The organism is Tardiphaga sp. 215_C5_N2_1 (genome assembly GCF_052076055.1).
Classification (GTDB): Bacteria; Pseudomonadota; Alphaproteobacteria; order Rhizobiales; family Xanthobacteraceae; genus Tardiphaga; species Tardiphaga robiniae.
The window spans coordinates 3,635,574-3,692,011 of the sequence record NZ_CP197240.1 but is presented as its reverse complement, the minus strand read 5'-3'; the positions used below and the strand labels follow the sequence as shown (position 1 = coordinate 3,692,011).

The 56,438-nt window shown below is 62.4% G+C and carries 56 protein-coding genes (2 of these 56 cut by a window edge); 35 read left to right on the top strand and 21 right to left on the bottom strand.

All coding sequences use genetic code 11. From position 1 onward, the window contains the following. The 3 genes from AB7828_RS17575 to AB7828_RS17565 all read left to right on the top strand — a co-directional run. Positions 1-14 carry the end of a ribbon-helix-helix domain-containing protein gene (locus AB7828_RS17575; RefSeq protein ID WP_089265762.1) on the top strand. The gene continues 223 nt to the left of window position 1, outside the view, so the window shows 14 of its 237 coding nt (coding positions 224-237); its start codon lies off the left edge, out of view; its stop codon occupies positions 12-14. A 94-nt stretch (positions 15-108) separates the two neighbouring features. Further along, entirely contained in the window at positions 109-1,365 is a 1,257-nt protein-coding gene (locus AB7828_RS17570; protein ID WP_441230749.1) for an aminopeptidase, read from the top strand. Positions 1,366-1,413: 48 nt separating this feature from the next. Continuing rightward, positions 1,414-2,376, top strand: a complete 963-nt coding sequence (locus AB7828_RS17565; RefSeq protein WP_441230748.1) for a GlxA family transcriptional regulator — start codon at positions 1,414-1,416, stop codon at positions 2,374-2,376. Positions 2,377-2,379: 3 nt separating this feature from the next. Here the strand turns inward: AB7828_RS17565 and AB7828_RS17560 are convergent, their stop codons facing one another. Then, positions 2,380-3,036, bottom strand: coding sequence for a helix-turn-helix domain-containing protein (locus AB7828_RS17560; protein ID WP_441232261.1), 657 nt, complete (start codon positions 3,034-3,036; stop codon positions 2,380-2,382). Positions 3,037-3,176: 140 nt separating this feature from the next. Between AB7828_RS17560 and AB7828_RS17555 the strand changes: the two genes are divergently transcribed. The 5 genes from AB7828_RS17555 to AB7828_RS17535 all read left to right on the top strand — a co-directional run bounded on the left by AB7828_RS17555 (position 3,177) and on the right by AB7828_RS17535 (position 8,674). Further along, on the top strand, positions 3,177-4,070 hold the full coding sequence (locus tag AB7828_RS17555) for a class II glutamine amidotransferase (RefSeq protein ID WP_441230747.1): 894 nt from the start codon (positions 3,177-3,179) through the stop codon (positions 4,068-4,070). Then, a complete protein-coding gene (locus tag AB7828_RS17550; protein ID WP_441230746.1) occupies positions 4,070-4,756 on the top strand; it encodes a protein glxC in 687 nt (228 codons plus the stop codon). The genes AB7828_RS17555 and AB7828_RS17550 overlap by 1 nt, the downstream gene beginning before the upstream one ends. Then, a complete protein-coding gene (locus AB7828_RS17545; RefSeq protein ID WP_089265768.1) occupies positions 4,756-6,087 on the top strand; it encodes an FMN-binding glutamate synthase family protein in 1,332 nt (443 codons plus the stop codon). Before AB7828_RS17550 ends, AB7828_RS17545 begins: the two co-directional genes overlap by 1 nt. A gap of 39 nt (positions 6,088-6,126) precedes the next feature. Further along, positions 6,127-7,431, top strand: a complete 1,305-nt coding sequence (gene glnT, locus AB7828_RS17540) for a type III glutamate--ammonia ligase (RefSeq protein WP_441230745.1) — start codon at positions 6,127-6,129, stop codon at positions 7,429-7,431. Positions 7,432-7,522: 91 nt separating this feature from the next. Then, positions 7,523-8,674: a DUF3095 domain-containing protein gene (locus tag AB7828_RS17535; protein WP_441230744.1), complete on the top strand. Its 1,152-nt coding sequence runs from the start codon at positions 7,523-7,525 to the stop codon at positions 8,672-8,674. A 15-nt stretch (positions 8,675-8,689) separates the two neighbouring features. On the opposite strand, the gene AB7828_RS17530 is transcribed toward AB7828_RS17535, so the two are convergent. Both AB7828_RS17530 and AB7828_RS17525 read right to left on the bottom strand, forming a co-directional pair. Continuing rightward, a complete protein-coding gene (locus AB7828_RS17530; RefSeq protein ID WP_309942903.1) occupies positions 8,690-9,133 on the bottom strand; it encodes a DUF2147 domain-containing protein in 444 nt (147 codons plus the stop codon). 144 nt (positions 9,134-9,277) lie between these two features. Next, on the bottom strand, positions 9,278-9,802 hold the full coding sequence (locus AB7828_RS17525) for a GNAT family N-acetyltransferase (RefSeq protein ID WP_441230743.1): 525 nt from the start codon (positions 9,800-9,802) through the stop codon (positions 9,278-9,280). 116 nt (positions 9,803-9,918) lie between these two features. On the opposite strand from AB7828_RS17525, the gene AB7828_RS17520 reads away from it, so the two are divergent. From AB7828_RS17520 to AB7828_RS17470, 11 genes are all read left to right on the top strand, one after another. Beyond that, positions 9,919-11,160 carry an MFS transporter gene (locus tag AB7828_RS17520; RefSeq protein ID WP_441230742.1) on the top strand — a complete coding sequence of 414 codons (1,242 nt, stop codon included), beginning with the start codon at positions 9,919-9,921 and terminating at the stop codon, positions 11,158-11,160. Positions 11,161-11,282: 122 nt separating this feature from the next. After that, positions 11,283-11,882, top strand: coding sequence for a superoxide dismutase (locus tag AB7828_RS17515; RefSeq protein ID WP_093757222.1), 600 nt, complete (start codon positions 11,283-11,285; stop codon positions 11,880-11,882). A gap of 170 nt (positions 11,883-12,052) precedes the next feature. Beyond that, a complete protein-coding gene (gene crcB, locus AB7828_RS17510) occupies positions 12,053-12,427 on the top strand; it encodes a fluoride efflux transporter CrcB (RefSeq protein ID WP_231079114.1) in 375 nt (124 codons plus the stop codon). Between the two features lie 38 nt (positions 12,428-12,465). Continuing rightward, positions 12,466-12,693 carry a hypothetical protein gene (locus AB7828_RS17505; RefSeq protein ID WP_441230741.1) on the top strand — a complete coding sequence of 76 codons (228 nt, stop codon included), beginning with the start codon at positions 12,466-12,468 and terminating at the stop codon, positions 12,691-12,693. After that, on the top strand, positions 12,690-13,448 hold the full coding sequence (locus tag AB7828_RS17500) for a metal ABC transporter ATP-binding protein (RefSeq protein WP_441230740.1): 759 nt from the start codon (positions 12,690-12,692) through the stop codon (positions 13,446-13,448). Before AB7828_RS17505 ends, AB7828_RS17500 begins: the two co-directional genes overlap by 4 nt. Positions 13,449-13,453: 5 nt before the next feature. Further along, complete coding sequence (locus tag AB7828_RS17495) at positions 13,454-14,323, top strand: metal ABC transporter permease (RefSeq protein ID WP_441230739.1); 870 nt, start codon at positions 13,454-13,456, stop codon at positions 14,321-14,323. 47 nt (positions 14,324-14,370) lie between these two features. After that, positions 14,371-15,216 (top strand): metal ABC transporter substrate-binding protein, encoded by an 846-nt coding sequence (locus AB7828_RS17490; protein WP_441232260.1) that lies wholly within the window; start codon positions 14,371-14,373, stop codon positions 15,214-15,216. 51 nt (positions 15,217-15,267) lie between these two features. Beyond that, entirely contained in the window at positions 15,268-16,311 is a 1,044-nt protein-coding gene (locus AB7828_RS17485; RefSeq protein ID WP_115032941.1) for a CobW family GTP-binding protein, read from the top strand. Further along, a complete protein-coding gene (locus AB7828_RS17480; protein ID WP_420878672.1) occupies positions 16,311-17,333 on the top strand; it encodes a WD40 repeat domain-containing protein in 1,023 nt (340 codons plus the stop codon). The genes AB7828_RS17485 and AB7828_RS17480 overlap by 1 nt, the downstream gene beginning before the upstream one ends. Positions 17,334-17,429: 96 nt before the next feature. After that, on the top strand, positions 17,430-18,146 hold the full coding sequence (locus AB7828_RS17475; RefSeq protein WP_089265780.1) for an MgtC/SapB family protein: 717 nt from the start codon (positions 17,430-17,432) through the stop codon (positions 18,144-18,146). A 106-nt stretch (positions 18,147-18,252) separates the two neighbouring features. Beyond that, entirely contained in the window at positions 18,253-18,591 is a 339-nt protein-coding gene (locus AB7828_RS17470; protein ID WP_439074596.1) for a hypothetical protein, read from the top strand. A gap of 23 nt (positions 18,592-18,614) precedes the next feature. Here AB7828_RS17470 and AB7828_RS17465 read toward each other — a convergent pair whose 3' ends face one another. After that, entirely contained in the window at positions 18,615-19,100 is a 486-nt protein-coding gene (locus AB7828_RS17465; RefSeq protein WP_441232259.1) for a MaoC family dehydratase, read from the bottom strand. Positions 19,101-19,316: 216 nt separating this feature from the next. Here AB7828_RS17465 and AB7828_RS17460 point away from each other — a divergent pair, with 216 nt between their 5' ends. Beyond that, entirely contained in the window at positions 19,317-20,057 is a 741-nt protein-coding gene (locus tag AB7828_RS17460; RefSeq protein WP_441230738.1) for an acetoacetate decarboxylase, read from the top strand. A gap of 215 nt (positions 20,058-20,272) precedes the next feature. Here AB7828_RS17460 and AB7828_RS17455 read toward each other — a convergent pair whose 3' ends face one another. The 6 genes from AB7828_RS17455 to AB7828_RS17430 all read right to left on the bottom strand — a co-directional run bounded on the left by AB7828_RS17455 (position 20,273) and on the right by AB7828_RS17430 (position 25,977). Continuing rightward, entirely contained in the window at positions 20,273-21,718 is a 1,446-nt protein-coding gene (locus tag AB7828_RS17455) for a homospermidine synthase (protein ID WP_441230737.1), read from the bottom strand. A gap of 128 nt (positions 21,719-21,846) precedes the next feature. Next, positions 21,847-22,251 carry a nucleoside diphosphate kinase regulator gene (rnk, locus tag AB7828_RS17450; protein ID WP_441230736.1) on the bottom strand — a complete coding sequence of 135 codons (405 nt, stop codon included), beginning with the start codon at positions 22,249-22,251 and terminating at the stop codon, positions 21,847-21,849. Positions 22,252-22,522: 271 nt separating this feature from the next. Continuing rightward, complete coding sequence (locus AB7828_RS17445) at positions 22,523-22,909, bottom strand: RidA family protein (RefSeq protein WP_089265784.1); 387 nt, start codon at positions 22,907-22,909, stop codon at positions 22,523-22,525. A 54-nt stretch (positions 22,910-22,963) separates the two neighbouring features. Beyond that, positions 22,964-23,560 (bottom strand): GNAT family N-acetyltransferase, encoded by a 597-nt coding sequence (locus tag AB7828_RS17440; protein ID WP_439065086.1) that lies wholly within the window; start codon positions 23,558-23,560, stop codon positions 22,964-22,966. Between the two features lie 148 nt (positions 23,561-23,708). Further along, positions 23,709-24,851 carry a type III PLP-dependent enzyme gene (locus tag AB7828_RS17435; RefSeq protein WP_068728986.1) on the bottom strand — a complete coding sequence of 381 codons (1,143 nt, stop codon included), beginning with the start codon at positions 24,849-24,851 and terminating at the stop codon, positions 23,709-23,711. A gap of 874 nt (positions 24,852-25,725) precedes the next feature. Continuing rightward, a complete protein-coding gene (locus AB7828_RS17430; protein ID WP_068728984.1) occupies positions 25,726-25,977 on the bottom strand; it encodes a hypothetical protein in 252 nt (83 codons plus the stop codon). A 131-nt stretch (positions 25,978-26,108) separates the two neighbouring features. Here AB7828_RS17430 and AB7828_RS17425 point away from each other — a divergent pair, with 131 nt between their 5' ends. The 6 genes from AB7828_RS17425 to AB7828_RS17400 all read left to right on the top strand — a co-directional run bounded on the left by AB7828_RS17425 (position 26,109) and on the right by AB7828_RS17400 (position 32,933). Next, positions 26,109-28,199 (top strand): M3 family metallopeptidase, encoded by a 2,091-nt coding sequence (locus AB7828_RS17425; RefSeq protein ID WP_441230735.1) that lies wholly within the window; start codon positions 26,109-26,111, stop codon positions 28,197-28,199. A 142-nt stretch (positions 28,200-28,341) separates the two neighbouring features. Further along, positions 28,342-28,989: a DUF1007 family protein gene (locus tag AB7828_RS17420; RefSeq protein WP_441230734.1), complete on the top strand. Its 648-nt coding sequence runs from the start codon at positions 28,342-28,344 to the stop codon at positions 28,987-28,989. Next, positions 28,989-30,146, top strand: coding sequence for a nickel/cobalt transporter (locus AB7828_RS17415; RefSeq protein ID WP_441232258.1), 1,158 nt, complete (start codon positions 28,989-28,991; stop codon positions 30,144-30,146). The genes AB7828_RS17420 and AB7828_RS17415 overlap by 1 nt, the downstream gene beginning before the upstream one ends. 71 nt (positions 30,147-30,217) lie before the next feature. Beyond that, complete coding sequence (gene hemH / locus AB7828_RS17410; protein WP_439065084.1) at positions 30,218-31,255, top strand: ferrochelatase; 1,038 nt, start codon at positions 30,218-30,220, stop codon at positions 31,253-31,255. Positions 31,256-31,489: 234 nt separating this feature from the next. Then, entirely contained in the window at positions 31,490-32,479 is a 990-nt protein-coding gene (locus tag AB7828_RS17405; RefSeq protein WP_089265787.1) for an SPFH domain-containing protein, read from the top strand. A gap of 10 nt (positions 32,480-32,489) precedes the next feature. Continuing rightward, on the top strand, positions 32,490-32,933 hold the full coding sequence (locus AB7828_RS17400; protein WP_441230733.1) for an NfeD family protein: 444 nt from the start codon (positions 32,490-32,492) through the stop codon (positions 32,931-32,933). Here the strand turns inward: AB7828_RS17400 and AB7828_RS17395 are convergent, their stop codons facing one another. Further along, positions 32,934-33,275 (bottom strand): winged helix-turn-helix transcriptional regulator, encoded by a 342-nt coding sequence (locus tag AB7828_RS17395; protein WP_115032956.1) that lies wholly within the window; start codon positions 33,273-33,275, stop codon positions 32,934-32,936. A gap of 86 nt (positions 33,276-33,361) precedes the next feature. Between AB7828_RS17395 and AB7828_RS17390 the strand changes: the two genes are divergently transcribed. Then, positions 33,362-33,910: a carboxymuconolactone decarboxylase family protein gene (locus AB7828_RS17390; RefSeq protein WP_441230732.1), complete on the top strand. Its 549-nt coding sequence runs from the start codon at positions 33,362-33,364 to the stop codon at positions 33,908-33,910. 6 nt (positions 33,911-33,916) lie between these two features. On the opposite strand, the gene AB7828_RS17385 is transcribed toward AB7828_RS17390, so the two are convergent. Beyond that, positions 33,917-34,894 (bottom strand): KpsF/GutQ family sugar-phosphate isomerase, encoded by a 978-nt coding sequence (locus AB7828_RS17385; RefSeq protein ID WP_410001886.1) that lies wholly within the window; start codon positions 34,892-34,894, stop codon positions 33,917-33,919. A gap of 264 nt (positions 34,895-35,158) precedes the next feature. Between AB7828_RS17385 and AB7828_RS17380 the strand changes: the two genes are divergently transcribed. Then, entirely contained in the window at positions 35,159-36,841 is a 1,683-nt protein-coding gene (locus tag AB7828_RS17380; RefSeq protein WP_441232257.1) for an outer membrane beta-barrel protein, read from the top strand. A 34-nt stretch (positions 36,842-36,875) separates the two neighbouring features. On the opposite strand, the gene AB7828_RS17375 is transcribed toward AB7828_RS17380, so the two are convergent. Next, positions 36,876-37,148 carry a hypothetical protein gene (locus tag AB7828_RS17375; protein WP_089266229.1) on the bottom strand — a complete coding sequence of 91 codons (273 nt, stop codon included), beginning with the start codon at positions 37,146-37,148 and terminating at the stop codon, positions 36,876-36,878. Between the two features lie 199 nt (positions 37,149-37,347). On the opposite strand from AB7828_RS17375, the gene AB7828_RS17370 reads away from it, so the two are divergent. Further along, positions 37,348-38,844 carry a sensor domain-containing diguanylate cyclase gene (locus AB7828_RS17370; RefSeq protein ID WP_441230731.1) on the top strand — a complete coding sequence of 499 codons (1,497 nt, stop codon included), beginning with the start codon at positions 37,348-37,350 and terminating at the stop codon, positions 38,842-38,844. Between the two features lie 3 nt (positions 38,845-38,847). On the opposite strand, the gene AB7828_RS17365 is transcribed toward AB7828_RS17370, so the two are convergent. Further along, positions 38,848-39,732, bottom strand: a complete 885-nt coding sequence (locus tag AB7828_RS17365; protein ID WP_441230730.1) for a UTP--glucose-1-phosphate uridylyltransferase — start codon at positions 39,730-39,732, stop codon at positions 38,848-38,850. A 262-nt stretch (positions 39,733-39,994) separates the two neighbouring features. Between AB7828_RS17365 and AB7828_RS17360 the strand changes: the two genes are divergently transcribed. Next, positions 39,995-41,392, top strand: a complete 1,398-nt coding sequence (locus AB7828_RS17360; protein ID WP_441230729.1) for a lytic murein transglycosylase — start codon at positions 39,995-39,997, stop codon at positions 41,390-41,392. Between the two features lie 96 nt (positions 41,393-41,488). Beyond that, on the top strand, positions 41,489-42,454 hold the full coding sequence (locus AB7828_RS17355) for a Bug family tripartite tricarboxylate transporter substrate binding protein (RefSeq protein ID WP_441230728.1): 966 nt from the start codon (positions 41,489-41,491) through the stop codon (positions 42,452-42,454). 50 nt (positions 42,455-42,504) lie between these two features. Here the strand turns inward: AB7828_RS17355 and AB7828_RS17350 are convergent, their stop codons facing one another. Together AB7828_RS17350 and AB7828_RS17345 are read right to left on the bottom strand one after the other, a co-directional pair. Beyond that, positions 42,505-43,392, bottom strand: coding sequence for a TauD/TfdA dioxygenase family protein (locus AB7828_RS17350; RefSeq protein ID WP_441230727.1), 888 nt, complete (start codon positions 43,390-43,392; stop codon positions 42,505-42,507). A 117-nt stretch (positions 43,393-43,509) separates the two neighbouring features. Further along, positions 43,510-44,289: an SDR family NAD(P)-dependent oxidoreductase gene (locus AB7828_RS17345; protein ID WP_441230726.1), complete on the bottom strand. Its 780-nt coding sequence runs from the start codon at positions 44,287-44,289 to the stop codon at positions 43,510-43,512. 107 nt (positions 44,290-44,396) lie between these two features. Here AB7828_RS17345 and AB7828_RS17340 point away from each other — a divergent pair, with 107 nt between their 5' ends. Together AB7828_RS17340 and AB7828_RS17335 are read left to right on the top strand one after the other, a co-directional pair. Continuing rightward, a complete protein-coding gene (locus AB7828_RS17340; RefSeq protein WP_441230725.1) occupies positions 44,397-45,131 on the top strand; it encodes an SDR family NAD(P)-dependent oxidoreductase in 735 nt (244 codons plus the stop codon). Between the two features lie 82 nt (positions 45,132-45,213). After that, positions 45,214-45,576 (top strand): CsbD family protein, encoded by a 363-nt coding sequence (locus AB7828_RS17335; RefSeq protein ID WP_089266232.1) that lies wholly within the window; start codon positions 45,214-45,216, stop codon positions 45,574-45,576. A 154-nt stretch (positions 45,577-45,730) separates the two neighbouring features. On the opposite strand, the gene AB7828_RS17330 is transcribed toward AB7828_RS17335, so the two are convergent. Further along, the gene (locus tag AB7828_RS17330) at positions 45,731-47,437 is read right to left on the bottom strand and encodes an SGNH/GDSL hydrolase family protein (protein WP_441230724.1); all 1,707 of its coding nucleotides are present in this window, start codon (positions 47,435-47,437) and stop codon (positions 45,731-45,733) included. A gap of 231 nt (positions 47,438-47,668) precedes the next feature. Between AB7828_RS17330 and AB7828_RS17325 the strand changes: the two genes are divergently transcribed. After that, positions 47,669-47,923 (top strand): PepSY domain-containing protein, encoded by a 255-nt coding sequence (locus AB7828_RS17325; protein ID WP_441230723.1) that lies wholly within the window; start codon positions 47,669-47,671, stop codon positions 47,921-47,923. 15 nt (positions 47,924-47,938) lie between these two features. On the opposite strand, the gene AB7828_RS17320 is transcribed toward AB7828_RS17325, so the two are convergent. Together AB7828_RS17320 and AB7828_RS17315 are read right to left on the bottom strand one after the other, a co-directional pair. Further along, a complete protein-coding gene (locus tag AB7828_RS17320) occupies positions 47,939-48,319 on the bottom strand; it encodes a DUF930 domain-containing protein (RefSeq protein WP_441230722.1) in 381 nt (126 codons plus the stop codon). Between the two features lie 614 nt (positions 48,320-48,933). Further along, positions 48,934-50,022, bottom strand: a complete 1,089-nt coding sequence (locus AB7828_RS17315; RefSeq protein ID WP_441230721.1) for a hypothetical protein — start codon at positions 50,020-50,022, stop codon at positions 48,934-48,936. A gap of 186 nt (positions 50,023-50,208) precedes the next feature. Between AB7828_RS17315 and AB7828_RS17310 the strand changes: the two genes are divergently transcribed. Beyond that, the gene (locus AB7828_RS17310; RefSeq protein WP_441230720.1) at positions 50,209-50,892 is read left to right on the top strand and encodes an adenylate kinase; all 684 of its coding nucleotides are present in this window, start codon (positions 50,209-50,211) and stop codon (positions 50,890-50,892) included. A 99-nt stretch (positions 50,893-50,991) separates the two neighbouring features. Here the strand turns inward: AB7828_RS17310 and AB7828_RS17305 are convergent, their stop codons facing one another. Then, on the bottom strand, positions 50,992-52,449 hold the full coding sequence (locus AB7828_RS17305; RefSeq protein WP_441230719.1) for a glutamate synthase subunit beta: 1,458 nt from the start codon (positions 52,447-52,449) through the stop codon (positions 50,992-50,994). A 146-nt stretch (positions 52,450-52,595) separates the two neighbouring features. After that, positions 52,596-56,438 carry the 3' portion of a glutamate synthase large subunit gene (gltB, locus tag AB7828_RS17300; RefSeq protein WP_441230718.1) on the bottom strand. Its footprint extends 915 nt past the window's final position, so only the last 3,843 of its 4,758 coding nucleotides appear in the window; the start codon falls outside the window, past its right edge; the stop codon is at positions 52,596-52,598.

Sequence of the window (56,438 nt, the reverse complement as noted above, 5' to 3'; positions counted from 1 at the left end):
CCGGGCTGTCGTAGGCGTCCGGTAAGCCCTGCGGCGGACCGGCTGGCGGCAAGGCGCATCTGCGCCTACATTCGGTCCAGCCACTTCCACATCAGTCAGGGCCTCTGCATGACCGTTCACCAGCGCAATTTGTCCACCCCCATCGATCCCGTGAAGCTCGACCGTCTGGCCGAAGTCGCCGTGAAAGTTGGGCTGCAACTTGCGCCGGGGCAGGATCTGCTGCTGACCGGCCCCGCCGCGGCGCTGCCGCTGGTGCGCAAGATCGCTGAACATGCCTACAAGGCCGGCGCAGGTCTGGTGACGCCGTTTTTCTCCGATGAAGAGATGACGTTGGCGCGCTACCGCTACGGCCACGATGTGTCGTTCGATCGCGCCGCCGGCTGGCTTTATGAGGGCATGGCCAAAGCGCTCGGCAACAACACCGCGCGCCTTGCCATCGTCGGCGACAATCCGATGCTGCTGTCGAACGAAGATCCCGCCAAGGTCTCGCGCGCCAGCAAGGCGAATTCCATCGCTTATCAGCCGGCGCTGCAGAAGATCGCTGGCTTCGACATCAACTGGAATATCATCGCTTATCCCACGCTGTCCTGGGCCAAGCAGGTGTTTCCCGGTGACGAAGACGACGTTGCCGTACAGAAGCTTGCGGACGCGATCTTCGCGGCGTCGCGCGTCGACAATGCCGATCCCATCGCCGCCTGGGCGAAGCACAATGCTGCGTTGCGTAGCCGCACCGAATGGCTGAACGGCCAGCGCTTCCATGCGCTGCATTTCACCGGGCCGGGCACCGATCTTGTGGTGGGTCTTGCCGACGGCCATGAATGGGAAGGCGGCGCGTCGACCGCCAAGAACGGCATCATCTGCAACGCCAATATCCCAACCGAGGAAGTCTTCACCACGCCGCATGCCGCGCGTGTCAACGGTCATGTCCGATCAACCAAGCCGTTATCTTACCAAGGTACGCTGATCGACGACATCGCGGTGCGCTTCGAGGACGGCAAGATCGTCGAGGCAAAGGCCTCGCGCGGCGAGGAAGTACTCAACAAGGTGCTCGACACCGACGAAGGCTCGCGTCGGCTCGGCGAAGTGGCGCTGGTGCCGCATTCGTCGCCGATCTCGGCGAGTGGCCTCTTGTTCTACAACACGCTGTTCGACGAGAATGCCGCATGCCATATCGCGCTCGGCCAGTGCTATTCGAAGTGCTTCGTCAATGGCGGCGATCTCACGCCCGAGCAGATCGCGGCGCAGGGCGGCAACAAGAGCTTCATCCATATCGACTGGATGATCGGCTCCGGCGAGATCGATATCGACGGTGTTCACAGCGATGGCCGCCGCGTGCCGGTGTTCCGCAAGGGCGAGTGGGCGTAACGCTGCAGCTATGATCTGAACGGGCGCGGAAACTGAGTCTTCAAATCTATGGCCCAGCCCCACCGCGTCGGCTTTCTCCTGATCGACGGCTTCGCGCTGATGTCCTTCGCCTCGGCGATCGAACCGCTGCGCGCCGCCAATGTGCTGGCCGGCAAGAAACTGTATCAGTGGCTGCAGATCTCGACCGGCGCCGACGCGATCCTGGCGTCGAACGGATTGTCGGTGGCGTCCGATCACACCATTGCCGACAGCGTGCGTTACGACACGGTGCTGGTTTGTGCCGGCGGCAATCCCGCTGGTTTCGATGATGCCAAGACGCTGGCGTGGCTACGTCGCCTCGCGCGCGCGGGCTGCGCCGTCGGCGGTGTCTCCGGTGGGCCGTTCATTCTGGCCAAGGCTGGCATACTCGATGGCGTTCGCTGCACGATCCATTGGGAGCATCTCGATGCGTTCATCGAGGCCTTTCCCGAGATCGAGCCGACGCGTACGCTGTTCGAGATCGATAGCAACCGGCTCACCTGCGCCGGTGGTGTCGCCGCGCTCGACATGATGCACGCCATCATCCGCCGGGATCACGGCCAGGCACTGGCAGCGAAAGTCAGTGACTGGTTTCTGCAAACCGCCGTGCGGCTCGGCGACGACAGCCAGCGCATTTCATTGCGCGAGCGCCTCGGCACCAGCAATCGCGCCGTGCTCTCGGCGGTCACCGTGATGGAACGGCGTCTGGCCAGCCCTGCGCCGCGCGACGAGCTGGCAAAAACGGCCGGCGTGTCCGTGCGCCAGCTCGAGCGGCTGTTCACCGCACATCTCGGCGTAACCATTGAGCAGCATTACATGACCCTGCGCCTCGGGAAAGCTCGTGCACTGCTGCAGCAGACCAGTATGCCGGTGGTCGAGGTCTCGGCCGAATGCGGCTTCGCCAGCGCCAGCCATTTCGCACGGATGTATCGGCGGGCCTTCGATGTGCCACCGTCGCAGGACCGGATGTCGGGGAAGAGCAAGGCGAAGTGAGGCCTAGCTCCGCCGCGGATAAATAATCACAGACAGATACGTCATAGGCGCCTTCACCAGTTCTTCCGGGCCGTGCTGCGCGGCTGCGTCGAAGAACAGCGTGTCGCCGGGCTCCATCAGATAGGTCTGGTCGGCATGGCGATAGCGCACCTTGCCTGTCAGCATGTAGATCATCTCGACGCCGGCGTGACGAAAGTTACTATAGGCCTCGGCGTCCTCGTTCAGCGTGATCAGATAGGGCTCGACGCCGAGCTCGCCGTGGATCGAATGGCCGAGCAGTTGATAGTGATGGCCGGACTTGGTGCCGCGTCGCTCGATCTTGACACCCGTACCGGCTTTCACGAAAGAGCAATCGCGCTCTTCCTCGGTCTCGCGAAAGAATCTGGAGATCGGCACGTTGAGCGCTTTCGATAGTGCATTCAACGTCCCCAGCGATGCGGAGATGCTGCCGGTCTCGATCTTCGACAACATGCCGGTCGAGATGCCCGCCGATGTGCTGAGCTCGGCCACCGTCAGCTCCAGCTCCTTGCGGAGCTGCCGCACTTCATTGCCGATCTTGGATTCCAGGGAGCCACCGACTTCCAGCGGCGCGTTCGAACCGGTGCGCAGCTCCTCCAGCTTTGAGCGGGCGGGCGATGATTTCGTTTTCTTCGGTTTCACTTTCACGATGGCGTTTCCTGCAGCGTTGATTTCCCGACAATAGCAATATTTCTTGTCAGGAAAACTATTTTCTCTGTGGTTGACATGGCGGTTTTGTTTCGGGCAAGGTCCACGCGCATTCAACGAGCGAGACGCGAGCCATGTGCGGCATTGCCGGTCTGTTTCTGAAAGATCAAAAGCTGGCCCCCGAATTAGGCGGGTTGCTCTCCGGCATGCTGGAAGCGCTGAGCGATCGCGGCCCTGACTCTGCAGGCTTTGCTGTTTATGGCGACGGCGATGCCGGACAGATCAAGCTGACGCTGCGTGCCGCGCCGTCGTTTGATTTCGCTGCATTGGTGGCGTCGCTCGGCAAGGTCGCCGGTGCGCCGATTGCATATCAGGTGCACGACACCCACGCTGTCATCAGCATCCCCACCGATCGCGAGGCTGCCGTGGCATCTGCGCTCCTCGGCATGAAAGACGTCGACATGGTTGCACGGGGCCGGCGCATGGCCGTGTTCAAGGAAGTCGGTCTGCCCGCTGACGTGGCCAAGCGCTTTGGTCTGAACGCGATGGCCGGCACCCATGCCGTCGGCCACACCCGCATGGCGACGGAGTCTGCAGTGACCACCAATGGCGCGCATCCCTTCACCACGGGCACGGACCAGTGCCTCGTGCATAACGGTTCGTTGTCGAACCACAATGACGTTCGCCGCGAGTTGATCCGCCAGGGCATGACGTTCCGCACCGAAAACGATTCCGAAGTCGCCGCCGGCTATATCTCATCGCAAATGGCCGCCGGTGCTTCGCTGCAGGATGCGATGACGTCGTCGCTCGCCGCGCTCGATGGCTTCTACACATTCGTCATCGGCACCGAGACCGGCTTCGGCGTGCTGCGCGATCCCATCGCCTGCAAGCCGGCCGTGATGGCCGAGACCGATCGCTGGGTTGCTTTCGGCACTGAATATCGTGCGCTGGTCGATCTGCCCGGCATCGATACGGCAAAGCTCTGGGAGCCCGAACCCGCCAAAGTCTATTTGTGGGAGCGTCACTGATGCCCACGGTCGATCTCGCTTCGTCGCCGCTGCGCGAACTTAACGGCGCTCTGCACAGGCTGACACCCAGCACCAACGAGACACACTGGACCGTCACCAATCCGCGCGGCCAGCACAATATCGCGGTCGGTCTCGATTTTCCGGTCGAGATCGAGATCGACGGACACGTCGGCTATTACTGCGCCGGTATGAACAAGCAGGCGCGCGTCACCGTGCGCGGCAATGCCGGGCAGGGTGTCGCCGAAAACATGATGTCGGGCCGCGTCCATGTCACGGGCGATGCCTCGCAGGCTGCTGGCGCCAGCGGCAATGGTGGCCTGCTGGTGATCGACGGCAATGCGTCCGCGCGTTGCGGCATCTCCATGAAGGGCATCGATATCGTCGTGAAGGGCTCGGTCGGCCATCTCTCCGCCTTCATGGCGCAGGCCGGCAAGCTCGTGGTGCTCGGCGATGCCGGCGAGGCACTCGGCGATTCCATCTATGAGGCGCAGCTCTTCGTGCGCGGCTCCGTCGCCAGCCTTGGTGCGGATTGCATCGAGAAGCCGCTCAAGGACGAACACAAGACCGAGTTGAGGCGGCTGCTCGATGAAGCCGGCGTCGAAGGCGTCAGCCCCGACGAGTTCAAGCGCTACGGCTCGGCGCGTAAGCTCTATCACTTCCACATCGATAACGTCGGATCATACTGATGAGCGCGCAAGACCGCTGGATCCATACGCCGCCGCGCAAGTCCGCGACCTTCGATGATGCAGCCATTGCGGAAATTCGCCGTGCGGCCGCGACCGGCATCTATGACATCCGCGGCGCCGGCGCCAAGCGCAAGCTGCCGCATTTCGACGATCTGCTGTTTCTTGGCGCCTCGATCAGCCGCTATCCCCTCGAAGGTTACCGGGAGAAATGCGCCACCGATGTCGTCATCGGCGCGCGTTTCGCCAAGAAGCCGATTCATCTGAAGATTCCAATCACCATCGCTGGCATGAGCTTCGGTGCGCTGTCCGGTCCCGCCAAGGAAGCGCTCGGTCGCGGCGCATCGGCGGTCGGCACATCCACCACCACAGGCGACGGCGGCATGACGCCGGAAGAGCGTGGTCATTCCGATCTGCTCGTCTATCAGGTGCTGCCGTCGCGTTACGGCATGAATCCGGACGACCTGCGTAAGGCCGATGCAATTGAAGTCGTGGTCGGGCAGGGCGCCAAGCCCGGTGGCGGCGGCATGTTGCTCGGCCAGAAGATTACCGAGCGCGTCGCCGGCATGCGCCGTCTGCCCGTCGGCATCGACCAGCGCTCGGCGTGCCGGCATCCGGACTGGACCGGGCCCGACGATCTCGAAATCAAGATCCAGGAACTGCGCGAGATCACCGACTGGAATATCCCCATTTACGTGAAGGTCGGTGCCTCACGCCCGTATTACGATATCGCGCTCGCGGTGAAATCCGGCGCCGATGCCATCGTGCTCGACGGCATGCAGGGCGGGACGGCTGCGACGCAGGATGTGTTCATCGAGAATGTCGGCCTGCCGACGATGTGCGCGATCCCGCCTGCGGTGAAGGCGCTGCAGGATCTCGGCATGCATCGCAAGGTGCAGCTCATCGTCTCCGGCGGCATCCGTAATGGCGCTGATGTGGCCAAGTGTCTTGCGCTTGGCGCGGATGCGGTGGCGATCGGCACGGCCGCGCTGATCGCGCTCGGCGATAATGATCCGGCGCTGGAAGCCGAGTACCAGAAGCTCGGCACCACCGCCGGCGCCTATGATGACTGGCATGAAGGCCGCGATCCCGCTGGCATCACCACGCAGGATCCTTTGCTGGCCGCGCGGCTCGATCCCGTGATCGCCGGCCGCAAGCTCGCAAACTATCTCTCTGTGATGACGCTGGAAGCGCAGACCATCGCACGCGCTTGCGGCAAGAGCCACGTCCACAATCTCGAACCGGAAGATCTGGTGGCGCTGACAATGGAGTCGGCGGCCATGGCGAGGGTCCCTCTCGCGGGAACGAACTGGATTCCCGGCAGCAATATCTAACGAGCCATTATGGCTGGATGATCTTCGGAGCGCGTGTCAATGACGACCTGGACCGAACTAGCCAAGCAACACGATCTCAAATATTTCCTCATCGCCTTCGTCGATCTGTTCGGCGGCATGCGCGCCAAGCTGGTGCCGGCGACCGCGATGGACGGCGTCGCCAAGTCCGGAGCGGGCTTTGCCGGTTTCGCGGCATGGTTCGACATGACTCCAGCCGACCCCGATGTCCTCGTGATGCCGGACATGGATACGCTGACGCTGCTGCCATGGAAGCCCGGCGTCGCCTGGGTCACCGGGGATCTTTATATGGGCGGCAAGCCCGTGGCGCAGAATCCGCGTCAGGTGCTGAAAGGCCTCATTGCTAAGGCGGCGGGGCAAGGCGTCGAACTCAAGACCGGCGTCGAATGCGAGTATTTTCTGATCTCACCAGATGGCACCGCGATTTCCGATCCGGCAGATCAGCAGAGCAAACCATGCTACGACCAGCAGGCGCTGATGCGGCGCTACGAGATCGTCGCCGAAATCTGTGATGCGATGATTGCGCTCGGCTGGAAGCCCTATCAGAACGATCATGAAGACGCCAACGGCCAGTTCGAGATGAACTGGGAGTTCGACACCGCGCTGAAGACCGCCGATCGCCACGCGTTCTTTAAGTTTATGGTCAAGTCGATTGCCGAAAAGCACGGCTACAAGGCGACCTTCATGCCGAAGCCGTTTGCCAATCTCACTGGCAACGGCTGCCACGTCCATGCGTCACTATGGTCGACCAAGGACGGCTCGAACGTGTTCGAGGACGAGAGCGGCGAGTTGGGTCTCTCGAAGACGGCCTATCACTTCATCGGCGGCCTCGTTCATTCGGCCGAAGCGGTTTGCGCTATCACCAATCCCACGGTGAATTCCTACAAGCGCATCAATGCGCCGCGCACGCTCTCGGGCGCGACATGGTCGCCGAACACGGTGACCTACGGCGGCAACAATCGCACGCATATGATCCGCATTCCCGATGCGGGCCGGTTCGAATTCCGTTTGCCCGATGGTGCGGTGAATCCCTATCTGCTGCCGGCGACCTTGCTCGCCGCTGGTCTCGACGGCATGGCCACCAGCCGCGATCCCGGCCCGCGCCTCGACATCAATATGTATACGGAAGGCGCGAAGGTACCGAAGGCAAAGCAGCTGCCGCTGAACCTGCTCGATGCATTGCGGGCGCTCGAAGCATCCGACGTGTTGAAGGCGCAGCTCGGCGAGGTCGTGGTCGGATCGTATCTCAAGCTCAAACACAGCGACTGGAATGAGCACTGCCGTCAGCTCACCGAATGGGAGCGGCAGACGACTTTGGATTGCTGATACCGCACGTTCGTCGAAATTGCGTGCTATGAGTTCTGCCTCAGGAGCGTCATTGGGTTGACGCAACGTTGTCGCAGGATCATTTCGCACCATGACGACCGGCGTCAGCGCGTTTTACGACGGCATTTCAATATTTTACGGTTTCGACCGGGTGATGGACCCGGCTTTGTACATGCCGCTGCCGGATGACTGGATCATCGGCGTCGCCGATATCGTGGAATCCACCAAGGCCATCGCCGAACAGCGCTACAAGGCCGTCAACATGGCCGGCGCTGCCGTCATCGCGGCCGTGACCAATGCGCTGGACGGCCGCGAATTCCCGTTCGTGTTCGGCGGCGATGGCGCGAGCTTCGCAGTCTCACCGGACGATCTCGATCGCGCCCGCGGGGCTTTGGCGGCGACGGCGACCTGGGTGAAGCACGATCTCGATCTCGTGATGCGGGTGGCCCTGGTCCCGATCAAGGACATCCGTGCGCAGGGGCCGGACGTGCGCGTGGCGCGCTTCGGTCCATCGAAGAATGTGTCCTATGCGATGTTTTCCGGTGGCGGATTGGGCTGGGCAGAGGCCGCGATGAAGCGCGGCGAATTCGCGGTGACGCCGGCACCTGTCGGGACCTATCCCGATCTCTCCGGGCTCTCATGTCGTTTCGAGGAAATTCCATCGGCGCATGGTTTGATCCTGTCGGTGCTGGTGACGGCCGCAGCGGGCGCCGAGCCATCCGCATTTCGCCGCGTCATCGAAGACATTATCGCGCTGGTCGAACGCAGTCCAAATGCGGGCCGTCCCGTACCCGCAGGCGGTCCCGCGATGACGTGGCCGCCCGCGGGTCTCGGCTACGAAATCCGAGCTGGCCGCGGCGCGAAATCGCTTTCGCGCTTTCGTATCTGGGTGACGACGCGAACGCTGTTCGTTTTTGTGTTGATGCGTTTTGGCATTAGCGTCGGCGGCTTCGTGCCGAAGACCTATGTGCAGCAGTTGGTCGAGAACTCGGATTTCCGCAAATATGACGACAGCCTGCGCATGATTCTGGATTGCACGCCCGATCTCGAACGCGCGCTGGAGCAGCGTCTTGTTGCGGCGGGCTCGGAAGGAACGGTGCGCTATGGCCTGCATCGGCAGGATGCGGCGATGATGACGTGTTTCACGCCGTCAGCCATCCGCAGCGATCACGTTCATTTCATCGACGGCGCGCGCGGCGGTTATGCCTCGGCGGCCACCGCGTTGAAGGCCATGTCAGTCTGAGAGAAGCGAACTGAGTTACCGGCCGACGCGGGTCCAGTTCTCGCCACCGCAGAATGCGCCGACACAGCCTTCGACCTTCAGCGTGTTAGGGCCGACCAGCGCCACGTTGCTGGTATAGATCTTCCCGTCATCGGCATTATAGATCCGGCCCGACCACGTGTTCGCTCCGGTAGGGCGCATATCGTAGAACAGGTGAACACCGATCATCGAACGTTTAGCCAGCGCGGGATCGGGATTCTTGTCGTCGATCGGCGGCTTGCCGGTCTGCGGATCGATCTTGTCGCGCAGCGAGACGACGGTGCCGCACAGGATGGTGCCGCATTTGCTGACCCGCACCTGTGCATCGCCGGCCTGGGTCTGCCAGACACCCGTTGCTTCGCCGCCCGATTGGGCTTGCGCAGCGGAGCCTGCGAACACTGCACCCAGCAATGCGATCATAACAGTGAATCTGGCGGCCATGCGTGTCTCCTCGGATCAGGCGGTCTGCATAACAAGAAATGGGATTTGTGCAATGCCGCGGCGATGCGTTTGAGATTACTCAGCGTCTCAAATGATCATGATCGATTCGATTTGACGCAGCTTGCTCAGGTCAACCGGTGGCGGTCACCACGGCAGCCCGCACAGGTCCATCTCGCCTTCATGCGGCGCTCGCTTCAGGTAGGACACCAGCGGGGTCATGACATCGAAGCGTACCCGCTCGCCGTGCTGTTCGGCATAGACCTCGCCGGTGAACGGCTTCCAGTTGCGGCGGGTGTAGAAATCCAGATTGTGCGGTTCACAGAATAGCAGCGCAAAATCGGTGGCGCGTTCGTCTTTCAGCGTATGGAGTGCGGCGGTGAGCGCCAGACTGGCCAGACCGCGACGACGATAGTCGGGGTGCGTCACAACGCCGCCGATGCCGCCAATCCGCGTCTTGCGATCCTTCCATATGCCTTCGCGCCGATGCAGGCCGACATGGCAGACCGGCTGTCCGTCGTCCTCCACGATGACCCGCAATTCGGGATAGGCGAAGACCACGTGTCCCCAGGGCAGTTTCTCGACCGCCTCGCGCGGCCAAACCAGGTCGAACAGCGGTTTGACGCTCGGCCATGAGGCATCGCCGGTCACAATCTCGATTTCGATGCTCATTTCGGTCGCCACCTCTGCGCTTTGTGCAGCCCTTATAGGTCGGTCCGAGGGTAGTAAACCTGTCGAATCCCGTGCTTATCTGAGAATAATATTCTAGGGATCAAGGAAACGTTGGAATGACTGAGGCGGAGCTCTCCAAATACCAGCGCTGGGCGATTTTGGCCGGCGCGGCGACGCTGCTCAGCCTGGCCATGGGCATGCGCCAGAGCTTCGGCCTGTTTCAACCCTCGATTCTGCGCGACACTGCCATCACCACGGCTGATTTCTCGCTGGCCACCGCTTTGCAGAATGTGATCTGGGGCATCTCGCAGCCATTCATCGGCGCCATCGCCGATCGCTTTGGCACCCGTCACGTCATGATCACCGGCGTTTTGATTTATGCCGCCGGTCTCGTTTTGATGATGGTCGCGACTACGCCACTGGTGTTCACGCTTGGCGCCGGTCTTTGCGTCGGCCTCGCGCTGTCCTGTACGGCGTCGAGCATGACCATGACGGTGGCCTCGCGCAGTGTGTCCGCTGCCAAGCGCAGCGTCACCATGGGCGCGGTGTCGGCTGCAGGTTCGCTCGGTCTCGTCATCGCGTCGCCGCTGGCGCAGACGCTGATCTCGACGGCGGGCTGGCAAGTGGCGCTGATCGGCTTTCTCGGCCTCGCTGCGGTGATGCTCCCCGCTGCGCTGTTTGCCGGTCAGTCCGACAAGATCGAACGCGCACCGGCGGATGAGCTGCAGCAATCTTTGGGAGAAGTGGTGCAGTCCGCGCTCGGCCATTCCGGCTATATCGTGCTGGCGCTGTCGTTCTTTGTCTGCGGCCTGCAGCTTGTATTCATCACCACGCATCTGCCGAATTATCTGGCGATCTGCGGCCTCGACGCGTCGCTTGGCGCCACCGCGCTGGCAATAGTCGGTCTGTTCAATGTGTTTGGCTCCTATGCCTTTGGCTGGCTTGGCGGCCGTTATCCGAAGCAGATTTTGCTCGGCGGAATTTACATCGCCCGCTCGCTGGCGCTCGCCGCCTACTTCTATTTTCCCGCAACTCCTACCACGACCATGATTTTCGCGGCCGTGCTGGGATCGCTGTGGCTCGGCGTGGTCCCACTAGTGAACGGCCTCGTGGCACAGTTGTTCGGCCTGCGCTTCATGGCCACGCTCACCGGTATCGCCTTCCTCAGCCATCAGGCGGGATCTTTCCTCGGCGCTTGGGGCGGTGGAATGATCTTCTCGCATCTCGGCAATTACGACCGTGCGTGGCAATTCGCCGTCGTGATCGGGATGATCGCCGGATGCTTCCAGATGCTGATGAATGTGAAGCCCCCGGTGCGACGCGATGCCGTCCCCGCCGCAATGCCGAGCGCGGCCTGATCGCGAAGCGATCGGGATAGCGAGCCGATCGGGATCGCAAAGATGGGAGTGTCGGAGCCGGGCGGAACCTTCTATAAGGGTTCCCGTTAAGCCAACTCTCCCATTATTGCGGATCTTGACCCATGACCTTCACGCTTCCCAATCTGCCTTACGCCTATGACGCGCTTGCGCCGCATATGTCGAAGGAAACGCTGGAATTCCATCACGATAAGCACCATCAGGCTTACGTGACCAACGGCAACAACCTGCTGAAGGGCACCGAATTCGAAGGCAAATCGCTTGAAGAAATCGTGAAGGGCTCGTTCGGCAAGAATGCCGCGCTCTTCAACAATGCCGGCCAGCACTACAACCATCTCCACTTCTGGAACTGGATGAAGCCGAACGGCGGTGGCGACAAGCTGCCCGGCCGTCTGGAGAAGAAGATCACCGAGGATCTCGGCGGTCTCGAGAAGTTCAAGACCGACTTCGCCGCTGCAGGCGTTGGCCAGTTCGGCTCCGGCTGGGCCTGGCTCTCGGTCAAGAACGGCAAGCTGGAAATCTCCAAGACCGCGAACGGCGAAAGCCCGCTGGTCCATGGCGCGACCCCGATCCTCGGCGTCGACGTCTGGGAGCACTCCTACTACATCGACTATCGCAATCGTCGTCCGGACTATCTCAAGGCGTTCGTCGATCACCTTGTGAACTGGGAATACGTCGACGAGCAGTTCGGCAAGGCGGTCTAATCGCTTTCGATTTGCGTTTAATGACGCGCGGGAAGGGCGGTGGCGCGAGCTGCCGCCCTTTTTCGTTGTCGTGACGTTTTCGTGTCTTGGTCGGCCTGCTGCGACTTGCCGCCGCAGACACGCTGCGGCAGAACGGAATGACGTGAGCCACCAAGCGCAGCGGGTGTTCGATGAATTATGTTTTGGTTTTTGTCGGCGGCGGGCTTGGCGCCACCTTGCGCCATGTCATCAATATGACCTGCGCTCGCTGCATGGGGACGGCGTTCCCGTGGGGCACCTTCATCATCAACATCACTGGCTCCGCGGTGATGGGCCTGATCGCCGGCTATCTCGCTTACAAGGGTGAGGCCTCGCAGCCATGGCGGTTGTTCCTGATGACCGGCATTCTCGGCGGCTACACGACGTTTTCGGCCTTTTCACTGGATACGGCAGTGCTCTATGAGCGCGGCGAATTGGGCCTCGCCCTGGCCTATGTGCTGGGGTCGGTGGTGCTGTCGATTGCCGGGCTTTTTGCCGGCCTGGCGCTGGTCCGCCACTTCGCCTGAGCCCTCCCGGGCTTGCGGTATGTTATAATATAACATAAATGAGGGTCAGGCGCCTTGGCGCCGGATATTCATTGGCCAGGCCCGATTTCATGGCGCATTCCCATTCCCACGGTCATACCCACAGCCATGGCCCGGCAAGCCCGCATCCGGCCCAGCCTGCGCCCTGGTCGATCCTGCGCATGACGTTGCCCGCACGGCTGGGGGCTGCGCTGGCGGTCTCCGCAGCGCTCTGGGCGGTGGTTCTGCTGGCGATGAGGCCGTCATGACAGCACAGCTCGCTTTCCAGAACGTCACACTGGGCTATGACCGGCATCCGGCGGTGCATCACCTCAATGGCGAGATCGCCGCTGGCAGTTTGCTCGCGGTGGTTGGGCCGAACGGCGCCGGCAAATCCACGCTGTTTCGCGGCATCGTCGGCATCCTGAAGCCGCTGACGGGCGCGATCTCACTTGGCGGCCTGAAGGCGCGCGACATCGCTTACCTGCCGCAGAGCGTCGATATCGACCGCACATTCCCTATTTCGGTGTTCGACTTCGTCGGCACAGGGCTTTGGCGCACGACCGGGATATTCGGCGGCCTTGGCAAGACCGCGCGTGCGCAAATTGGACAGGCGCTCGCCTCCGTCGGCCTCAATGGATTCGAGAACCGCAATATCGGCACGCTGTCGGGCGGCCAGATGCAGCGGATGCTGTTTGCGCGGGTGTTGTTGCAGGACGCACGCGTTATCGTGCTCGACGAGCCGTTCAATGCGATCGATACCAAGACGTCGGCGGACCTGATTGCGCTGGTGCGCCACTGGCATGCCGAAAAGCGCACGGTGCTGGCGGCGCTGCACGATATGGAGATGGTGCGCTCGCATTTCCCGGAGACGCTGTTGCTCGCCCGCGGCTCTGTGGCTTGGGGTCCAACCCAGCAGGTGCTGACGGCGGATAACCTGCTTGAAGCCCGGCGCATGTGCGAGGCCTTCGATGATGGCGCGGGCACCTGCGTCGTTGATGCCACGCAGTCGCGGGCGGCCTGATCGACATGCTCTACGATGCGCTGATCACGCCTTTCCTCGAATTTGAATTTATGCGCCGTGCATTGGCCGGCGTGGTTGCGCTCGCGCTCGGCGGCGCGCCGATCGGCGTGTTCTTGATGCTGCGGCGAATGAGCCTTGTCGGCGATGCGATGGCGCATGCGATCCTGCCAGGGGCTGCGATCGGCTTCCTGTTCTCGGGGCTAAATCTATTTGCGATGACGTTTGGCGGCCTGATTGCAGGCTTTTCCGTTGCGCTGCTCGCTGGTCTCGTGTCGCGCGTCACCGTGATCAAGGAAGACGCATCGCTCGCGGCGTTCTATCTCGTTTCGCTGGCGGTGGGTGTCACCATTGTCTCGATGCGCGGCACCAATATCGATCTGCTGCATGTGCTGTTTGGCAATATTCTCGCACTCGACGATCAGACGCTGCTGGTGATCGCGTTCAACGCGACGATCACGCTGGTGGTGATGGCGGTGATCTATCGCCCGCTGGTGATCGAATGCGTCGATCCGGTGTTTTTGCGCACAGTCTCGCGCGCCGGTGCACCCGCGCATCTGGCGTTCCTTGCGCTGGTCGTGGTCAATCTCGTCAACGGCTTTCATGCGCTCGGTACGCTGCTCGCGGTGGGGCTGATGATCCTGCCGGCGGGCATCGCGCGGTTCTGGTCGCGCGATATCACGGGGATGATGATGATCTCCGTCGCGAGCGCGATGGTCTCCGGTTACTTCGGTCTGGTGCTGTCGTTCCAGACCAAGGTGCCGTCCGGCCCCGCGATCATTCTGGTCGCCGCGGTGCTCTACGTATTTTCGGTTTTGTTCGGCAATGTCAGTGGCTTGGTGAGGCAGTTATTCCCCGGCCGGCATCTTGAGGCGTAGGTGTGTCAGTCATGCGGAAATCCAGCATATTCGTGCTTTCTGCTATCATGTCGCTCGTCGCTGCGATCGTCCCGGCGCGTGCGCAGGACAAGATCGATGTCGTCGCGAGTTTCTCCATCCTGGGTGACTTCGTGCGCAATGTCGGTGGCGAGCGAGTCGCTGTCACGACCCTGGTCGGCCCGAATGGCGATGCGCATGTCTACACACCGACGCCGCGTGACGCGAAAAAGATCGCCGACGCGAAGCTCGTTGTCGTCAACGGCCTCGGCTTCGAAGGCTGGCTGCCGCGGCTGGTCAAATCATCCGGCGGCAAGGCTGTCATCGTCACCGCAACCCAGGGCATCGCACCGCGCAAGCTCGACTCGCACGAGGATCCACACGCCTGGCAATCGGTGGCCAATGCCAGGATCTACGTCGCAAACATTCGCGATGCGCTGGCCAAGGCCGATCCTGCCGGGGCCGACATCTACAAGGCGAACGCCGAGGCCTATCTCGCGAAGCTGACTGCCCTCGACAGTGACGTGAAGGCGGCTGTGGCTTCCATCCCCGCGGCGCACCGCAAGGTGATCTCGACCCATGACGCCTTCGGCTATTTCGCTGCGGCCTATGGCATCGAATTTATTGCGCCGCAGGGCGTTTCGACGGATTCCGAGCCCAGCGCCAAGGATATCGCGGTCATCATCACTCAGCTCAAGATCTCGAAAATTCCGGCGGTTTTTCTGGAAAACATCGCCGATCCCCGGCTGATGCGCCGGATTGCTGCCGAGACCGGGGCAAAAATTGGCGGAACGCTGTATTCGGACAGTCTGACGGCCGAAAACGGCGATGCACCCACTTACATTGATATGGTCAGGCACAATATAAAGGCGCTGACGAGCGCGCTGACCAGTTAGCGCAGGGGCACCCCTGCTGCCGGCGCTGCACAAGACCCCGCCGGAGTGATCATGTCTGAAGCGACTGCCAACAAAATTCCCGTGACCGTGCTGACCGGCTATCTCGGCGCCGGCAAGACCACGCTGCTGAACCGCATCCTGTCGGAAAATCACGGCAAGAAATACGCCGTGATCGTCAACGAATTCGGCGAGATCGGCATCGACAACGATCTCATCATCGGCGCCGATGAAGAAGTGTTCGAGATGAACAACGGCTGCGTCTGCTGCACCGTGCGTGGCGACCTCGTGCGCATTCTCGATGGTCTCATGAAGCGCAAGGGCAAGTTCGACGCGATCATCGTCGAGACCACGGGCCTCGCGGATCCGGCCCCGGTGGCGCAGACCTTCTTCGTCGACGAGGACGTGCAGGCCCATGCACGGCTCGATGCCGTCGTGACCGTGGCCGATGCCAAATGGCTGAGCGACCGCCTCAAGGATGCGCCGGAAGCCAAGAACCAGATCGCCTTTGCCGACGTCATCGTGCTGAACAAGATCGATCTCGTGTCGAAGGCTGAGCTCGCCGAAGTCGAGGCGCGCATTCGCGCCATCAACCCCTACGCCAAGCTGCACAAGACCGAACGCGCGCAGGTCAAGCTGTCCGATGTGCTGGAGCGTGGCGCCTTCGATCTCGATCGCATTCTGGAGATCGAACCGGAATTCCTCAATGCGGACGACGGTCACGATCATCATGACCACGATCACGGCCATCATCACCATCATGATCATGGCCACGGTGGTTTGAAGCACTATCACGACGAGGACATGCACTCGATGTCGCTGCGCACCGACAAGGCGCTCGATGCGTCGACCTTCATGCCCTGGCTGCAGGACCTGATGGCCAAGGAGGGCGGCAAGATTTTGCGCTCCAAGGGCATCCTGTCGTTCTCCGGCGATGACGAGCGCTATGTCTTCCAGGGCGTGCACATGATGCTCGAAGGCGATCATCAGCGGCCGTGGAAGGACGGCGAGAAGCGCGAAAGCCGTCTTGTCTTTATCGGTCGCGATCTGCCCGAGCAGCTGATCCGCGACGGCTTCGAACGCTGCATCCCCGCCTGATGATGTCCGATTTCAATCCGCTGCAGGAGCAGGAATCCATCGTTTCGGTCACCGACCGCGTGTTGCCGGTGGCCATCGGTGCGTCGGTCACATCAGTGCATTTTCTCGGCGACAAGGCAGCCTTTGTCGGCGCCGAAGAGAAAGTCACGCTGGTCGATCCGGCAGGCGCGATGTCGCCGGTCGAGGTCGCGTTCGGTGGCATCCTGTGCTCGACCTCCGACGGCAAGCGCATCGTGATGGGCTGCGACGACGGCAAGGTCGTCGTGCTCGACCGCGACGGCACAGTCTCGACCTTTGCGACCGACGCCAAGCGGCGCTGGATCGACAGCGTCGCGCTGCATCCCGACGGCGCTGTGGCGTGGTCGGCGGGCAAGACGGCCTTCGTGCAGGCGCCGAAGGGCGAAGTGAAATTCTTCGAGGTGCCATCGACCGTTGGCGGCCTTGCATTCGCGCCCAAAGGGCTGCGGCTCGCGATAGCCCACTACAACGGCGTGACGCTGTGGTTTCCCAACATGGCCGGCAATGCCGAAGTGCTGGAATGGGCCGGTTCGCATCTCGGCGTGACCTTCAGCCCGGACAACAAGTTTCTGGTCACCGCGATGCATGAGCCGGCGCTGCATGGCTGGCGTCTCGTGGACGGCAAGCACATGCGCATGACCGGCTATCCCGCACGCGTGCGCTCGATTTCCTGGAGCGCCGGCGGCAAGGGTCTCGCGACCTCGGGCGCCGATACGGTCATCATCTGGCCGTTTGCCAGCAAGGACGGCCCGATGGGCAAGGAGCCGGCGATGCTGGCGCCGCTCAAGGCCAAGGTCACCATGGTGGCCTGTCATCCCAAGCAGGACATCCTGGCCGCCGGTTACAGTGACGGCACTATCCTGATGGTCCGCATGACCGACGGCGCGGAAATTCTGGTGCGGGCCAACAAAGGGCAGCCCGTCAGCGCGCTGGCCTGGAATGCCAAGGGTACGCTGCTGGCTTTTGCCGATCAGGACGGCGACGCCGGGCTGCTGGAGCTGTAGTTCTTTCACCTCCCCTGTGGGGAGAGGGAGTTCACGACGGTCGGTGCGAGGCGGCATTGTCATCCGCCCGTCACTTCCTGTACGCATGCAGACATCATGCGATTTTTGGCAACATTCCAGACCTACGACTTCCTCGACACGCTGCTCAGCCTGGCCACGGCCTTTGTGCTGGGCACGCTGATCGGTGCTGAGCGACAATATCGCCAGCGCACCGCGGGCCTGCGCACCAATGTGCTGGTGGCGCTCGGGGCGGCCGCTTTCGTCGATCTGGCAATGCAGCTGCACGGTGCCGATGGCGCGGTGCGCGTGATCGCCTATGTCGTCTCCGGCATCGGCTTTCTCGGCGCGGGCGTCATCATGAAGGAAGGCACCAATGTGCGCGGCCTCAATACGGCGGCGACGCTATGGAGTTCGGCCGCGGTGGGCTCCTGCGCCGGCGCGGACATGATCGCACAGGCTATCGCGCTTACGTTTTTCGTGCTGGCCGGCAATACGTTGCTGCGGCCGCTGGTCAATGCGATCAACCGGGCGCCGCTGGACGCGAAGTCGTCGGAAGTGACCTATTACGTGCGGCTCACGGTCTCGCCCGAGGTGGTGCCGGAGATGCGCGAGCGCCTGCAGGAGGCGCTGGAAGCCGCAAAATATCCGGTCGGCGATGTCGATGTGATCGAGCAGAGCGACACCCAGCAGGAGATCGTCGCCACGCTGGTCTCGACGGCCGTCGATCCCAAGGAGCTGGATGCCGTGGCCGCCCGGCTCGAGGCGTATGCCGGCGTGCGCAACGCCACATGGGACGTCAGCACCAAGGATTAGTCGTCCAGAAGAAGTCCAGGGCGCCATAGGCGATCTGCGACTTTCCGGCTCGGGAACTTTGGCGGGCGGCTCCCGTTGTCACCGCACATTAACTGCGGTGGATGCCATGATCCCGACGACCCAGACGCGCGTGTTCCGGACCTATTTCACGATCGCGATCTTGGCGACCGCAGCAGGATTGGGCGCATCGACGTCGGCAATGGCGCGGCTCACGCTAACGCCGCCATCCGCTCGATTTGCCCAGGCGACGCCGCCACTGCAGTCAACGCCGGGTGCCGAAAACAAGCCGTCGGCCCCCGCAGAACCCGCGACCACTGGCCAGCGCCCGCAGGAAACGCCGCCGCAGCCGGCGCGTCCGGATGCAGAAGCACGCGATGCCGGCGCCAAGCCGGCGCTGCCACCGGCGCCGGCTGAGAAGACCGCGCCGCCGATCACGGCGAAGTAGTCATACGCTGAGCAAGCGATCATTCAGACGGTGTTGGAATCCAGCAGCGCCAGCGTGATCCAGTGCGCTTCTAAAGCCGGTTTGGTCACGCCTTCCACTTCGATAACCGCATCCCAGGCCGATTGCAGCGAAACCACGCGTTCGGTCAGCTTGACCAGGCGAAACTTGCCGCGCACCCGCGTGCCGGATTTGACCGGACTGTTGAACCGCACGCGCTCGAAGCCATGGTTGACGCCCATCCGCGTTCGCTCGACGCCCGGCATCGCATCGAAAGCCAGCGTCGACAGCAATGACAGCGTTAGAAATCCATGGGCGATCGTACCGCCAAACGGCGTCTCAGCCTTGGCGCGCTCGGGATCGGTGTGGATGAATTGATGATCGCGGGTGGCGTCTGCAAACGTATCGATCATCGTCTGATCGACCATCAGCCATTCCGACACGAGTTCGGGTCCGTTGAGCAGCTTGCGATATTGTTCCAGCGGAATCAGCTTGGCGCGGATCGCTTCCATTTCGGCTGCACGTCTCTCGTCTGACACTCCGGCTTCCCAATATTTGCGCCCGTCATGGACGGCGTTTCAAACGGCCCTTTTTAAGCTCATATGTCATCGTGGTCTCGTGGTTTCACGTGTCCACGGCGGCTGGCTGGGCAGGTGCCTGCAATCTTGTCTCGCCAGCTTCACCAGTCGCCTCCATACTCCCTGCGCACGAGATCACAGGGGGGCTTCATGAAAATCGACGACGTTCGCAACAACGCCTATTCGATGCCGCTGACCAATCCGTCATTCCCGCGCGGGCCCTACAAATTCTACGACCGCGAATATTTCATCATCAGCTATCGCACCGACATGGACGCGCTGCAGGCTGTGGTGCCGGAGCCGCTGGAGATCGTCGACAACATCGTCAAATACGAATTCATCCGCATGCCCGATTCCACCGGCTTCGGCGATTACACCGAAACCGGGCAGGCGATTCCGGTGCGCCTCAATGGCGTCGAGGGCGTCTACATCCATTCGATGTATCTCGATGACGATGCGCCGATCGCCGGTGGACGCGAGCTGTGGGGCTTCCCGAAGAAGCGCGCGACGCCGAAGATCGTGGTCGAAAGCGACGTGCTGGTCGGCACGCTGCATTACGGCTCGGTGCTCTGTGCGTCCGGCACCATGGGCTACAAGCACCGGCCGGTGGATCATGACACGGTGATGCACGCGCTGCAGGTGCCGAACTTTATTCTGAAGATCATCCCGCATGTCGACGGCACGCCGCGCATCTGCGAGCTGGTGCACTATCACCTGGAAGAGATCAATCTGAAGGAAGCCTGGACCGGACCTGCGGCACTCGGGCTGTTCCCGCATGCGCTCGCGGATGTGGCGCGGTTGCCGGTGAAGGAAGTCGTGTCGGCGCTGCACTTCAAGTGCGACCTGACGCTGGGATTGGGCGAAGTGGCGTTTGATTATCTGGCGAAGTGAGCTGTCCAGGGCCTCCTCACACGCCGACGTCATACGCGGGCTTGACCCGCGTATCCACCTTTCTGCACCGTCCAACGAAGATGGATGGCCGGGTCAGGCCCGGCCATGACGTGGGGAGAAGGCAGAGCCTCACCATAAAATGCGAAGGTACAAAAAAGGCGGCAGTGTCCGACACTGCCGCCTTCGTCGTTACTCATTCAGGCTGAGCACTCAGTTCAACGCACCAGCACGTTCTTGAACTGCCACGGATCGCTCGTATCGATATCTTCCGGGAACAGGCCCGGGCGGCCTTCGAGCGGCGTCCAGTCGGTGTAGTAGCCCTTCACCGGGCCGAGATAGGGTGTCTGGATCTCCAGCAGACGCTCGAAGTCGATCTCGTCGGCCTCGACGATGCCCTCGGTCGGGTGCTCCAGCGCCCACACCATGCCGCCGAGCACGGCCGAGGTCACCTGCAGGCCGGTGGCGTTCTGATAGGGCGCGAGTTCACGCGTCTCCTCGATGGAGAGCTGTGAGCCGAACCAGTAGGCATTGTTGTCGTGGCCGTAGAGCAGCACGCCGAGTTCGTCGATGCCATCGACGATTTCGTTCTCGTCGAGGATGTGGTGCTTCGTCTGCATCTTGCCGGAGCCGAACATCTCGTGCAGCGACAGTACGGCATCGTCTGCCGGGTGATAGGCATAGTGGCAGGTCGGCCGGAACACCGCGGTGCCCGAAGCGTCACGCACCGTGAAATAATCGGAGATCGAGATCGACTCGTTGTGGGTGACGAGGAAGCCGTATTGCGCGCCGCGCGTCGGGCACCAGGTGCGCACGCGCGTATTGGCGCCGGGCTGCATCAGGTAGATCGCAGCGCCGCAGCCGGCCTCATGGGTGTGTGCATTCTCCGGCATCCACTTTTCATGGGTGCCCCAGCCGAGTTCGGACGGCTGCACGCCTTCCGAGAGGAAGCCTTCGACCGACCAGGTGTTGACGAAGACCTCCGGCGGCTTCGGCGACTTGGAGCGCTGGGTGTCGCGCTCAGCGATGTGGACGCCCTTGATGCCGGCCTGCCGCATCAAATCCGCCCATTCGGCCTTGGTCTTCGGTTGCGGGGCATTGAGCTTCAGGTCGGAGGCGACATTCAGCAGCGCCTGCTTGACGAAGAAGGAGACCATGCCGGGATTGGCGCCGCAGCAGGAGACCGCCGTGGTCGAGCCGGGCTTGCGTGCCTTCTTGGCGGCCAGCGTCGTTTCGCGCAAAGCGTAGTTGGAGCGCGCTTCGGCGCCCTTCGAGGCGTCGAAATAGAAGCCGAGCCAAGGCTCGTTGACCGTGTCGATGTAGAGCGCGCCGAGCTCGTTGCAGAGCTCCATGATATCGACCGAGCCGGTATCGACCGACAGGTTGACGCAAAAACCCTGGCCGCCGCCTTCGGTGAGCAGTGGCGTCAGTAGGTCGCGATAATTCTCCCTGGTCAGCCCCTGCTGGATGAAGCGCAGGCCATGCTTGTCGCACAGCGCCTTGCGGCCTTCATCCTTGGGGTCGAGCACGGTGATGCGCGACTTGTCGTAGTCGAGATGCCGCTCGATCATCGGCACCATGCCCTTGCCGATCGAGCCGAAGCCGACGATCACGATGGGGCCAGTGATCTTCGCGTAGATCGGCGAGGCGGGGGATGAGGACATCAGCTTCTAACTCCAGACAGGATCAAGATGAACGCGCTGCGTCGTGCGCGGTTGGGAAAGGACAGTGACGATGTGACATCAGAATGAAATTTCGGGAATGAAATCTCGATGCCAGTATTAAATGCAGCTCAGCGGCGTATGCCGACCGAGAGAACGGTCAGCGAACGTTGTTCCCCCGAGGGCGTCTCGAATGTAATGGACTGCCCCGCAGAAAGGCCGATAAGCGCGGCTCCGATCGGGGTCAATACCGAAATTCGCCCGGCGTCCACGTCGGCGGAGGTCGGATAGACCAGTGTGACGTGCTTTTCCTGCCCGCTGATATCGTCGCGGAACGTCACATCGGACTCCATGCCGACGATTCCGGGCAATGGATGAGTGTCAGGCACGATTGTCGCGCGCTCAACTTCGCCGGCCAGAAAGTCGGCGGTCACGGGGTATTTCTCTGCAGCGGCCTCGGCCAGTACGCCGAGACGCTCACGGTCGCTGCGGCGGAGTGTGATGGGCGGCGGCTCAGTGCGAAGGGAATGGATCATGGGTTTCACAGCCAAATGACGCCCGGCGCGCAAAGCGCCCGAGCATGCCAAGAATGATGAGGATGCTGAAATCGAACAAGCCCGGACGGCACGCGCGCGTGCGCCCGGGTCACATTCCTGCTTGAAGGTGACCGGCGCGGAGCAGTAAGCGGTTGCGGGGCAGGTTCGTCATGATGGCCGAAACCTATGTATCCTGCAGTGAAAGTCAACCGGCGATGGCGCCGTTGCTAGCAGCGACGTCCAACGGGCGTGTCTGACGCGCGGTTGACGATCAGCTGCGCCGCTTGGCGGTGACTTCGATTTCGACTTTCATCTCGGGCTTGTAGAGCCCGGAGACCACGAGGAGCGTGGCAGCGGGCCTGATCTCGCCGAGATGCGCGCCGGTCACCGCGAACACCTTGTCGGCGTCGCTGGCGTCGGTGATGTAGTAGATCGCACGCACGATATCGGCCATGGCAAAGCCGGCCTCTTTCAGCGCGGCTTCAATGGTCTTGAAGCAGTTCTGTGTCTGTGCCGTGACGTCGGCCGGCAAGATCATGGTGGTGTAATCGTAGCCGGTGGTTCCGGACACGAAGCAGAAATCGCCATCGACCACGGCGCGGCTGTAGCCAGCGGTCTTTTCGAATGGCGATCCGGTGGAAATCAGTTTGCGCGTCATTACCGGGCTCTCCTGCGGAGGTGAGCTCCGCAATGCCGTGTCTTGGTGGTCAAATCAAGCCGCGTGGGCCAGATCGGCAGGCTCAGCAGCCTTGCGGACCCATTTACCGCTTCCGAAGATGATGCCGCGGGCGCCATCCAGCGCTCCGGGCTTCAGTTCAAGGCCGAGCAGGCGATCGCGCTCGAACGGCCCGGGCAGCGCCAGATCGGTCATTTTCCGGGGCATGAAGCCGAAGCGGGCGTAATAAGGTGCATCGCCGAGCAGCACGATGGCGCCATGGCCGCGCGCCGAGGCCTCGGCGATCGCGTGATTCATCAACGCGGCGCCAAGGCCAAGGTCGCGGGCACCCGGATCGACCGCCAGGGGGCCGAGCATCAACGCAGCTCGGCCCCCGGCATCGACATGCCAAAGCCTGATCGTGCCGACCAGCCTGCCTTGCACCACCGCCGAGAAGGCCAGGCCTTCGGCGGGCAGTCGTCCGTCACGCAGTCGCTGGCAGGTGCGGGCATGGCGCGAAGCGCCGAAGCACACATCCAGCAGAGATTCACGGGCGGCGACGTCGGAGCCACGTTCCGCACGGATCTCGTACGAAGGGGCTGCGATGGGCAAAGCAACAGTGTTGTTGGTGGCGGTCTCGTGCAGATCGGTCATGGCATGTCGGTCCCCACTCCGTTTTTCACACGGAGTGTTGTCATCCAGAATTGGAAGGTGACGGGATGAGAGCCGGCGGGCCGGCTCTCCGATTAGTCATATCCGGGGTGGATGCCGGATATAGTGAGCGAACTTAAATTTGCAACGCTCAGATATGGAAGGTGCGCAGCGGCGGGAAGCCGTTGAACGCCACTGCCGAGTAGGTCGACGTATAGGCGCCGGTGCCTTCGATCAGCAGCTTGTCGCCGATCTCGAGCGTCACAGGCAGCGGATACGGCAGCTTCTCATACATCACGTCGGCCGAATCGCAGGTCGGGCCGGCGAGCACGCAGGGCGTCATCTCGGCGCCGTCATGCGGCGTCTTGATGGCGTAACGGATCGACTCGTCCATGGTCTCGGCGAGACCGCCGAACTTGCCTATGTCCAGGTAAACCCAGCGCACGTCGTCCTCGTCGCTCTTCTTCGAGATCAGAACGACTTCGGCTTCGATGATGCCGGCATTGCCGACCATGCCGCGACCCGGCTCGATGATGGTCTCCGGAATCGCGTTGCCGAAGTGCTTGCGCAGCGCACGGAAGATCGAACGGCCGTACTGCACGACCGCCGGGACTTCCTTGAGGTACTTGGTCGGGAAGCCGCCGCCCATATTGACCATGGAGAGGTTGATCCCGCGCTCGGCGCAGTCACGGAACACCGACGAGGCCATCGCCAGCGCACGGTCCCATGCCTTCACCTTGCGCTGCTGCGAGCCGACATGGAACGAAATGCCATAGGGCTCCAGGCCAAGACGCTTGGCGAGGTCCAGCACGTCGACAGCCATTTCCGGATCGCAGCCGAACTTGCGCGACAGCGGCCACTCGGCGCCGGCGCAATCGTAGAGGATGCGGCAGAACACGCGGGCGCCGGGAGCAGCGCGCGCGATCTTCTCGACCTCGGCGGCGCAGTCGACCGAGAACAGGCCGATGCCGAGCGCGTGGGCGCGCGCGATATCGCGTTCCTTCTTGATGGTGTTGCCGAAGGAGATGCGGTCCGGCGTGGCGCCAGCGTCGAGCGCCATCTGGATTTCCTGCACCGACGCGCAGTCGAAGCACGATCCCATCGAGGCCAGCAGCGACAGCACTTCCGGCGCCGGATTTGCCTTCACCGCGTAGAACACGCGGCTATCAGGCAAAGCCTTCGCAAAGCTCTGGAAGTTGTCGCGCACGACTTCGAGGTCGACGACGAGGCACGGCTCGACATCGGTGCCCTCGTTGCGGCGGGCGCGGAGGAATTCCTGAATACGTTCGGTCATAGCACTCTCCCAAACGGCCCCGCGAAAGGGTCACGTTCAAAAAATGATGACGGTTCAGCGCTTTCGGACCCAGGCACGCGATGGAGGCGTGACAAAGCCAAAAGTACAGACCGTAAGTGCTGCCGTGGATTGGTTGGGGGTGACCCTACCGCACACCTGGCAATGAAGGACAAGCCTCTTCGGTATTCGCGCTGGCTGTTGGAAAGCCAGCAGAGACCAAAAAAGCCCGCTCCGTCGTTGCTTTAAGTCGCGTCCCCCGTTGAGAACGAGGTGCGCCGGTTCGCCTCCGGCTGCCAGTCACGGTTGCAAAGAACAAAGTCACCTTCAACGGCATCTCTGGAGAGAGATGCTGGCCTTTCGCAAAACTCCGCGAACGACCCTCGGCTTCTTCATCCCTTGGCGGCTGTCCGGCCTCTTGTCCGGATACCTACCGACTGACACACGACCACAGGCACGTGCGAAATTGGGCAAGACCGGAAATAGGTTCTTTGACCCTGGTACGCAACAATTTTTTTGGGCTGTGGGGCATTTTATTCAACGCCATCGCGCAGCGTTGCAAACGAGACGCACTCAGCGCGCTCAACATGAACGGATGTTAAGTTCGGTTAAGGAATTGGCGTAGTCTGGGGCTGGCGTGGAGTGCTGAACTACACCAGCGTCATGGTCCTGTAGTCGTCCTCTCGTGCGGCTGTCATCTCGCTCTCGGTGTCGTCCTCCGCGAGAGGGAGGATCCCGTAAACGCTACAGCTAGCGACGAATCACGAGCAGCCCGGGTGACTGGCGCTCGACTCAAGCACGCAATTGCGCGCCTGGCTGGGCGATGACAGTCGAGTGTGAAGAAGCCGGAGAGTGGAGCTGCGCGGGCGCGCAGTTCTCAGCCGCGGCGGGTGAACGGCTCGATCCGTGCGGCGGTGCGCAGGAAGGCGACCATGATGGCGACGCCGCACAGGAACAGGCAAACCTGCAGGATGTGCTCGCCGGTGGTGGAGAGGCCGAACAGGATCGACAGCGCCCAGCCGCCCGCGAAGGCGGCGCCGAACACTTCCGCGCCGATCAGGATCGCCGCCGAGATGACGGTGATGACGCTGGGCCAGTAGATGCGGCGGGGGGCGGTGGAGGTGGTCATAATCTCAAGGTCCTGTTTCGGGCCGCAATCTCTCCGAAAAAGCCTGCTGCGGCAAGCACTAAAGGGCCCAAAAAAGCCCCATCGCGTGGTATAGATCGACGCATTCTATGGGCTTCAAAGCAGGATTTCTTATGTCAGAAACGTCGGTCTCGCCGGTTGCGTCGAAAGGTCTCGAAAATCCGCTTCTGAAAGCCTGGCAGACCCCGTTCGAGACCCCGCCGTTCGACGAGATCAAGCCCGAGCACTTCATGCCGGCCTTCGAACAGGCGTTTTTCGACCATTCGGCCGAGATTGCCGCGATCGTGAACGATCCGGCCGCGCCTGACTTCGCCAATACGATCACGGCGCTGGAGCGCTCCGGCAAGTTGCTCAGCCGTGTGGCATCGGTGTTCTACGATCTGGTGTCGGCGCATTCCAATCCGGCGATCCTGGAGATCGACAAGGACGTGTCGTCGCGGATGGCGCGGCACTGGAATCCGATCATGATGAATGCCGTATTGTTCGGCCGCATCGTGGCGCTGCACGACAAACGCGCCGAGCTCGGCCTCACCACCGAACAGATGCGTCTCCTGGAGCGGACCTATACCCGCTTCCACCGCTCCGGCGCCGGCCTCGACGAGACCGCCAAGGCGCGGATGGCTGAGATCAACGAGCGTCTCGCGCATCTCGGCACCAGTTTCAGCCATCATCTGCTCGGCGACGAGCAGGAGTGGTTCATGGAGCTGGGCGAAGGCGATCTCGATGGGCTCGCCGAGAGCTTCGTCGCTTCGGCCAGGGCCTCGGCCGACGAGCGCGGCATGACTGGCAAGGCGATCATCACCACGTCGCGGTCCTCGATGGAGCCGTTCCTGAAAAGCGCGGCGCGGCGCGACCTGCGCGAGAGGGCCTACAAGGCCTTCATCCAGCGCGGCAACAACGGCAATGCCAATGACAACAACGAGACCATCGTCGAAATCCTGAAGCTGCGCGAGGAGACCGCGAAGATCCTGGGCTTCCCGACCTTCGCGGCCTATCGCCTGGAAGACTCCATGGCCAAGACGCCGGAGGCCGTGCGCGGTCTGCTGGAGCGGGTCTGGAAGCCGGCGCGTGCCCGCGCGCTGGCCGATCGCGATGCGCTGCAGGAGCTGATCGCGGAGGAGGGCGGCAACTTCAAGCTCGCTGCCTGGGATTGGCGCTATTACGCCGAAAAGCTGCGCCAGCGCCGCGCTAATTTCGATGATGCGGCGATCAAGCCTTATCTGACCCTCGACAACATGATCGCGGCGCAATTCGACACCGCGACGCGCTTGTTCGGCATCACCTTCGCCGAGCGCAAGGACGTGCCGGTCTGGCATCCCGACGTCCGCGTCTGGGAGGTCAAGGATGCCAAAGGCGCGCTCAAGGCGATCTTCTATGGCGACTACTTCGCCCGCCCGTCGAAGCGCTCCGGCGCCTGGATGACCTCGCTGCGCGACCAGCAGAAGCTCGATGGCGACGTCGCGCCGCTGGTGCTGAATATCTGCAACTTCGCCAAGGGCACCGACGGCCAGCCATCGCTGCTGTCGCCGGACGATGCGCGCACGCTGTTCCATGAATTCGGCCATGGCCTGCACGGCATGCTGTCCAACGTCACCTATCCCTCGCTGTCGGGGACGTCGGTGTTCACCGACTTCGTCGAACTGCCGTCGCAACTCTATGAACACTGGCAGGAGCAGCCGCAGGTGCTGCAGACCTTCGCCAAGCACTACCAGACCGGCGAGCCGCTGCCCGACGATCTGCTGAAGCGGTTCATCGCTGCCCGCAAGTTCAACCAGGGCTTTGCCACGGTGGAGTTTGTGTCGTCGGCGCTGATCGATCTTGAATTCCATACCCAGCCGGCGTCGGCCAGCGTGGACGTCGCGGCCTTCGAGAAGAAGGAGCTGGAGAAGATCGGCATGCCCGAGGAAATCGCGCTGCGGCACCGGCCGACGCAGTTCGGACACATCTTCTCCGGCGATCATTACGCGTCTGGCTACTACAGCTACATGTGGTCCGAAGTGATGGATGCGGACGCCTTCGGCGCCTTCGAGGAAGCCGGCAACATCTTCGATCCCGCGGTGGCCAAGCGGCTGCATGACGACATCTATTCGTCGGGCGGTTCGGTCGATCCGGAGGCGGCCTATATAGCGTTCCGCGGCCGTGCCCCCGCGCCGGATGCGCTGTTGCGGCGGCGCGGGTTGCTGGAAGAGCCTGAGGCGGCGTGAGGCAGGTGTCGTGACCTCTCAATTTGTCATCCCCGCGAAGGCGGGGATCCATAACCTCCGAGCATGTGATGAAGCGATGCGGTTAGCCCCACGGATCAACAGTAAGACGGCGTGTATGGATCCCCGCCTTCGCGGGGATGACATGCGGAGGTTGTTGAGGTCGCTAGCGGGAATCTTCGCCCTGCTGTTCGCCTTCACAGCCGGCATCACTGCTGCCTCCGCCCACCCGCATGTCTTCGTCACGGCATCGAGCGAACTGATCTACGCGCCGGACGGCACCATCACCGGCGTGCGCCATGCCTGGGTGTTCGACGACATGTTCTCGACCTATGCGCTGCAGGGCATCGAGAGCAAGACCAAGGGCGTCTATACCCGCGAGGAACTGGCGCCGCTGGCCCAGACCAATGTGGAGTCGCTGAAGGAATTCGCCTTCTTCACCTTCGCCAAGGTGGAGGGCAAGAAGCAGCGCTTCAACGATCCCGTCGACTATTATCTGGAGAAGCGTGACGCCGCGCTGGTGCTGCACTTCACGCTGCCGTTCAAGACACCGTTCAAGGCCAAGAAGATGGAACTCGAAATCTTCGATCCGAGCTTCTTCGTCGATTTCGGTCTGGAGAAGAAAGACCCCATCAAGCTGGCCGGCGCACCGGCCACCTGCACGATGGCGATCCAGCGCCCGTCGGACGGCGCCGCCAAGGCGCAGACCATGAATGAAGACACCTTCATGAATGGCGAGAACAGCAATTACGGCGCCATGTTCGCCAATAAGATCACGGTCGATTGCCCATGATGTTCGAGAAGAAGACGATGCGCCGCGTGCTGTGGGCCTGCGCCGTGCTGGCGGCCGTGGCGGTGATTGCCGATGGCGCGCTGCATGACGCGTTGGCGCAGAATCCGTTCGGTGCGCCGAAAGGCGTGCCGGACTCGCAAGTCGGCGGCATCATCGGCTGGCTGCTCACCAAGCAGTCCGAATTCTACCGGGCGATGTCCTCGACCATCCGTGCCGCAAAGTCCGACGGCAGCGCGGTGTGGACGCTGCTGGCGATCTCCTTTGCCTACGGTATCTTCCACGCCGCCGGCCCCGGCCATGGCAAGGCGGTGATCTCGTCTTATCTGGTCGCCAATGAAGAGACCGCCAAGCGCGGCATTGCGCTGTCCTTCGTCTCGGCGCTGATGCAGGCGCTGGTGGCGGTATTGATCGTCGGCATTGGTGCCTGGCTGCTGAATGTCACGGCCAAGACCATGTGCAGTACCGAGCGCTGGGTGGAGATCGCCAGCTATGGCCTGATTGCGGCGTTCGGCGCGCGTTTGGTCTGGAGCAAGGGGCGCGGGTTCTTCCGCGCCTTGCGACCGTCGCTGCCGGCCGCCGGCCCGCAGCTCGCGATGGCGCATGCCAGCGCGTCCGCGCATACGCACGATCACGGCCATGACCACCATCACCATGAGCACGCTCATGGCCACGCGCATGCTCATGCGCACGCCCATTCGGCCCATGCCGAGGCGACGGCTTCAGCACATGCGCACCATGATCACAGTCATCACGATCACGTTCATGACGAGCATTGCGGCCATTCCCACGGCCCGACGCCGGATCAGCTCGCCGGTCCCGGTGGCTGGGCGCGCGGACTGTCGGCCGTGTTCACGGTGGGCATCCGGCCGTGTTCCGGCGCGATTCTCGTGCTGGTTTTCGCGCTGGCGCAGGGGATGTTCTGGGCCGGCATCGCTGCGACTTTCGTGATGGGTTTGGGAACCGCGATTACCGTGGCAACCATTGCCGTCATCGCCGTCTCCGCCAAGGGCCTCGCCGGCCGTCTGGCCGGTGGCCGCGATGGCAGTGGCGCGCTGGTGATGCGGGGGATCGAGTTCGGCGCGGCGGCGCTGGTGATGCTGTTCGGCGTTGGCCTGCTGCTGGGCTATGTCGCGGCCGAACGCGTCACCTGTTTCTGATCGCTGTCCTGCCCTGATGGACAGTCCGTCGTCTTGACAAGGTCCAGCCAAAGCGCGAAGCCACCGGCATCATGACAAATGTCGTTTCCCTCGAGCAGCCACTGGCCTCCACCCTGGAGATACCGGAACGCGTCGGCGTCTTGCTGGTCAATCTCGGAACTCCCGACACGGCGGATACCCGCGGCGTGCGCGTCTATCTCAGAGAGTTCCTGTCCGATCCGCGCGTGATCGAGAACCAGGGCCTGCTGTGGAAGCTGATCCTCAATGGCATCATCCTGACCACGCGGCCGCGCCGCAAGGCCAAGGACTATCTGAAGATTTGGAACACGGAGAAGAACGAGTCTCCGCTGAAGACGATCACGCGTGCGCAGTCCGACAAGCTCGCAGCCTCGCTCGATAGTCATACACATCTCGTGGTGGACTGGGCGATGCGCTACGGCAATCCCTCCATCCGCTCCCGCATTGCCGAGCTGACTGCAAAGGGCTGCGACCGCATTCTGGTGGTGCCGCTCTATCCGCAATATTCGGCGGCGACCTCTGCGACCGTTTGCGACGAAGTGTTCCGCGTGCTCGGCACCATGCGGGCGCAGCCGACGCTGCGGGTCACACCGCCTTATTATGATGAGCCGGATTATATCGGCGCGCTGGCGACCTCGATCGAGAAGCATCTGGCGACGCTGTCATTCGTGCCGGAAATGATCGTGGCGTCGTTCCACGGCATGCCGCAGAAATACATCGACAAGGGCGACCCTTATCAGGCGCAATGCGTGGCCACGACCGAAGCGCTGCGCAAACGGCTTGGGCCGGATGCGCCGAAGCTGCTGCTGACCTTCCAGTCCCGTTTCGGCTTCGATGCCTGGCTTCAGCCCTATACGGACAAGACCATCGAGCAGCTCGCTAAGGACGGCGTGCGTCGCATTGCCGTCGTAATGCCTGGCTTTTCGGCCGACTGCCTGGAGACGCTGGAAGAAATCGCGCAGGAGAATTGCGAGATCTTCATGCACAATGGCGGCGAGCAATTCTCTGCGATCCCCTGCCTCAACGACAGCGACGAGGGCATGGACACGATCCGCCAGCTTGTGCTGCGCGAGCTGCAGGGCTGGATCTAAGGGCGCTCCAACCCATCCACGTCATTGCGAGCGCAGCGAAGCAATCCAGAAGCCACAAGCGAAGACTGGATTGCTTCGTCGCAAGGGCTCCTCGCAATGACGGCTGAGAGGTCCGTGGCTCGTGATCACGTCGGCGCTCTCGCTTTTCCCGATTTCGAACCTTAAAATCCTCCACGCCGACAAAACAACGAGGCGCCATATGTTGCGCGTCCATTTTGCCGCAGGGAGACTTTGATGTCCGGTTACGACATTTTCGCCATCGCCGTTGTACTGCTGATCATCTTCACGCTGTTTGCCGGCGTGAAGACCGTGCCGCAGGGCTATGACTGGACCATCGAACGCTTCGGCAAATTCACCCGCACGCTGTCGCCAGGCCTCAACCTCATCATCCCTTATTTCGACCGCGTCGGTCGCAAGATGAACATGATGGAGCAGGTGATCAGCATCCCCGAACAGGAAGTGATCACCAAGGACAACGCCACCGTCACCGTGGACGGCGTCGCGTTCTTCCAGGTGTTCGACGCGGCCAAGGCAAGCTACGAAGTGTCCGACCTCAATCAGGCGATCATCGTGCTGACCATGACCAACATCCGTTCGGTGATGGGCTCGATGGATCTCGATCAAGTGCTGTCGCATCGCGACGAGATCAATGAGCGGCTGCTGCGCGTCGTCGATGCCGCGGTGTCGCCATGGGGCCTCAAGGTCAACCGCATCGAGATCAAGGACATCGTGCCGCCGGCGGACCTCGTCGAGGCGATGGGCCGACAAATGAAGGCCGAGCGCGTCAAGCGCGCCGACATTCTGCAGGCCGAGGGTCAGCGCCAGTCGGAAATTCTCCGTGCCGAAGGTGCCAAGCAGGGCCAGATCCTGCAGGCGGAAGGGCGCCGCGAGGCTGCGTTCCGTGACGCCGAGGCACGCGAGCGTTCCGCAGAGGCCGAAGCCAACGCAACGCGGGTGGTGTCGGAGGCGATTTCGAAGGGTGACGTTGCGGCGCTGAACTACTTTATCGCCGACAAATACATCAAGGCGTTCGGCCAGCTTGCGGAATCGCCGAACCAGAAGGTCATCATGCTGCCGGTGGAAGCCATGAGCATGCTGGGCTCGCTGGCCGGCATCGGCGAGATAGCCAAGGCGACCTTCGGCGAGAACTCGACCTCGGCCCAGGCTGCCGCGCGCCGCAGCGGATCAGTGCCGCCGGCGGGTACGACGCCACCGCGCAGCTAGGAATTTCGCAATGGCCGAAATGTTCGTCACTTTGGGGAGCTGGAACTGGCTGATCTTTGGCGTGCTTCTGATGGCGCTGGAGCTGCTGGCGCCCGGCGTCTTCATGTTCTGGCTCGGGCTGTCCGCATTCCTCGTCGGCGTGCTGTCCTTCATCGTCACGCCGTCCTGGCAAGTGCAGATCCTGCTGTTCGGATTGTTCGCGCTGGCAGCCGTCCCGCTGTGGCGGCGGATTGCGCGCCAGAAGCCCGGCGCCAATCCGAACCCGTTCCTCAACAAGCGCAGCGACGCGCTGGTCGGCCGTATCTGCACGCTGGATCGGCCGATCATCGACGGCGAGGGCATCGTGCGGATCGAGGACACAGTGTGGCGCGTCAGTGGCCCGGATACGCCGGCCGGGACGCGGGTAAAGATCGTGAAGGCGGATGGGGCCAGTCTGACGGTGGACGTGGCCTGATCAGTCAGCCGCCAGCGATTTGCTCCACCGCTCCGCAAAGTGATGCAGTGGCAGGAAGGTGTCCTGCAACTCCCGGCCTGTATCCGTCAGCCCATAGCCGTCCGGCTGCAGCGCGATCAGACCCGCGTCTCTGAGATCGCTCAGGCGTGCCTGGAGAACGGTAGGGGAGGCGTCGTCGCAAGCCTCGCGCAGCGCCCGCGAGGTCAGGGAGCGCTCACGCAACTCCCAGAGAATGCGCAGCGTCCAGCGCCGGCCCAGCAGGTCGAGCAGCGCCATGATCGGTCGGCCGGTCGTTGAACCGCGCACACCGCGTCTGGGCGGCTTGGAAACGGACTTTGCCATCACATTACTTTCTTGCAGGACTCTCTTGCAGGGCGCTACAAAATATGTAGCATGTCGCTACGATTATTGTAGCGCAGGAGTTGGGCATGTCACGCATCGCGCCGCTGCAGCCGCCTTATGCTTCCGACATTCAGACGCAATTCGATGCGATCATGCGCGGGGCGCCGCCGCTGATGCTGTTTCGCGTGATCGCCGGTCATCCGAGGGCATGGAGCAAATTTCGTGCAGCTGGCCTGCTTGATCGCGGACCGCTGTCGCTGCGGGAGCGCGAGATTGTCATAGATCGCACCTGCGCACTGACCGGATGCGAATATGAATGGGGCGTCCATGTCGCGACCTTTGCAGACGCGGCGAAGCTGACGGAAGCGGAGGTGAGGGCGACCGTTGATGATGACGCACAAGCGACATGCTGGTCGTCAGCAGAGCAAGCTCTGATTGCGGCAGTCGATGCGCTGCATCACCGCGCCACGCTCAGCGATGAGGAGTTCAAGACGCTGGCCGCTCACTACGATGACGCGAAAGTCTTCGAGATCATCCTGCTGTGTGGATTCTATCGTACGGTGTCGTACATCGCGAACGGCTTGGCATTGCCACTCGAAGCGAATGCGGCAAGGTTCCCGCGAACTGCCAGCTAACGTGGCTTACGCCACGCCTGCCCGCAGCAGATCATGCAGATGCACGATGCCGACGGGTTTTCGCGCATCCGTCACCAGCAGTGCGGTGATCTTCGACGAGTTGAGGATTTCCAGCGCTTCGCCGGCGAGCAGGTCGCGGCTGATGGTCTTGGGATTCTTGGTCATGACTTCATCGACCGAGACCGTCATCAGGTCGGCGCGCATGTGACGGCGGAGATCGCCGTCGGTGACGATGCCGACCACATGGCCGTTGCCGTCGGTGATGCCGACGCAGCCAAAGCCCTTCGATGACATTTCCACCAGCGCATCGGACATCTTGGTGCCGAGCGGCTTGAGCGGCACGGCGTCGCCCGAATGCATGAGATCGCGGGTGTATTTCAGCATGGCGCCGAGCTTGCCGCCGGGATGCAGCACGCTGAAATCCACCGACGTAAAGCCGCGGCCTTCCAGCAGCGCGATCGCCAGCGCGTCGCCCATCGCCAGCATCATCAGCGACGAGGTCGTGGGGGCGAGATTATGCGGGCAGGCCTCGCGCGCCTTCGGCAGCGTCAGCGCGACATCGGCGGCCTCGGCCAGCGTCGAGGTGGCTTCGGAGGTGATCGCAACCACGCCGATCCTGAAACGCTTGGCATAGGTGATGAGGTTCTTCATTTCCGGCTGCTCGCCGGACCACGACAGCGCCATGATGACGTCGTCGGGCGTGATCATGCCGAGATCGCCATGGCTGGCCTCGGCGGCGTGGACGAAGAAGGCAGGTGTTCCGGTCGAGGCGAAGGTCGCGGCGATCTTGCGGCCAATATGGCCGGACTTCCCGAGGCCGGTGATGATCAGGCGGCCTTTGGCCTTGAGGATCAGGTCGGCGGCCGCGACGAAGGCCGGGCCGAGGTCAGATTGCAGCGCGGTGGCCAGCGCAGTGACGCCGCTGGCTTCGGCCTCCAGCGTACGCAGCGCCGAGGCAATCGCTTCAATGGCCTGATCGCTCATCGCTGCCGTCGTTTTCGTCGGAAGGCCGGGTGTCTTGGAGAGGGGCATCAATCGCATCCTGGGGCCGTAAATTGTCCGGCTGTGTCGCCGTCCTCTTAGCACGGCTGGGCCTGCCTGGCGAAACCCCGCCGATGCGATCTCAACGGGCCATTAACCATAAGCGTTTTAACTCCCTTAACCATGAGTTGTCGCGCGCGCCTCCGGCGTCGCTCTTGGTGGATTTTGTAAGCTTTTGATGGTGTTGGAGTTTTTCTGATCGTGAGGATGGGTCGAGTACGCGACCGCCGCAACCGCGCCTGGGCCAACGGCGCGGTTTCGGCATGTCTGTGCCTGAGCCTCCTCACGCCATCTCCGGCATTCTCGCAAGCATTGACGTCAGACCTGCTGGCGCCGGTCCCGGGCGGTTTCGTGTCACCGCAGAATCTGCCAACGCGCCGAACGACGGATGCGCCGCTCCAGCCAACTGGAACGCTGCAGACCAGCCAGCTATCGCCGGATCGCATCCCGCAATCGATCATCACGCCGCCGGTGCCCGCTGCATCGGGCGCCGCCGGCACCGGGTTCGATGCGCTCAACCGCAAGCGCAAGCAGACCAAATATTATCCGGGCGCGAAGAAGCCGAAGCCGCCAGTGGGCCCCGGCAGCCCGCCGCCGCCGCTGGTGCCCGAGACGCGGCCGTCACCGCCATCGGCCAAGGCAGCCAAGCCCCCCGTTGCGCCGTCGGTTGCCGGCACCGTGGTGGGTCAGCCGCCGCGCCGGCGATTGCCGATTGATCCCGATCCTTATGCCCCGACCGGCGTGCGCGTCGGCAGCTTTCTCGTGAAGTCAGCCGTGGAAATCTATGGCGGTTTCGACAACAATCCGGCGCGTTTCGTGCAGCCGAAGGGGTCGTCGTTCTACAAGGTCGCGCCGGAGCTGCTGGCCGCAACCGACTGGACGCGGCACTCGATCATCGTGGATCTGCGCGGATCCTTCACCGGCTATGAGAAGCAGTTTCCCGCAGCGCCATTCCAGACTTCGCCGGCACCCGAAAATGTCGATCGCGCCGAATTCAACGGCAAGATCGCCGGTCGTCTCGATGTCGCCCGCGACCTGCGCGTTAACAGCGAAATGCGTATGCGGGTCGGCGCGGATAATCCGGGCAGCCCGAACATTCAGGCCGGCTTGAAGGAGTTCCCGCTGTTCACGACGACTGGTGGGTCGCTGGGGGTCGAGAAGGACTTCAACCGCCTTCAGATCAAGGTCGATGGTCTCGTCGATCGCACTGTCTATCAGGATTCGAAACTGACCGACGGCACCCAGACCAACAACAATGACCGTAATTTCAATCAGTATGGCGGCGTCGGCCGCGCCACCTATGAAGTGCTGCCGGGTCTAAAGCCATTCGCCGAAGTCCAGGGCGATGTCCGTGTGCACGACGATCGGGCGGATCGCTTTGGCTATCTCCGCGATTCCAGCGGCGGCTATATCAAGGCCGGTACGACGTTCGAATTCACGCGTCTGCTGACGGGCGAAGCGTCGATCGGATATGCAGCGCGCAGTTATACGGATACGCGGCTGGAGGTTCTCAAGGGTCTGCTGACGTCAGCGTCGCTGATCTGGACGGCCACACCGCTGACGACCGCGAAATTCGTTTCGACCACGTCGATCGACGAGACGACCGTTCCCGGCGTTCCCGGCATTCTCACGCGCACCTATACGGTCGAGGTCAATCACGACTTCCGGCGCTGGCTGACGGCCACGGGCAAGTTCACTTACGTGACGCAGGATTATCAGGAAAACTTCCGCTTCGATAAGATCTACTCGCTGCAGGGTGATCTCGTTTACAAGCTGAACCGTGAAATCCAGCTCAAGGCGCAGGTGCGCCGCGATATCCTGGATTCAAACATCCTTGGCGCGAGCACGGCCTCGACCGTGGTGATGCTGGGCGTGAGACTGCAGCGATAGCGGTCAAAAATCGCTGGGCGCCACGTCGCTCGTCCTAATTCCACTTCCGCATGAACTTGGCCGTCTTCCGGCGAAATTTCACACCGGAGCCATCGGGCAATCGGATGGCGATGAAGCCGGCTGCGATACAGGCCTCGCGCTGCGGCATGTGCTCATCGGGCGCGCGCTCGGTCTCCCACCACGAGGCCCGGTGCGACGCGCGCGGCAGCGCGTCGTCGATGATCTCCTCGATCGCATCCATGCTCAGCACGAATTCGTCCTTGGTCTGGCTGGCCAGGTAGGCGCGGAGCAGGTCGTAGTCAGGCACGGAATTGTCCTCGGTATAATCTCGCAAACGTCATACGCGCCCGCGCGATCAGGCGCTACAGCGCGATTTCGGTAAATCGACATCGGAAGTGCGTCATCCGAGCATTTTCCGCAACCGTTCGTTAACGCCGTGTGGAACCCAAAGCCGGTACTTAAGCGCTCGGCAAGCATTCGCGTGCGATCCGTGGGGTACGGAGCACATGATGAAGTCGGGGAATGCAAGCACGGGAATTCGACGCTGGCCGTTATCGGCCAAGCTGTTGATTCTGTCGTCGCTGGTCACGATCATTGGCTTTTCGGCCGTTTGCGGCACTGTGATGCTCGATATGCGCCGCGGCGAGGAAGCGCTCGCGCGACAGACTGCCGAGAACCTCGCCACCTCCATCGATTCTGATATAGGTCGAACCGTTGAACAATACGATCTGTCGTTGCGCGCTGTCATTTCCGGCATCAATACGCCCGAGATCGACAAGCTCAGCAAGGAAATGCGCCAGCTGATCCTGTTCGACAATGCGGCATCAGCGCGCCAGTTTGCATCCATTCAGGTGTTCGATGCGCATGGCGATCTTATCATCGATGCGGCATCGCTCGATCCTGCCAAGCAGAGCAGTGCCGACGAAGAGTTCTTCAAGGTACACAAGTTCGACGGCGAGCGCGGGCTCTATGTCAGCAAACCGATGCTGCACCGGGGCGCGTATTCCGTCGTGCTGAGCCGCCGCATCACCGACGTCGATGGCAATTTTGCCGGCGTCGTCGCGGGTGCCATCCGGTTCGCCTACTTTCATGATCTGTTCGGCCGCTTGCGGCTGAACAAGGACGACAACATCACAGTGATCCGCCGCGACGCCGTCGTCATCATGCGTACGCCGTTCGATCTCGACGTGGTCGGCAGGGATCTGAGCAAGACCCCCGGCGTGATGCGGGCGCTGAGCCGGTCCAACGGGTCGTATTCGGGCGTCGGTGTCGTTGACCAGATCGAGCGCCTCTACGTGTGGCGCGACAGCGGTCGGCCGTTGCTCGTGATCGTCGGCCGGCCGTGGGCCGGCATCTACAGTCTGTGGTATCAGCAGGCGATCAAGATCGGCGGCATCATGCTGGCGCTGATTATCTTCATCACCGCGGTGACACTGTTCCTGGCGCGCGAAATAGGCCGCCGCGCACACGCAGAGCACAAGCTCGAAGAACTGGCCACGACCGATGGTCTCACTGGACTGCGCAATCGCCGCAAATTCGATGCGGCGATGGAGCTGGAATGGCGTCGCGCCATCAGGCATTCACGGCCGATGGCACTGCTGTTGATCGACGCCGACCATTTCAAGGTTTTCAACGACAGCTTCGGTCATCAATCCGGAGACACCGCCCTGATCGCGATCGCGAATTGCATCGCAGGAGCGGCGAAGCGCGCCGGCGACTGTGCCGCGCGCTATGGCGGGGAAGAGTTCGCCGTGCTGCTACCCGGTGCGACCGTGCAGGATGCCTATGAGGTTGCCGAAACCATTCGGCGCCGCGTCGAGCAGGTGCCGGCCGATCCTGCGATGCTCACGGTCAGCATCGGCGTCGCCAGCGTGAAGCCGCTGGTGACGATGGAGTGGACGGGACTGGTCGAAGCTGCCGACAAGGCGCTCTATGCGGCGAAGGCCGCAGGCCGCAACCAGTGTGTCATCGCAGGCGATGCGCACCAGGCGATTGCAGCCTAGCGCTTACTCTCCGAGGTAACGCAGCATTTCGGCGCGCAGACCTTCGCGCAGATCAGGGCGTTGCAGGCCGAACGCGATATTGGCGCGCAGGAAGCCCGACTTCGAACCGCAATCGTGCCGCTCGCCTTCGAATTCCACGCCGTAGAACGACTGGCTCTTGGCGAGGCCGATCATCGCATCGGTGAGCTGGATTTCGCCACCCGCGCCGCGCTCCTGGGTCTCCAAAATCTTGAATATCTCCGGCTGCAGGATGTAGCGGCCGGTAATCGAAAGGTTGGACGGCGCGGTGCCCTTCGGGGGTTTCTCGACCATGCCGTCGATGGTGAAAGCGGTTTCGTGAGTTGGGTGGCGCTCGCCGACACCGCAGATGCCGTATTGATGCGTCATGTCCATCGGCACTTCCTCGACGGCAACGAGGTTGGATTTTTCGCCAAGCGCTCCCGCGATATCGACCATCTGCTTCAGGCAGCCTGGGGAATTCAGCACCAGCTCGTCCGGCAGCACCACGGCGAAGGGCTCATTGCCGACGATATCGCGGGCACACCAGACGGCATGGCCAAGCCCGAGCGGGGCCTGCTGGCGCGTGAAGCTCATGGCGCCGGCGGCAGGCTGGGACAGCGCCAGCTGTTCGATCTCGGCAGACTTGTTGCGGCTCTTGAGTGTCTCGTCGAGCTCGAACATGCGGTCGAAGTGATCTTCGATGATGCCCTTGTTGCGGCCGGTAACGAAGATGAAATGTTCGATGCCGGCCTCGCGGGCTTCGTCGACCACATATTGGATCAACGGCCGATCGACGATGGTCAGCATTTCCTTCGGCATCGCCTTGGTGGCGGGAAGGACGCGGGTGCCGAGGCCGGCGACCGGGAAAACGGCTTTGCGAATTTTCATCAGGGGACTTTGCAATGACCTTGGAGGGGAACGACGCAGGCAGGCCAACGAAGATTGCGCCTGCTGGTTCCGTTTGCAACCGGGAACAAAGGCGGATGTGTGGTGCCGGGCTACATGTCTGCAATTATCCTTTCTGCCGCGCGGCACGTTCGCCCAGCCACGCAAAACTGGAATAGTGTTAAGCTGATGGAAACCCTCACTGGGCCTCCTGTCATGCCACAGTCATGACCAAATTCCGGTCAGATTCCCGAGATGGATAGTGATGAAATCTGCGACGAAGATGGCGCGTAGCCTGACATGCGGTGTAGCTGCGCTCGGCGCAGTTTTGCTTACGGCAGCCCTGCCCGTGGCGGCGCAGGCGCAGAGCAAGAGCGGCCCTTTCAGCCTGTTCGACAATATCTTTGGCGGATCGTCGCAGACCCAGGACCCGCCGCCACAGGCGGCACTGCCCGGCGCGCCCGGGGCGCAGCCCTGGAGCGGCGAGGACGGCGCATCCGGCCATCCGCTGATGACCGCACAGGCGATCCGCGAGGCCGCTGGTAATTTCGACAACTGCATTGCCGGACTGTGGCCTGATGCCGCACGCCGCGGCATCTCGCAGGACAGCTATCAGCGTTTCACCGCCGGGCTGACGCCGGATCTGCGAATCATGGACCTGATGGATTCGCAGCCGGAATTCACCAAGGCGATCTGGGACTATCTCGACATCCTGGTGAACGACAACCGCATGGCCAAGGGCCGCGAGGTGCTGGCGCAGTACAAGACTATCTTCGACGCGGCCGAAAAGGCTTACGGTGTCGATCGCTACATCATCGCGTCGATCTGGGGCATCGAGTCGAACTACTCGACGATGATCGGCGATCGCAGCGTGCTGCGCTCGACGGCGACGCTGGCCTGCGTCGGCCGCCGCCAGGCCTATTTCAAGGATGAGTTTCTGGTTGCTCTGGAAATCCTGCATCGCGGCGATCTGAGGCCTGAACAGATGCGCGGCTCCTGGGCCGGCGCATTCGGGCCGACCCAGTTCATGCCGACCGCGTTCAAGCGCTTCGCGGTGGACGGCGACGGCGACGGCCGCCGCGATGTGGTCGACAACCCGACCGATCTGATTTTCTCGACCGCCAACAACCTGAAAAAGGATGGCTGGCAGAGCGGCCAGACCTGGGGCTATGAGGTCGTCGTGCCACAAGGCTTCAACTACATGCTGGCCGACAAGGCCAAGGCGATGACCCTGCCGCAATGGGAGCAGCTTGGCCTCAAGCGTGCCAACAACCAGCCGTTCCCGCGCATGACAGAAAAGGCCTATCTACTCGCGCCCGCCGGTTCGCAGGGGCCGGGCTTCCTGATGCTGACGAATTTCCGCGTCATCATGAAATACAATCCGGCCGAGGCCTATGCGATGGCCATCGGCCATTTTGCCGATCGCCTGCGCGGGGGTCCGCCTTTCGTGCAGCCATGGCCGCGTCAGGAGCGCGTGCTGTCCCGCGCCGAGCGGCTCGAGCTACAGCAACTGCTGGCGCAGCGCGGCTTCTACAAAGGCACGCCGGACGGCCAGTTCGGCGGCCAGACCCGCGAAGCCTTGCGCAACTTCCAGGCCTCCGTCGGCGCGCCCGCTGACGGGTTTGCATCGTCGGAGATGCTGGATCGGCTCCGGGTGAGATAGGCGTCCTGCGCAGAGGCCCATAGCGCATAACATTATACCGCAGTGCAGCATGCATGCTACGCTGGTCCCCTTGGATGCATTCTTTGGGGACTATCGATGTTGAATAGGCGCACGCTGCTGGCCGGATTGTCGGCAAGCCTTCTTCCATTTCAGGCCAAAGCGGCGTGGCCGGAACGGTCCATCACCCTGCTGCACGGTTTCGCGCCGGGCGGCGGCACCGACGCAACCTCCCGTGTGCTCGCCGAAGGTCTGTCGAAAATCCTCGGCCAGACGGTGGTGGTCGAAACCAAGCCTGGCGCCGGCACGACGCTCGCCGGGGCGCAGCTCGCCCGCTCGGCGCCTGACGGCTACACGATCTCGCTGATCACCGCGACCTATGGCGCGTCGTCGGCTTTCTACAAGACGCTGCCCTACAAGCCGGTCGATGACCTGAAGGGGATCTGTCAGGTTTCTGAAGCGCCCTACATGTTCTCGTGCAATGCGGACGCGTCCTTCAAGAATCTCGCCGAGCTGATCGCTTCTGCAAAGAAGCAGCCGGACAAGCCGCTCACTTACGGCACGCCCGGTGTCGGCTCCGGTCCGCATCTGATCGTCGAGCAGATCGGGCAGTTGGCCGGCGTGAAGTTTCAGCACATTCCGTTTCGCGGCGGCGCTCAGGCCGTTGTCGAAGTCCTCGCGGGGCGCATCGACTTCATGGTCGATCCGCCGATCTCGATGATCGAGCAGATCAAGGCCGGCAAGTTCCGCGCACTCGCCGTGACGACGGCTGAACGCTTTCCGTCTTTCCCCGATATTCCCACCGTGGCCGAAGCGGGCTTTCCCGGCTACGCCGCGCCGGGCTGGTACAGCCTCGTTGGCCCGGTCGGCCTTCCCGACGACGTCGTGGCAAGGTTGAACGCTGCGACGGTCACACTGCTCAAGGATGAGAGCGTGAAGGAGCGGCTGCTGTCGCTCGGTAGCCAGGCTAAGGCCTCGCAGCCGAAGGAGGTCATCGATCTCCTCGCCTCCGACGTGAAGCGTTGGGGCGAGGTGTTGGAGAAGGCAAAGATCGAGCGCATCTAGAATGCACAGGCGCGCTGCATCACACGGCGCGCCTGTTGTTTGATGACAGGCTATTCCGCCGCCTGCTGCGCCACCGTCGGCGCATTGCCGGCGACTGTGGCCCGGCGCATGTCGCGCGGCTGCGACTGGTCGTAGCGGCGGACGCGATGCATGGTCTGGCGATTGTCCCACATCACGAGGTCATGCAGCGTCCATTTGTGGACATAGACGAATTGCGGCTGCGTCGCATGTTCGTTGAGATCGCGCAGCAGCACGCGGGCTTCGGGCACCGACATGCCTTGGATCGCGCCGGCATGCGACGACAGATACAGCGACTTCCGGCCATGCACCGGATGCGTGCGCACCAGCCGCTGCAGCACCGGCTTGAACATCTCTTTCTCTTCGTCAGTGTAGTCGAGAAAACCGAGCGCACCGCGCGACGTCATCAGCGAATGTTCGCAGATCATGTCCTCGATCTCGGCCTTGGCATCACCGTCGAGCGCATCATAGGCCGCGCGCATGTCGGCGAATTCGGTATTGCCGCCCTTCGGATTGACCACGCGTGCCGACAGCAGCGAGAATTTCGCCGGGATCGGCCGGAACGAACTGTCCGAGTGCCACAGGCAGTTGCCCAGATTGAAGAGATGAGTGCGGCTGTCTTTCGGCAGCGGCTTGCCGTCCTTGCCGAGATTGGACACATCGGCGAGCCCCGATGTCAGCCGGTAATCTTCCTTCTTGGTGACGGAACCGCCTTTTCGATTTTCGCGCTCGCCGAAATTCTGCGCGAAAGCGAGTTGCTGTTCGTCGGTGATATCCTGCTTCGGAAATATCAGGACAGCGTAGTCATCCATGCCGCGCTCGATGGCGATGGCATCGTCGGGGCTGACCGGCTTGGTCAGATCGACGCCGGTCACTTCGCCGACGAACAAGGGATGCAGTTTGCGGATCGTCACGGGCATTGCAGATTTCCTCCGTGTGGAATGGTTGACCCATTCGATTGCGGCTTCCAGCGATGCCGTGCCGCTTGAGAAAAATGCTACGCCCCCAAAGTGCGAAGTCAACCGGTGTGAATGCCGTCACGCATTGCGTGCCATGAGGCCGCCATCGACCGGGATCACCGCGCCTGTGATATAGGACGCGGCCGGCAGGCACAGGCTTAGCGTCATATGCGCGACCTCTTCGGGATCGCCATAGCGGCGCAACACGGTGCGGCGCTTGGCGAAGATCACCTTGTGTTCGTCGCTGATGCGTTCGGTGATCCCCGTTGTGATCGGTCCGGGACAGATGCAGTTCACCGTGATGCCGTCGCGGCCGAGTTCCACTGCGAGTGAGCGCGTAAGCCCGGTGACGCCGGCCTTCGCTGCGGAATAGGGACTGTGCAGTGCGGTGGCGCCGAGCGCTTCGGTGGACGCGATATTAACGATCCGCGGCGAGGGCGATTTGCGCAAGTGTGGCAGCGCGGCGCGGATGATGCGCTGGTGCGAGGTCAGCATCACGGCGATGGCGCGATCCCACGCGGCGTCATAGCCGTCTTGATCGATCGCGGTGCTCACCGAGATGCCGGCATTGTTGACGATGATATCGAGGCCGCCGAAATGCGCAGCGACGTCGCTAACCACTGTGCGGATGCGATCGGGATCGGCGACATCGAGGGTCCATGCGTGTGCACTGCCGCCGCCTGATGTGATCGCGTCAACGACGGCGGCAATGCCGTCTGCCGAAATATCGGTGACGGCAACATTGGCGCCTTCTTCGCCGAACACGCGCGCCGTCGCGCGGCCCATCCCGCTTGCAGCGCCGGTGACGAGAACTGTGAGGCCGCGCACCGAGCGGCTGAGTTGTTTGTAGTCCGACAAGGCATCCTCCGAATTTTGCGCCTTCATGATGAGGCTTGATTGAAGGCTTGCACCGATCGCCGGCGCGGTCAAACATGTGCTGATAAAATCAAGAAGGACGATTAGGGATGAACGAACTCGATTTCAGCGGCCAGCAGGTGCTCATCGTCGGAGGATCAAGCGGCATCGGCAATGGTATGGCGCAGGCCTTTCGTGCGCGCGGCGCGCATGTGCATGTCTGCGGGACGCGCGCCAAGGCCAGCGACTACACGATCGATGAAGGTTCCGATCTCGACGGCCTCGGCTACAGCCAGCTCGATGTTGGCAGCGCGTCGGCCATCGAGGCGTTCGATCCGAAGCTCGATCGGGTCGATGTGCTGATACTTGCGCAAGGTGCTGTGATCTATCGCCGCGGCGAATTCGAAATGGAGGGCTTCCGCAAGGTGATGGAAGTCAACCTGATGAGCCTGATGGGCTGCGCGACGAAGTTTCATGCGCAGCTCAAGGCAAGCAACGGGCGATTGATCATTGTCAGTTCCACCGCGGCCTATCACGCGACCAAGGGAAATCCCTCCTACAACGCGTCGAAGACCGGCGCGGTCGGTCTCACGCGCACATTGGCGCAGGCGTGGTCGGAAGACGGCATTCGCGTCAACGGTATCGCGCCGGGGCTCGTTGACACCAAGATGACAAAGGTCACGACCGGCAATCCGAAGCGGCTGGAAGGCGCGATTGCCAGGATCCCGCTGCAGCGTCTCGGCACGCCTGCCGACATGGCCGGCGCCGCGTTGTTCCTCGCGTCGCCGCTGTCATCCTATGTCTGCGGTCATACACTGGTCGTCGATGGCGGTTTGATCCTTTAAATTCACGGCGCCTGCATCGCGGCGGAACCAGTACTGGCTTCAGGCATTACACCGGCGAGAATTTCCTCACGGAGTAATGGACATGGACAAGGACCGTATTGCGGGCGCAGCCAAGGATGCAGCTGGCAAGGTTGAAGGTGTGATCGGCCGAGCCACGGGCGATGAGCGGACTGAAGCCTCGGGCCGCGCGCGCGAAGCGACGGGCACCGTGCAGAACCTGTATGGCCAGGCCAAGGATGCCGTGCGTGACGCATCGGACGCCGCCACCAGCTATGCCAAGGATGCACTCGACAGCGATGTCTATCGCGATGGCACGCAGGCGATCACCGACAAGGTCCGCGACAATCCGCTCGGCTCGCTGCTCATCGCAGGCGGTATCGGCTTTGCGCTGGCGATGCTGATGACGCGTCCGCCGCGCCGTCGTCCGAACCGTTTCGGTTATTGATAGCAGATCGCGGCAGACATAACGGACGCTGCAGAAGCGTCAGCAATCGCATCTGAGAAAACGTCCAAGAAATCCAGAAGCGAAAATCCCTCAGCCTGCAAAGGCTGAGGGATTTTTTTGACTCTGAAGTTTCGCGTCGGAATTTTTCGCGCGGTTAGCGCGTGAAGAAACCGGAGGGGGCGGAGGCGGCGGGGCCGACATTGGCGGGCGGCCGCGGTCCGGGCGCCTGGGCCGGGCGGGGGCGCTGCGGCGCCTGCTGGACGGGCGCGCGGCGCGGCGCATCGTCGAAGCCAAAGAAACTACCGAAGGATGACGGCGCTTCGGTGGCGATGACGGGTTTCGGCTTTTTCTTCGGCGCGGCCGGCGGCGCCATCACCGGAACGATGCCGTCCGGCCCGGTCGCCGCAGCGGTCGTGCCGCTCGTGCCTGATGTGGTCGGGGTGACTGCGGCCACAGGCACATCGCCCTTGGCCTGTTCGCGGCCGATCTCGCGGCGCGGCCAGGCGAAGTCGTCGGCGCGGCCGGCAGGCGCGGCGAGCGGCTCGCCCTTCACCAGCACGCGCGCCACCAGTGCATCGACACTCACCGGCTTCACGCCGGGGCCGCCGAGCAGTTGATCGGTGCCGACCGAGGAGGCGACCAATGGCACGATGGGGCCGGCCAGCGGACGCGGCGCTGGCGCGCCGGGCACGGCATTGAGGTCTGGCGTCGCAGGCTCGCTCGGCAGCGCGATCGGCGCGGAGCGGCCGGAGAGCAAACGGGTAATCTCGCGCTCGACGTAATGCGCCATCTTGCGGGCGCCGGCCCTGGTGAAATAGACGCCGTCGGCCGAACGCAGCCGGCGGATCTGGCCTTCGAAATCCGGGCCCTGCTGCAGGAAGCGGCCGGCCTCGTCGACGAAGCCGTCCCAGATATCGACATAGGTGATGCCGGCCTTGGTCGCGGCGTCGCGATAGAGATTGTCGAGATAGAGCATGTCGGCGGTCGCCTTGGTGCCGCGCACCGCCGGCAGGCCGACCCACAGCACGGGGACGCCCTTCGCCTTCACGACATTGATCATCTCCTCGATCTTCTTCGAGTATAGCTCGCCCCAGCGCTCGTCGCGGAAATCGACCATGCCGCCGGCGCGCGCGCCGCGCTCGGTGACGATCGAACCGGGATCGGGAATATCTGCATCGTCAGCCTCGGGCTCGGCCGGCTTGTCGCCGGGCTTCACTTCGGCGGCGCTGTCTTTCTTTTCGTCCTTCTTGGCGCCCTTCTTCTCGGCGGCCTTGTCGGGCTCGCGGATTGCGACGCGGTCATTGAGGCCGAGCATGACGACAATGGCATCGGGCTTCTCGGTGGCGAGAATGCCCTTGGCCGCCGCGGCCCAATCGGCGGGCTCACCCTTCGGCTGATAGCGCAGCAGGCCGGAGACGGTCTTGTGCTTGCGGATCACGCCCATGTCGGGCTGTTCGGCATAGGCGTCCTCGAGGCCGTAAGCGAGCCAGTCGGCCATGCTGTCGCCGAGCACCAGCACGTTGCGCTCGGCCGGTGCATCACGTTTTTCCGGCGACGGTGCGCGCGAATAGTCCTCGCGCGGAGCGGCCCGCTTCGGCGCCTGTTGTTGTTGGAACGGCGCGAAAAACGGGCTGTCATTGCCGCCGCCGAACCAGCCGAAGCCGCCACCGCCGCCTTGAGGCACATTGCGCTGCGGACGCGGAGGAGGTTGCTGCGGACCGCCGAAACCGAAGAACTGCGCCGACGCGGGCGCCACGATGCCGATCAGCAGGCCCAAAGCCACGGCGAGCACCATCAGCGTGCCCTTTTCGGCACGCCAGTGATCGATCCGCCATCTCGGCAAGTTGGGCTTCTGTGACATGCGCCTCGACCGCAATCGCAGGGTCCGCAGACCCGGGTTCCCGCTCGACATACTACCGGATTCGGGCCGCAAGCGGGCAGCCGCGATCCCGCCATCAAGCGCCGCCCGGCGTTAACGTCAAGCAAATCCCGGAACTTTTCGCGTCAGGGTGAACGGCGAGACCGCCGCCAAGGCCTGTGCCGAACAAAGCGGCAATCCAGGAGTTGTCGTGACAAATCAGGGAGGTTTGCCATGAAGTCGCTGCTGCTGGCCGTTGCGCTCGTTCTCGCGCTGCCCTCATGGGCTTCCGCAGATACCCCCGGCAAGGACTGGATGACTGCGCAGCAGGTCACCGAAAAGCTGCGCAGCTTGGGCTACACGGAGATCAGAGAGCTTGAGGCCGACGACGGCCACTGGGAAGCCGATGTCGTGAAGGACGGCCGGACCTTCGAGGTCCATGTCGATCCGCATAGCGGCGCGCTCACCAAGAACGAACTCAAGCACTGACGCCGGCAGGCTAGTCTATTTCCAGAGCCCCAAAGACTGCCACTTGGCGGGCGGAATGACTGCTCCCGTCTTGTAGGTGAAATCCAGCACCGTCTTGTGGTCCGGCGTCGCCTTGCAGGTAAAGGCGACCTGCATCCATTTGCCGCCCGCGCGATAGGCGCCGCCCTTGGCGATCAGCGTATTGCCAAGATGCTGCGGCGGCATCAGTGCGTCGGATTTGGCGCGCTCGACGCGCGGGCCGCCCTTGCTGATCCGGCGCATCGCCTCGAAATCGCAGACCTGCTCCAGCCGGGTCTTCGGATCGAGCTTGCCGAGGGCCGCCATGAAGCGGGCATCGCTGGCGTGAGCCTGTGTGACGAGCGCCACGAGGCCGAGCGGAATAAGCAGGAATTTCATGCGGGACGGGACAACACGTTTGGAAGGACGAACCGGCGGGACGACATCCGCTTAGCGTGTCCGGAGGTTGCTGACTACCCACCCTGAGATGCGTCGCGTGTCCGGTCGCGCTGTGCGAGTCCTTGCACTGTTTTGGATGACGTCATGTTCCGGATGATGCGCGCACGCGCCGTCTGTCCCGCGCCGCGGCGCAAGTTGGCCTTTCGGTGGTCCCCCTTTGATGTGAGGGGGATGAAGCGCCGAAAGGCGCAACCTTGTATTTAGTGGCGCGTCCCGTCGGCTGCCTGCGACAGCGACCTTCGGTGCGCGCACGCCTTTCGGCGCTCCACTGCGGCTTTTCTGTTCCCGGGGCCGTGCTTCCGGGTACTGGGTACGGGCATCGTGCCCGTCATCCGACCGGCTTTCGCCAGCCTTCACCCGCACCCGTCCAGCCGCAAGCGGCAGAGCCCCGTAGTGGGCCCGGACGGCTACCCAGGACCTCCCGAGTCCGTGCTTGCGAGGCACGTCCGCGGGCGCCGCACCCTGTCCCACCTCCAAAGACGCCCTCGAGAAGCGCCCCTCGTCGGACAGGGTGAGGAGAATATAATCTCAATCGATGAGGGCGTCAAGAAGGATTATGGGCTGGCAGCAATTAACGCGGCCTTCTTGAAATCGACGAGCCGCTCGTCCTTTTGAAACGCCCGCGCTTCCTCTCCCTTTGATGAGGCAACAACAGAGAACAATACAAAGCCGCCCTTTTTTCGAGAGACAATGAAGTACTGAGACAATCGCACGCCGTCAGAGTCTTCGCAGGATGAGAATCCCCGAAAAACGACTTCGCTGTCCACAAGTTCGCTAGTTCTTCCAGAAGCGAACTTTGCCTTACAATCCTTGGCGTCATTAGCAACGATGGTTGAGGCTACGTCCAATCCCCTGACGCCATCTTGCGCCGGAACGATTCTGACAAATCCTGCGGCCTCATCCGAACGCCAAGCTGCTCCATAGGAAGCCAATGAGACTGGTGTTTCTGACCTAGTAAGAACTTTTGGATTCCGGAGTGCGCTTTTCAATATGAAATTCGAGGCTAATTCTATGGCTTCGATCTGTATTTCTGGAGGTGTGCTTGTGCTCGTATCAACCCTCATACTTCCGCCTACTGAGGGAGTTTGAGGAGTCGGCACAGAGGCTGCTTTCGGGGGCAAGAAATCGATGGCTGCAGTAATGCCGCCTTTGTTGACTGTCGTTACGCAGTTTACGAGGGCAGGAAGTAAAGCCCCTGTCGATCTTAGGTCAAATTGGAATAGCTGTCCCTGAGTGAACGCCGATAGTGTCTTAGACTTTCTGAATTGGGCGATCAGCGACGAGTTGTCCGGCATAGGCACAATAACAAGTGTGTCCGAGATTGCGGCGCCATTGACATTGAATGGCGAACGGCCGTCGAAGGTTAGTATGATAGGAAAGGCTTGTCCTGCGTTCAATCGCCACGAAGGGTGTATGAAAGCCAGATGCCAAGAAAACTTGGGATCCACCATAACGCCAAAGGTGATGCCACTCTTGTAAGGCGCGCTAGCTATGCAGCTACTAAATTGGCCAGTTTTGTCGTTAGTAAACGCCCCGCCGGTCCAATTTCCAATCGAGATTGAACCATAGGGCCCACGTGCTTGTGCGGAGCTACAAACAAATGCTGCAAAGATGACAACCAATATCCGGAGCGAAGTAATCATTGCTGTCTCCCTCAATAGGTCAAAGGTAGCGGTTTCCCTCGGGGTTGTCTTCCAAAAGCTGTGCAACCTTGGAGGTAGCCGGGCACGCCCTTTGACTACTGTTCATGAGATGCAGCATTGGGGGTGAGAAACACCGCTCCGTCTAATGTTAATTTAAATCCCGCAGTTCGAATGGGAGCACTCACATTGAAACGCGTCTTGATCGTCGGCTGTCCAGGCGCGGGAAAGAGCACGGCGGCTCGTACGCTATCGGAGACCACAGGGCTGCCCGTGATCCATCTCGACCGCGACTACTGGCAGCCCGGTTGGCGGATGCCGGATGGCGATGTCTGGCGCGCGACAGTCAATGCATTGGCGGCTGAGCCGCGCTGGATCATGGATGGCAACTACAGCGGAACGCTTGCGCAGCGGCTGGCGCGCGCGGATACGCTGATCCATCTGGATTATCCGACCGGGCTTTGCCTGTGGCGCGTTTTGCGTCGGACGACCTTGGGCTGGGGACGGGTGCGTGTCGACACGGGGCCGGGATGTCCAGAACGTTTCGATGTGGAGTTTCTGCATTTTGTCATGAACTACAGGCGCGACCAGCGTGCGCGTGACATGGAGCGCATGGCGGACTTTGCTGGCGAGGTACATCGGTTTACAAGGCCGGCAGAGTTGACGGCGTTCATCGCGAGATACCGGATTTCCACGACAGCGAAAGCGGCCGACGAGTTTATCCTTGCGGCTGCTCGCTACGAGAAAATCGCTGCTGTTGAAGGCATAGAACTAACGCCAGCTATGAAGCAGCGCTTCAGAGATGCGACGGAAACGGGTGCTTCACCCGACGAGTACCGAAACGCGATTATTGACGCTCATCGGAAGCCTTGATCTCGACCAATCCTCTGACCTTACTGTTGCGCTTGGTAAAATAAAAAGGGCTCCAACACTTACGTGCGGAGCCCCTATCATTCGATCTTGAGAGATCAATTACCTCGGCAGCGTCGTCGTCCCCATCAGCGCCTGATCGATCGCGCGGGCGCACAGGCGACCCTCGCGGATCGCCCAGACCACCAGTGACTGGCCGCGGCGCATGTCGCCGGCGGAGAACACCTTGGGCAGGGAGGTCGCGAAATCGGTCGTCGGGGCGCGGACGTTGCCGCGCTGGTCGAGATCGACGCCGAGCGTCTTCAGCATGCCTTCGTGGACGGGATGGACGAAGCCCATGGCCAGCAGCACGAGATCGGTCTGCAACGAAAACTCCGAGCCGGGGATCGGCTTGAACTTGTCGTCGACCTGCACGCAGTTCAGCTTGGTGACCTTGCCGTCGGCGCCTTCGAAGCTCTGGGTCAGCACGGCGAATTCGCGCTTGGCGCCTTCGGCCTGGCTCGACGAGGTCCGCATCTTCAGCGGCCAGTTCGGCCAGGTCAGGCCCTTGTTCTCCTGCTCGGGCGGAGCCGGCATGATTTCGAGCTGGGTCACGGACAATGCGCCCTGACGCAGGCTGGTGCCGATGCAGTCGGAGCCGGTGTCGCCGCCGCCGATGACGACGACATGTTTGCCACCGGCCAGGATCTCCTTGACGTCGCCGAGCGGCTCGTTGCCGACGCGGCGGTTCTGTTGCGGCAGGAAGTCCATCGCGAAATGGATGCCGTCGAATTCGCGGCCCGGGATCGGCAGGTCGCGGCCGTGCTCCGCACCGCCGGTCAGCGCGATGGCTTCATATTCCTTGAGCAGCTCGGCGGGATCGATAGCGCCGGGCGAGGTGCCGCCGACAGCCTTGCCGTAATGGAAGGTGACGCCTTCGCCTTCCATCTGGGCCACACGCCGGTCGATGATGTGCTTTTCCATCTTGAAGTCGGGAATGCCGTAACGCATCAAGCCGCCGGCCTTGGCGAGTTTCTCATAGACATGGACGTCGTGTCCGGCGCGCGCGAGCTGCTGCGCGCAGGCCATGCCGGCCGGGCCGGCGCCGATCACGGCGACCTTGCGGCCGGTCTTCACGGCGGAGACCTGCGGCTTCAGCCAGCCATTGTCCCATGCCTTGTCGACGATGGCGCATTCGATGGTCTTGATGGTGACCGGGTTGTCATCGATGTTCAACGTGCAAGAGGCCTCGCACGGCGCCGGGCAGATGCGGCCGGTGAATTCCGGGAAGTTGTTGGTGGAGTGCAGGTTGCGCGAGGCTTCTTCCCAGTTGCCGGTATAGACGAGGTCGTTCCAGTCCGGGATCTGGTTGTTGACCGGGCAGCCGGGCGTGCCGGGCTGAACCGATCCGGTGCCGTGGCAATACGGAATGCCGCAATTCATGCAGCGCGCGGCCTGGTCGCGGGTGTCTTTCTCGCTGAGCGGAATGACGAACTCGTTATAGCCCTTCAGGCGCTCGGTAACCGGCGCGTACTTGCGGTCGTGACGATCGATTTCCAGAAAACCCGTGATCTTGCCCATTACAACTGACGCCTCTGAACTCTTAAGTTCCAAATTCCGTCCTCATCCTGAGGAGCGGCCACTTGGCCGCGTCTCGAAGGATGCGTGATTTGTCCCTCATGGTTCGAGACGGCGCTGCGCGCCTCCTCACCATGAGGGCCTTTTCCTTACGCGCCGATCGCGATCTGCGGTTCGGCCTCGGCGCTTTTCGCTTTTAACTCGCGCAGCGCGCGGCGGTACTCGACCGGCATCACCTTGCGGAATTTCGGCAGCCAGGTTTTCCAGTCCGCGAGGATCATCGCAGCCTTGGCCGAGCCGGCATATTTCGCGTGACGCGTGATCAGCACATGCAGGCGCTCGATGTCGCTATCGAGCAAGTTGGCGAATACGTCCACCTTGCCATGGGCTTCGAGATCGCCGGAGTGGTGATAGGTGTTCTCGGCGATCATCTCTTCCGAGAGAACCGGTTCGAGTTCGACCATCGCCATGTTGCACAGCTTCGGGAAGTCGCCGGTTTCGTCGAGCACGTAAGCCACGCCGCCGGACATGCCGGCCGCGAAGTTACGGCCGGTCTTGCCGAGCACCACGACGATGCCGCCTGTCATGTATTCGCAGCAGTGATCGCCGGCGCCTTCGACGACGGCCACAGCACCGGAGTTACGCACGGCGAAGCGTTCGCCGGCGACGCCGCGGAAGTAGCATTCGCCCTCGATCGCGCCATACATCACGGTGTTGCCGACGATGATCGACTCTTCGGGCACGATGGCGGAATGAGCCGGCGGACGCACGATGATCTTGCCGCCCGAGAGACCCTTGCCGACATAGTCGTTGCCTTCGCCTTCGAGATCGAAGGTGATGCCCTTGCACAGCCAGGCGCCGAAGGCCTGACCGGCGGTGCCCTTCAGCGACACCTTGATGGTGTCGTCGGGCAGGCCGGCATGGCCGTAGATCTTGGCCACCGAGCCCGCCAGCATGGCGCCGGCCGAACGGTTGGTGCTGTTGATCTTGGTCTCGATCTTCACCGGCGCGCCGCGGTCGAGCGCGGGCTGCGCCTGCTTGATCAACTCGCGATCGAGCACGGCTTCCAGGTGATGGTCCTGATCTTCGGTGTGATAGATCTTCTGGCCGGGCAGTTCGGGCTGGCGCACGAACAGCTTGGAGAAGTCGAGACCCTTGGCCTTCCAGTGCGACACGAGCGCCGACTGGTCGAGCATCTGCACCTGGCCGACCATCTCGTCGAAGTTGCGATAGCCGAGCTGGGCCATGATCTCGCGCACTTCCTCGGCGACGAAGAAGAAGTAGTTGATGACGTGCTCGGGCTGGCCGGTGAAGCGCTTGCGAAGGACGGGATCCTGGGTGGCGACGCCAACCGGGCAGGTATTGAGATGGCACTTGCGCATCATGATGCAGCCGGCAGCAATCAAGGGCGCGGTGGCGAAGCCGAATTCGTCGGCGCCGAGGAGCGCGCCGATGACGACGTCGCGGCCGGTGCGGAAGCCGCCGTCGACCTGGACGATGATGCGGCTACGCAGCCGTTCACGCACCAGGGTCTGGTGGGTTTCGGCAAGGCCGATTTCCCACGGCGAACCCGCATGCTTGATCGAGGTCAGCGGCGACGCGCCGGTACCGCCTTCGAAGCCGGCGATGGTGACATGGTCCGCGCGCGCCTTGGCGACGCCCGCGGCGACCGTGCCGACGCCGATTTCCGACACCAGCTTGACCGAGACCTGGCCCGTCGGATTGACGTTCTTGAGGTCGTAGATCAGCTGCGCGATGTCTTCGATCGAATAGATGTCGTGATGTGGCGGCGGCGAAATGAGACCGACGCCCGGGGTCGAATGGCGGACGGCGGCAATCGTCGCGTCGACCTTGTGGCCGGGCAACTGACCGCCTTCGCCGGGCTTCGCGCCCTGCGCCATCTTGATCTGCATCATGTCGGAATTGACGAGATATTCCGTGGTGACGCCGAAACGGCCGGACGCGACCTGCTTGATCGCCGAACGCATGCTGTCGCCATTCGGCATGGGCTTGTAGCGATCCGACTCCTCGCCGCCTTCGCCGGTGTTCGACTTGCCGCCGATCCGGTTCATGGCGATGGCCAGCGTGGTATGCGCCTCGCGCGAGATCGAGCCGTAGGACATGGCGCCGGTCGCAAAGCGCTTGACGATGTCCGCGGCGGATTCGACTTCGTCGAGCGGCACAGGCTTGCGCTTCTCGTCTTCGGCCGTCTTGATCTTGAACAGGCCGCGTAGCGTCAGCAGACGCTCCGACTGTTCGTTGAGGATCTTGGCGAAGGCGCGATAACGCTCCTGCGAGTTGCCGCGCACGGCATGCTGCAGCAGCGATACCGACTCGGCGTTCCACGCATGGTCTTCGCCGCGGCTGCGATAGGCATATTCACCGCCGACATCGAGCGCGGTCTTGTAGATCTGGATCTCGCCGAACGCCTCGTTGTGGCGACGCACGGTTTCCTCGGCGATTTCGGCGAGGCCGACGCCTTCGATCTTGGTGTGGGTGCCCGTGAAGTACTTGGTGACGAATTCCTGACGCAGGCCGACGGCGTCGAAGATCTGCGCGCCGCAATAGGACTGGTAGGTCGAGATGCCCATCTTCGACATGACCTTGAGCAGGCCCTTGCCGATCGACTTGATGAAGCGCTTGACGATTTCATAGTCGTCGAGCTGCACCGGCAGCCGGTCCTTCATGGCAATGATGGATTCGAAGGCCAGATACGGGTTGATCGCTTCGGCGCCATAGCCGGCGAGGCAGGCGAAGTGATGCACTTCGCGCGGTTCGCCGGATTCGACGACCAAGCCGACCGAGGTGCGCAGGCCGGTGCGGATCAGGTGGTGATGCACCGAGGCGCAAGCCAGCAGCGACGGGATCGGAATGCGATCCGAGCCGGCCATGCGGTCGGACAGGATGATGATGTTGACGCCCTCGCGCACGGCAGCTTCCGCACGGGCGCACAGTTCGTCCAGCACCTGTTCCAGGCCTGCCGCGCCGAAACCGGCATGGAAGGTGGTGTCGAGGGTGCGCGAGACGAAATGCGACTCGGCAACGTCGGTGATCGAGCGGATCTTTTCGAGATCCTGGTCGGTCAGGATCGGCTGGCGCACTTCGAGACGCTTGGTGGTGGCGACGCCCTGCAGGTCGAACAGGTTCGGCCGCGGTCCGATGATCGAGACGAGGCTCATGACGAGCTCTTCGCGGATCGGATCGATCGGCGGGTTGGTGACCTGCGCGAAGTTCTGCTTGAAATAGGTGAACAGCGGCTTCGGCTTGCTCGACAGCGCCGAGATCGGCGTGTCGGTGCCCATGGAACCCGACGCTTCCTCGCCCTGCGACGCCATCGGCGTCAGCAGGATGGTGACGTCTTCCTGGGTGTAGCCGAAGGCCTGCTGGCGATCGAGCAGCGGCAGGTTGGAGCGCTGGCCCTTGGCCGCCGCGTCCGGGAGTTCTTCCAGAACGATCTGGGTGTGTTCAAGCCACTCGCTATAGGGATGACTTGCGGCCAGCGTCGCCTTGATCTCGTCGTCAGGGATCAGACGGCCCTGGACGAGGTCGACCAGCAGCATCTTGCCTGGCTGCAGACGCCACTTGGTGATGATGTCTTCTTCCGGAATCGCCAGCACGCCCATTTCGGACGCCATCACGATGCGGTCGTCCTTGGTGACGAGATAACGTGCGGGGCGCAGACCGTTACGGTCCAGCGTCGCGCCGATCTGGCGACCGTCGGTGAAAGCAAGCGCAGCAGGACCGTCCCACGGCTCCATCATCGCGGCGTGATATTCGTAGAAGGCGCGGCGCTGCTCATCCATCAGGGGATTGCCGGCCCAGGCTTCCGGAATCATCATCATCACGGCGTGGGGCAGCGAGTAGCCGCCCTGCACCAGGAATTCGAGCGCGTTGTCGAAGCAGGCGGTGTCCGACTGGCCTTCATAGGAGATCGGCCACAGACGGCTGATGTCCTTGCCATACAGTTCGGACTCGATCGACGCCTGACGCGC

Coding starts and splice junctions, on each gene's coding strand:
- AB7828_RS17500 (WP_441230740.1), top strand. CDS start 12,690: ATGACAGCACAGCTCGCTTTCCAGAACGTCACACTGGGCTATGACCGG.
- AB7828_RS17470 (WP_439074596.1), top strand. CDS start 18,253: ATGATCCCGACGACCCAGACGCGCGTGTTCCGGACCTATTTCACGATC.
- AB7828_RS17445 (WP_089265784.1), bottom strand. CDS start 22,909: ATGACGCGCAAACTGATTTCCACCGGATCGCCATTCGAAAAGACCGCT.
- AB7828_RS17565 (WP_441230748.1), top strand. CDS start 1,414: ATGGCCCAGCCCCACCGCGTCGGCTTTCTCCTGATCGACGGCTTCGCG.
- AB7828_RS17395 (WP_115032956.1), bottom strand. CDS start 33,275: ATGGCAAAGTCCGTTTCCAAGCCGCCCAGACGCGGTGTGCGCGGTTCA.
- glnT (WP_441230745.1), top strand. CDS start 6,127: ATGACGACCTGGACCGAACTAGCCAAGCAACACGATCTCAAATATTTC.
- AB7828_RS17455 (WP_441230737.1), bottom strand. CDS start 21,718: ATGTCCTCATCCCCCGCCTCGCCGATCTACGCGAAGATCACTGGCCCC.
- AB7828_RS17460 (WP_441230738.1), top strand. CDS start 19,317: ATGAAAATCGACGACGTTCGCAACAACGCCTATTCGATGCCGCTGACC.
- AB7828_RS17555 (WP_441230747.1), top strand. CDS start 3,177: ATGTGCGGCATTGCCGGTCTGTTTCTGAAAGATCAAAAGCTGGCCCCC.
- AB7828_RS17485 (WP_115032941.1), top strand. CDS start 15,268: ATGTCTGAAGCGACTGCCAACAAAATTCCCGTGACCGTGCTGACCGGC.
- AB7828_RS17340 (WP_441230725.1), top strand. CDS start 44,397: ATGAACGAACTCGATTTCAGCGGCCAGCAGGTGCTCATCGTCGGAGGA.
- AB7828_RS17415 (WP_441232258.1), top strand. CDS start 28,989: ATGTTCGAGAAGAAGACGATGCGCCGCGTGCTGTGGGCCTGCGCCGTG.
- AB7828_RS17335 (WP_089266232.1), top strand. CDS start 45,214: ATGGACAAGGACCGTATTGCGGGCGCAGCCAAGGATGCAGCTGGCAAG.
- AB7828_RS17305 (WP_441230719.1), bottom strand. CDS start 52,449: ATGGGCAAGATCACGGGTTTTCTGGAAATCGATCGTCACGACCGCAAG.
- rnk (WP_441230736.1), bottom strand. CDS start 22,251: ATGATCCATTCCCTTCGCACTGAGCCGCCGCCCATCACACTCCGCCGC.
- AB7828_RS17530 (WP_309942903.1), bottom strand. CDS start 9,133: ATGGCCGCCAGATTCACTGTTATGATCGCATTGCTGGGTGCAGTGTTC.
- AB7828_RS17545 (WP_089265768.1), top strand. CDS start 4,756: ATGAGCGCGCAAGACCGCTGGATCCATACGCCGCCGCGCAAGTCCGCG.
- AB7828_RS17385 (WP_410001886.1), bottom strand. CDS start 34,894: ATGAGCGATCAGGCCATTGAAGCGATTGCCTCGGCGCTGCGTACGCTG.
- AB7828_RS17390 (WP_441230732.1), top strand. CDS start 33,362: ATGTCACGCATCGCGCCGCTGCAGCCGCCTTATGCTTCCGACATTCAG.
- hemH (WP_439065084.1), top strand. CDS start 30,218: ATGACAAATGTCGTTTCCCTCGAGCAGCCACTGGCCTCCACCCTGGAG.
- crcB (WP_231079114.1), top strand. CDS start 12,053: ATGAATTATGTTTTGGTTTTTGTCGGCGGCGGGCTTGGCGCCACCTTG.
- AB7828_RS17365 (WP_441230730.1), bottom strand. CDS start 39,732: ATGAAAATTCGCAAAGCCGTTTTCCCGGTCGCCGGCCTCGGCACCCGC.
- AB7828_RS17475 (WP_089265780.1), top strand. CDS start 17,430: ATGCGATTTTTGGCAACATTCCAGACCTACGACTTCCTCGACACGCTG.
- AB7828_RS17370 (WP_441230731.1), top strand. CDS start 37,348: ATGATGAAGTCGGGGAATGCAAGCACGGGAATTCGACGCTGGCCGTTA.
- AB7828_RS17330 (WP_441230724.1), bottom strand. CDS start 47,437: ATGTCACAGAAGCCCAACTTGCCGAGATGGCGGATCGATCACTGGCGT.
- AB7828_RS17490 (WP_441232260.1), top strand. CDS start 14,371: ATGTCGCTCGTCGCTGCGATCGTCCCGGCGCGTGCGCAGGACAAGATC.
- AB7828_RS17465 (WP_441232259.1), bottom strand. CDS start 19,100: ATGGAAGCGATCCGCGCCAAGCTGATTCCGCTGGAACAATATCGCAAG.
- AB7828_RS17320 (WP_441230722.1), bottom strand. CDS start 48,319: ATGAAATTCCTGCTTATTCCGCTCGGCCTCGTGGCGCTCGTCACACAG.
- AB7828_RS17440 (WP_439065086.1), bottom strand. CDS start 23,560: ATGACCGATCTGCACGAGACCGCCACCAACAACACTGTTGCTTTGCCC.
- AB7828_RS17535 (WP_441230744.1), top strand. CDS start 7,523: ATGACGACCGGCGTCAGCGCGTTTTACGACGGCATTTCAATATTTTAC.
- AB7828_RS17420 (WP_441230734.1), top strand. CDS start 28,342: ATGCGGAGGTTGTTGAGGTCGCTAGCGGGAATCTTCGCCCTGCTGTTC.
- AB7828_RS17505 (WP_441230741.1), top strand. CDS start 12,466: ATGAGGGTCAGGCGCCTTGGCGCCGGATATTCATTGGCCAGGCCCGAT.
- AB7828_RS17325 (WP_441230723.1), top strand. CDS start 47,669: ATGAAGTCGCTGCTGCTGGCCGTTGCGCTCGTTCTCGCGCTGCCCTCA.
- AB7828_RS17435 (WP_068728986.1), bottom strand. CDS start 24,851: ATGACCGAACGTATTCAGGAATTCCTCCGCGCCCGCCGCAACGAGGGC.
- AB7828_RS17515 (WP_093757222.1), top strand. CDS start 11,283: ATGACCTTCACGCTTCCCAATCTGCCTTACGCCTATGACGCGCTTGCG.
- AB7828_RS17480 (WP_420878672.1), top strand. CDS start 16,311: ATGATGTCCGATTTCAATCCGCTGCAGGAGCAGGAATCCATCGTTTCG.
- AB7828_RS17405 (WP_089265787.1), top strand. CDS start 31,490: ATGTCCGGTTACGACATTTTCGCCATCGCCGTTGTACTGCTGATCATC.
- AB7828_RS17520 (WP_441230742.1), top strand. CDS start 9,919: ATGACTGAGGCGGAGCTCTCCAAATACCAGCGCTGGGCGATTTTGGCC.
- AB7828_RS17495 (WP_441230739.1), top strand. CDS start 13,454: ATGCTCTACGATGCGCTGATCACGCCTTTCCTCGAATTTGAATTTATG.
- AB7828_RS17360 (WP_441230729.1), top strand. CDS start 39,995: ATGAAATCTGCGACGAAGATGGCGCGTAGCCTGACATGCGGTGTAGCT.
- AB7828_RS17355 (WP_441230728.1), top strand. CDS start 41,489: ATGTTGAATAGGCGCACGCTGCTGGCCGGATTGTCGGCAAGCCTTCTT.
- AB7828_RS17570 (WP_441230749.1), top strand. CDS start 109: ATGACCGTTCACCAGCGCAATTTGTCCACCCCCATCGATCCCGTGAAG.
- AB7828_RS17380 (WP_441232257.1), top strand. CDS start 35,159: ATGGGTCGAGTACGCGACCGCCGCAACCGCGCCTGGGCCAACGGCGCG.
- AB7828_RS17350 (WP_441230727.1), bottom strand. CDS start 43,392: ATGCCCGTGACGATCCGCAAACTGCATCCCTTGTTCGTCGGCGAAGTG.
- AB7828_RS17315 (WP_441230721.1), bottom strand. CDS start 50,022: ATGATTACTTCGCTCCGGATATTGGTTGTCATCTTTGCAGCATTTGTT.
- AB7828_RS17525 (WP_441230743.1), bottom strand. CDS start 9,802: ATGAGCATCGAAATCGAGATTGTGACCGGCGATGCCTCATGGCCGAGC.
- AB7828_RS17425 (WP_441230735.1), top strand. CDS start 26,109: ATGTCAGAAACGTCGGTCTCGCCGGTTGCGTCGAAAGGTCTCGAAAAT.
- AB7828_RS17400 (WP_441230733.1), top strand. CDS start 32,490: ATGGCCGAAATGTTCGTCACTTTGGGGAGCTGGAACTGGCTGATCTTT.
- AB7828_RS17430 (WP_068728984.1), bottom strand. CDS start 25,977: ATGACCACCTCCACCGCCCCCCGCCGCATCTACTGGCCCAGCGTCATC.
- AB7828_RS17550 (WP_441230746.1), top strand. CDS start 4,070: ATGCCCACGGTCGATCTCGCTTCGTCGCCGCTGCGCGAACTTAACGGC.